Source organism: Citrobacter sp. wls613 (assembly GCF_005281195.1).
Taxonomy (GTDB): Bacteria; Pseudomonadota; Gammaproteobacteria; order Enterobacterales; family Enterobacteriaceae; genus Citrobacter; species Citrobacter gillenii.
This window is the reverse complement of sequence record NZ_SZXN01000034.1, coordinates 155,678-205,860: the sequence shown is the minus strand read 5'-3', so window position 1 is coordinate 205,860 and position 50,183 is coordinate 155,678. Positions and strand designations below refer to the sequence as shown.

Genomic DNA, 50,183 nt, shown 5'->3' with positions numbered 1-50,183 from the left:
ACTAAATCAGTAAGTTGGCACCATTACCCAAATAATGCATACATCCGAGTTGCTCAAACACATTTATGACATAAATTTGTCATATTTATTGCTTGCACAGCGTCTAATCGTTCAGGACAAGGCTTCCGCGATGTTTCGCCTTGGTATCAGCGAAGAGATGGCGGACACATTGGGAACCTTAACCCTTCCTCAAATGGTCAAATTGGCGGAAACAAACCAACTGGTCTGCCATTTCCGTTTCGACGATCATCAAACAGTTACTCGCCTGACGCAAGACTCTCGTGTCGACGATCTTCAGCAAATTCACACAGGTATCATGCTTTCAACGCGTCTGTTAAGCGACATCAATGATGCGGCGCGTAAGAAAAGGGCGTGATGATGAGCGAAAAAAGCATCGTTCAGGAAGCACGTGATATCCAGTTAGCCATGGAATTAATCACACTGGGCGCCCGTTTGCAAATGCTGGAAAGCGAAACGCAACTCAGCCGTGGCCGCCTTATCAAGCTGTATAAAGAATTACGCGGTAGCCCTCCGCCGAAAGGGATGCTTCCTTTTTCTACCGATTGGTTTATGACGTGGGAGCAAAATATCCATGCTTCTATGTTCTGCAACGCATGGCAATTTTTGCTCAAAACGGGCCTGTGTAGCGGTGTCGATGCCGTCATTAAAGCGTATCGCCTGTATCTTGAGCAATGCCCACAGCCAGCTGAAGGGCCGTTGTTGGCGTTAACCCGCGCATGGACACTGGTCCGTTTTGTTGACAGCGGGTTGCTGGAACTGTCTACCTGCAACTGCTGCGGCGGTAATTTTATTACTCACGCGCACCAACCCGTGGGCAGCTTTGCCTGCAGTTTATGCCAGCCGCCATCACGTGCCGTAAAAAGACGTAAACTTTCCCAGAATGCTGCCGATATTATTCCACAACTGCTGGATGAACAGATCGAACAAGCTGTTTAACTGATACGGTGTGGATAGACACTCCAGCAGCGGTAAGCCATTACCGCTGCTTTTTTTTGTCCCGACCTTTTAGTTAACTGCCCGACTGCGCATCCTGTCATAGTCAATTGCGAAAGGATGATATCGTGCTGATCTTAATAGGTTACCTGGTTGTTATTGGTACAGTTTTCGGCGGCTATATGATGACCGGCGGACACCTTGGGGCACTCTATCAACCGGCTGAGCTGGTGATCATTGGTGGCGCGGGTATCGGGGCATTCATTGTCGGTAATAACGGCAAAGCCATTAAGGGGACGATGAAAGCGATTCCGTTGCTCTTTCGTCGCTCAAAATACACCAAAGCCATGTATATGGATCTGCTGGCGCTGTTGTATCGCCTGATGGCCAAGTCGCGCCAGCAGGGTATGTTCTCGCTTGAGCGCGACATCGAAAACCCCAAAGAAAGTGAAATTTTTGCCAGCTACCCGCGCATTATCGCGGATGCCGTAATGCTTGATTTTATCGTCGATTATTTGCGTCTGATTATCAGCGGCAATATGAATACGTTTGAAATTGAAGCGTTGATGGACGAAGAAATTGAAACGCATGAAAGTGAGTCGGAAGTCCCAGCTAACAGCCTGGCGATGGTCGGGGACTCATTACCGGCTTTCGGTATCGTCGCGGCGGTGATGGGGGTAGTACATGCGCTGGCCTCGGCCGACCGTCCGGCGGCTGAACTGGGGGCGCTTATCGCACATGCTATGGTGGGGACCTTCCTCGGGATTTTACTGGCCTATGGTTTTATTTCACCGCTCGCCAGCGTGTTGCGTCAGAAAAGTGCCGAAACGACCAAAATGATGCAGTGCGTGAAGATCACGCTGCTGTCCAACCTGAACGGCTACGCTCCACCGATTGCCGTCGAATTTGGTCGTAAGACACTGTATTCCAGCGAACGTCCGTCGTTTATCGAACTGGAAGAACATGTTCGTGCGGTGAGAAATCCAACGGCACAGCAAACGACTGAGGAAGCATGAAAAATCAGGCCCATCCCATTATCGTCGTCAAGCGACGAAAACATAAAGGTCACGGTGGTGGGGCGCATGGTTCATGGAAAATTGCCTACGCTGACTTTATGACTGCGATGATGGCGTTCTTTCTGGTGATGTGGCTCATTTCCATCTCCAGTCCGAAAGAACTGATCCAGATTGCCGAATACTTCCGTACGCCTCTGGCCACCGCGGTAACCGGTGGAAATCGTATTTCAAACAGCCAAAGCCCGATACCTGGTGGGGGGGATGATTACACCCAACAGCAAGGGGAAGTGAACCGGCAGCCGAATATTGATGAGCTGAGAAAGCGCATGGAACAAAGCCGCCTGAGCAAATTACGTGGCGACCTGGACCAGCTTATTGAGTCCGATCCGAAGCTACGCGCGCTGCGCCCGCATTTGAAAATCGACCTGGTGCAGGAAGGGTTGCGTATTCAGATTATCGATAGTCAGAACCGCCCGATGTTTAAGACCGGCAGTGCCGAGGTTGAACCTTACATGCGCGATATCCTGCGGGCGATTGCGCCGGTTTTGAATGGTATCCCCAACCGCGTTAGTTTGTCCGGTCATACGGATGATTTTCCATACGCCAACGGTGAGAAAGGCTACAGCAACTGGGAACTGTCTGCTGATCGCGCAAACGCCTCACGCCGTGAACTGGTCAGTGGTGGTCTGGACACGGGGAAAGTATTACGGGTGGTAGGTATGGCCGCCACGATGCGTCTGAGCGATCGCGGTCCTGAGGACGCCATCAACCGCCGTATAAGTCTGCTGGTGCTGAATAAGCAGGCGGAAGAGGCCATTTTGCATGAAAACGCTGAAAGCCAGAATGAGCCGGTAAGTGTCTTACAACCGCCAGCGGTCGTTCCGCCGGCAAGCGTTCCCACATCGCCACCAGCCAATCCGAGGTGATAGCGTGAGCATGGATATTAGCGATTTTTATCAGACCTTTTTTGATGAAGCTGACGAACTGTTGGCTGACATGGAGCAGCACCTGCTTGATTTGGTCCCTGAATCTCCGGATTCCGAACAACTGAATGCCATTTTTCGTGCGGCGCACTCGATTAAAGGCGGGGCGGGCACCTTCGGCTTTACTATTTTGCAGGAAACGACCCATTTAATGGAGAACCTGCTGGATGAAGCGCGGCGTGGCGAGATGCAGCTCAATGCCGACATTATCAACCTGTTTTTGGAAACAAAAGATATTATGCAAGAACAGCTCGACGCCTATAAAAGCTCAGAAGAGCCGGATGCCGCCAGCTTTGAGTATATTTGTCATGCGCTACGACAGTTAGCGCTCGAAGCAAAAGGTGAAACCGCACCCGCGGTCGTCAACACTGCAAAATTGAGTGTTGTTGACGGCACGGCGATACAGGAAGAGACGATGGCGCAGGAAACTGTTGCTGCTGAAGAGGTTAAAAAACGGATCGTTCTGTCACGTCTGAAAGCTGGAGAAGTGGATTTACTGGAAGAAGAGTTGGGGAACCTGGCGACCTTAACGGATGTGGTCAAAAGCAGCGATACGCTGTCGGCTACGATTGACGGTGACCTCGCGGAAGATGACATCATCGCGGTACTTTGTTTTGTTATCGAAGCCGACCAGATTGAGTTTACTCCCGTTGTGGCTGCCCCCGTTGAGTCGGTGACCGTGATGGACGAACCGCTGCCGGTTGCCGTTGTTCCGGTGGTTAAAGCCGCCGTCAGCGAACCGCCGCAGGGGCGCGTTGAGCGTGAAAAACCCGCGCGCGCCAGCGAATCTACCAGCATCCGCGTGGCGGTTGAGAAGGTCGATCAGTTGATTAACCTGGTTGGCGAACTGGTGATCACGCAGTCGATGCTGGCCCAGCGTTCGAATGAACTGGATCCGGTAAACCATGGCGATCTCATCACCAGTATGGGTCAGTTACAACGTAACGCCCGTGATTTGCAAGAATCGGTGATGTCGATTCGTATGATGCCAATGGAGTATGTCTTCAGCCGCTTCCCGCGTCTGGTTCGTGACCTGGCGGGCAAGTTGGGCAAACAGGTTGAGCTGACGCAAATTGGTAGCTCCACCGAACTCGATAAGAGCCTGATTGAACGCATTATCGATCCGCTGACCCACCTGGTGCGTAACAGCCTGGACCACGGTATCGAATTGCCGGAAAAACGCCTTGAATCCGGGAAAAATCCAGTCGGTAACCTGACGCTGTCTGCTGAACACCAGGGCGGGAACATCTGCATCGAAGTCACCGATGATGGCGCGGGCCTCAACCGTGAGCGCATCCTGGCCAAAGCCATCTCACAGGGCATGCCGATCCATGAAAACATGAGCGATGACGAAGTCGGCATGCTGATTTTCGCGCCGGGATTCTCGACCGCCGAGCAGGTGACGGATGTCTCTGGTCGCGGTGTCGGGATGGATGTGGTGAAGCGTAACATTCAGGAAATGGGCGGGCATGTTGAGATCCAGTCGAAGCAGGGCCAGGGCACAACCATCCGAATTTTGCTGCCGCTGACGCTGGCGATTCTGGACGGCATGTCCGTGCGCGTGGCAGATGAGGTGTTTATTCTGCCACTGAATGCGGTGATGGAATCGCTGCAACCCCGTGAAGAAGATCTGCACCCGCTGGCCGGGGGAGAACGCGTGCTTGAAGTGCGTGGTGAATATTTGCCGCTGGTTGAATTGTGGAAAGTCTTCGAGGTTGACGGCGCAAAAACCGAAGCAACTCAGGGCATCGTGGTGATTTTACAAAGTGCGGGACGTCGCTATGCGCTGCTGGTCGATCAGCTTATTGGCCAACACCAGGTGGTGGTGAAAAACCTGGAAAGCAATTACCGCAAAGTGCCAGGCATTTCTGCCGCAACAATCCTTGGCGACGGTAGCGTCGCGCTGATTGTCGATGTCTCTGCATTGCAGGGGTTAAACCGCGAACAACGTGTGGCGATCACCGCCGCCTGATTGATTGAGAAAGGGAATAATATGACCGGTATGAGTAATGTAACTAAACTGGCCGGCGAACCGTCAGGTCAGGAATTCCTCGTGTTTACGCTAGGGGATGAAGAGTACGGTATCGATATTCTGAAAGTGCAGGAAATTCGTGGTTATGATCAGGTCACGCGTATCGCCAATACACCGTCTTTTATTAAGGGGGTGACCAACCTGCGCGGTGTGATTGTGCCTATCGTTGACCTGCGCGTGAAGTTCAGCCAGAGCGACGTTGACTATAACGAGAACACCGTGGTGATTGTGCTGAATCTGGGTCAACGCGTGGTGGGGATCGTGGTGGATGGTGTGTCGGATGTGTTGTCGCTGACGACCGATCAGATTCGCCCGGCACCAGAATTTGCGGTTACGCTGTCAACGGAATACCTGACGGGGCTGGGCGCACTGGGCGATCGGATGCTGATTTTGGTTAATATTGAGAAGTTGCTGAACAGCGATGAAATGGCATTGCTGGATATTGCTGCAAGTCACGTCGCCTAACCGTCTCCGGCCTACAACGAACGTCGTTGTAGGCCGGATATGCATATCGCCATCCGGCTCCCTCAACCGTTACGCTTCCTGCTCAACCAGTTCAGGTTCTTCTTCCAGTAACCCTTCATTCCGCGCAAGCATTGCGGTGGCAATCCCGTTGCCTAACACGTTAATCGCCGAGCGCCCCATATCGAGGAAGTGGTCGATACCCATCAGTAACAGAATGCCTGCAACCGGAATATTAAAACTGGGAATTGTTGCCGCCAGCACCACCAGCGCCGAACGCGGCACGCCGGCAATCCCTTTTGAGGCTAACATCAGCGTTAGCATCAGCACGGTGATTTCGGCGAAAGAAAGGTGAATATTATAGGCCTGCGCAATGAACATTGATGCAAAGGAGCAGTACACCATTGAGCCGACCAGGTTAAACGAGTAGCCGATCGGCAGCACGAATGACACGATGTTGCGTGAGCAGCCAAATTTCGTCAGTTGCTCGAGCGTTTTGGGATACGCGGCTTCAGAGCTACTGGTGGTGAAGGCCACCAGCACTGGATCTTTCAGCATGCTGACCAGACGAAATACCTCTTTTTTCAACACCACGTAGCCGACCGCGAGCAGCACCAGGCAGGTCAGCACAATCGCCAGGTAATAGCCGCCGATGAATGAGGCATAGTTGAGCAGAATTCCCAGTCCCTGGGTGGCGATGACGGAGGAGATAGCGGCAAAAATTGCCAGCGGAGCCACGTACATTACATACCCGGTTACCTTCAACATAATGTGGGAAACCACATCCAGTGCGGCAACCAGCGGCGCGTTAAATTTCTCACCGAGTGAGGCCCCGCCAATACCGAAGAACATCGAGAACACCACGATTTGCAGGATCTCATTATTGGCCATGGCTTCGGCAATGCTGGTCGGGATCGTGTGAGTGAGAAAACCTTTCAGGCTCATGCCGCTAACGGCGAGGCCTGTATCGGTAGCTTCCAGTGGAATGGCCAGGTTCAGCCCGCTCCCCGGTTGTTCAAGGGAGACGACAAAAAGGCCCACCAAAATAGACAGCACGGAGGAACTGATAAACCAGAGCATGGCTTTGCCCCCAACGCGACCAATGGTGGATGTCTCTCCCAGTCGCATAATGCCGACGGTTAGCGTACTGAAGACTAACGGCGCAATGACCATTTTAATGAGCCGCAAGAAAATGTCGGTGAGCAGCGTAATATTATCAGCCCAGGCGGTTACTACGCCCGGTGAGGCCCAGGAGTGGATCACCGCGCCTGACAGGATGCCCGCCAGCATAAAGACCACGATGAACAACGTGAGTTTGTTTGCATTTGCCACTAAAAATCCCTCTGTGATGATGTAATAGTTATTCCCCTGCTACACATTTTTTGTACTTATTAAGTGGTAGCAAAACATTCATCATATAAATCAAAGTCAGGATCGGTACAACTTTTTTTAATTTTTTATCCATTTTGTTGTGGTGTTTGAGCATCTGCGTTTTCACGCCTCTTTTTCCTGCAGGATTTCCTTTTTGCAAACGTAAAGTTATTCGGGCGGGTGCCGATAATGTTGATAACTCGTTTTCAGGAAGGTGCCTTATGTTTAACCGTATCCGCGTTGTCACAATGCTGATGATGGTGCTGGGGGTTTTCGCACTGCTACAGCTTGTTTCCGGTGGTCTGTTGTTTTCCTCATTGCAGCAGAATCAGCAAAGTTTTGTTATTTCTAACGATTTACGTCAACAGCAAAGTGAACTCACCTCAACATGGGACTTAATGCTGCAAACGCGCATTAACCTGAGCCGATCCTCTGCGCGAATGATGATGGATGCTTCTAACCAACAGAGCAGTGTGAAGAACGATCTGTTGAAGAATGCGAAAGGTACGTTGGCGCAGGCAGAAACGCATTACGCAAAATTCAAAAGCATCACGCCATTACAAGAGATGGCAGAAGCCAGCGGTAACGTTGATGAGAAATATCAGCAGTATCACGCAGCATTAACGGAGCTGGTGCAGTTTCTGGAAACCGGCAACATGGATGGTTTTTTTGCTCAGCCGACCCAGGGTATGCAAAACGCACTGGGTGAGGCGCTCGTGAAATATGCTGGCGTCAGTGAAAAACTCTATCTGCAGGCGTTTGATGAAAGCGCGCAGGATTACCAGTTTGCCCAATGGCAGCTCGGCGTTCTGGCCGTAGTGCTGGTGCTGATCCTGATGGTGGTGTGGTACGGCATCCGTCATACCTTGCTTAACCCCCTGGCCCGCGTTATTGCCCATATCCGCGAAATAGCCAACGGCAACTTAACCACGTCATTAACCGTTAGCGGGCGCAATGAAATTGGTGAGTTGGCCAGCACGGTTGATCATATGCAGCGATCGCTTATTGAAACGGTGACCCTGGTGCGGGAAGGTTCCGATGCGATCTATTCCGGCACCAGCGAAATTGCCAGCGGTAATACCGACCTTTCGTCGCGCACCGAGCAGCAGGCTTCTGCGTTGGAAGAGACGGCGGCCAGCATGGAACAACTAACGGCGACGGTGAAGCAAAATGCGGACAACGCCCGTCAGGCTTCGCAACTGGCGAAAAGCGCTTCCGATACCGCACAGCATGGCGGCAAGGTAGTCGATGGCGTGGTAAACACCATGCACGAAATCGCGGATAGCTCGAAGAAAATTGCTGACATCATCAGCGTAATCGACGGCATTGCCTTCCAGACCAATATTCTTGCGCTGAACGCGGCGGTTGAGGCCGCACGCGCCGGTGAACAGGGCCGTGGTTTCGCCGTGGTGGCGGGAGAAGTGCGTAATCTGGCAAGCCGCAGCGCGCAGGCGGCGAAAGAGATCAAAGCCCTGATCGAAGACTCCGTTTCTCGGGTCGATACCGGCTCGGTATTGGTAGAGAGTGCCGGGGAAACCATGAATGACATCGTCAATGCGGTAACCCGTGTCACCGACATCATGGGAGAAATCGCCTCAGCGTCTGACGAACAAAGCCGTGGTATCGACCAGGTTGCGCTCGCCGTATCCGAGATGGATCGTGTGACGCAGCAGAACGCCTCACTGGTGCAGGAGTCGGCTGCTGCTGCTGCTGCACTCGAAGAACAGGCCAGCCGTCTGACCCAGTCGGTATCGGCTTTCCGCCTGGCTGCACGCCCACTGTCGGCTAAATCTCGCGATGTACGGCCATCTTCAACAGCGGCCCCTGCGTCATATCCGCGCCAGCAAAGTACTGAACCCGACAGCAATTGGGAAACATTTTAACCGGGAGCTAACACCGGATAGTAAGTCGAGCAGGCAGAGACTCTTTCTGCCTGCATCGTGTTTTTAAGCATGAAGAGCAAACCGTAACACAACACGAATTGGCGCAGCGCAGGCTGTGCCCGTTGTATCCTGAATGTGATTGAGAAGGCGCTATGACATCATCTCTGCCCTCCGGGCAAACGTCATTATTGTTACAGATGACACAGCGCCTCGCGCTGTCTGACGCGCATTTTCGTCGGATATGTCAATTAATCTACCAGCGCGCGGGTATCGTGCTGGCCGACCACAAGCGGGACATGGTGTATAACCGCCTGGTGCGTCGCTTGCGTACCCTGGAGTTGGACGACTTTGGTCGCTATCTCAGCATGCTGGAAGCCAACCAGAACAGCGCTGAGTGGCAGGCGTTTATTAACTCCCTGACCACCAACCTGACCGCTTTTTTCCGCGAAGGACATCATTTTCCGGTGCTGACTGACCACGCGCGTCGATGCAGCGGCGAATACCGTGTCTGGAGCGCCGCGGCCTCTACCGGTGAAGAACCCTACAGTATCGCGATCACGCTGGCAGATACGTTGGGTATGGCACCTGGACGCTGGCGCGTTTTTGCCAGCGATATTGATACCGAAGTGCTGGAAAAAGCCAGAAACGGCATTTACCGCCTCGATGAACTGAAAACGCTGTCGCCACAACAGTTACAGCGCTATTTCATGCGTGGTACCGGACCGCATGAAGGACTGGTGCGTGTGCGTCAGGAACTGGCGAGCCATGTTGAATTCTCCAGCGTGAATTTACTGGATAAAAAATACAACGTGCCCGGCCCGTTCGACGCCATATTTTGTCGTAACGTCATGATCTATTTTGATAAAACGACGCAGCAGGACATTTTGCACCGTTTTGTTCCACTCCTGAAGCCGGATGGGCTGTTGTTTGCCGGTCACTCAGAAAACTTTAGCAACCTCGTGCGCGAGTTTAGCCTGCGCGGACAAACGGTGTATGCGCATGCGCCGGGTAAGGATAAATCATGAGTAAAATCAGGGTTTTGTCGGTCGACGATTCCGCATTGATGCGTCAAATCATGACTGAAATTATTAACAGCCACAGCGATATGGAGATGGTCGCGACGGCACCCGATCCGCTGGTTGCGCGGGATTTGATCAAAAAATTTAATCCTGATGTCCTGACGCTGGATGTGGAAATGCCACGCATGGACGGCCTCGATTTTCTTGAGAAGTTGATGCGTTTACGTCCGATGCCGGTGGTGATGGTCTCTTCTCTGACCGGAAAAGGCTCTGAAGTCACGCTGCGGGCGCTGGAGTTGGGGGCGATTGATTTCGTCACCAAACCGCAACTGGGGATCCGCGAAGGGATGCTGGCCTACAGCGAGATGATTGCCGAGAAAGTGCGTACGGCATCCCGCGCGCGTCTGGCGGCGCATAAACCAATTGCCGCGCCGAAGACGCTGAAAGCGGTGCCGTTACTCAGTTCTGAAAAACTGATCGCTATTGGCGCGTCGACCGGGGGAACGGAGGCGATACGCCATGTGCTACAGCCGCTACCGCTTTCCAGTCCGGCGGTCATCATCACCCAACATATGCCTCCAGGTTTTACTCGCTCATTTGCCGAGCGCCTGAACAAACTGTGTCAGATCAGCGTGAAAGAGGCGGAAGACGGCGAACGTGTATTGCCGGGACATGCGTATATCGCCCCTGGTGACAAACATATGGAGTTGGCCCGCAGCGGGGCGAACTATGTGATCAAAATTCATGATGGGCCGCCGGTTAACCGGCATCGGCCTTCTGTGGATGTGCTGTTTCATTCGGTGGCAAAACAGGCGGGGCGCAACGCCGTGGGCGTGATCCTCACGGGCATGGGCAACGATGGTGCCGCCGGAATGTTAGCGATGCACCAGGCAGGTGCCTGGACCATTGCGCAAAACGAAGCAAGTTGTGTGGTGTTCGGCATGCCGCGCGAGGCCATCAATATGGGTGGTGTGAGCGAAGTGGTCGATCTTAGCCAGGTAAGCCAGCAGATGCTGGCGAAAATCAGTGCCGGACAGGCAATACGTATTTAATGAGGAGCAGTATTTTATGGCGGATAAAGAGCTGAGATTTCTGGTTGTGGATGACTTTTCCACCATGCGTCGCATCGTGCGCAACCTGTTAAAGGAGCTGGGATTCAACAATGTTGAAGAAGCCGAAGACGGTGTGGATGCCCTGAATAAGCTGCAGGCAGGGGGATTTGGTTTTGTCATTTCTGACTGGAACATGCCAAACATGGACGGACTGGAATTGCTGAAAACCATTCGTGCCGACGGCGGTATGTCTTCTCTGCCGGTGCTGATGGTGACCGCGGAGGCGAAGAAAGAGAACATTATTGCCGCCGCGCAAGCCGGTGCCAGTGGTTACGTGGTGAAGCCTTTCACGGCGGCGACGTTGGAAGAGAAACTCAATAAAATCTTTGAGAAACTGGGCATGTGAGGGTGTGATGATGATGATGCAACCACAAATTAAACCTGTTGATGAACATTCAGCAGGGGATATCATCGCGCGCATCGGTAGTCTGACCCGAATGCTGCGCGACAGCCTGCGTGAACTGGGGCTGGATCAGGCCATTGCTGAAGCGGCGGAAGCGATCCCGGATGCGCGCGATCGTCTGGATTACGTTGTGCAGATGACCGCACAGGCAGCAGAGCGTGCGCTGAACAGCGTTGAAGCCTCGCAGCCACACCAGGACGCAATGGAAAAAGGGGCCAAAACCCTGAGTAAACGCTGGGACGAATGGTTCGAGAATCCGATTGAACTGTCTGATGCCCGTGAACTGGTGACCGACACCCGTCAGTTCCTCGGTGATGTCCCTGGACACACCAGTTTTACCAATGCTCAGCTGCTCGACATTATGATGGCGCAGGATTTCCAGGACCTTACCGGCCAGGTTATCAAGCGCATGATGGACGTTATTCAGGAAATTGAGCGCCAGCTGTTAATGGTGCTGCTGGAGAACATCCCTGAGCAGGGCGCCCGTCCAAAACGTGAAAACGAAAGTTTGCTGAACGGCCCGCAGGTTGACACCTCGAAAGCCGGCGTTGTGGCCAGTCAGGATCAGGTTGACGACCTGCTGGACAGTCTCGGGTTCTGACTCGTGCAGGCCGGATGTAGGGGCAACCGCTTCTCTTCCGGTCTGCATACTCTCTACCGTCTGTAGGGGTTAACGTCATAAACCCCGTCTTTTTTACCGCTTACTCTCGCCATTGCTGTGTCGCTGTTCTGGCATCATTCTCGCCTGTGTCTCTATCCAGGGTCTGATGCGTGGCAGAAGAAAGCGACGACGACAAAACAGAAGCCCCCACACCCCACCGACTTGAAAAAGCGCGGGAAGATGGGCAGATCCCCCGTTCCAAAGAGCTGACCTCACTGCTTATTTTGCTGGTGGGCGTGTGCATTATCTGGATCGGCGGGGAGTCGCTGGCCCGCAGATTGTCGGGTATGCTGTCGGCCGGGCTGCGTTTTGACCACAGTATGGTCAACGACCCTAATCTGATCCTCAGCCAAATCATTCTGCTGATTAAAGATGCCATGATTGCGCTGTTACCGCTGATTACTGGCGTGGTGCTGGTGGCATTGATCTCGCCGGTGATGTTGGGCGGTTTGATCTTCAGCGGTAAATCGCTGCAACCCAAATTTTCGAAGCTGAATCCGCTGCCGGGTATCAAGCGCATGTTTTCTGCGCAAACCGGTGCTGAACTGCTGAAAGCCATCCTGAAATCTACGCTGGTTGGCAGCGTGGCTGGATTCTATCTCTGGCACAAGTGGCCGGAGATGATGCGGTTGATGGCCGAATCGCCGATTACCGCAATGGGCAATGCCCTTGATTTAGTTGGTATGTGTGCGCTGCTGGTGGTACTCGGGGTGATCCCGATGGTGGGGTTTGACGTTTTTTTCCAAATTTACAGCCATGTGAAAAAGCTGCGCATGTCACGCCAGGATATCCGCGATGAATATAAACAAAGCGAAGGTGACCCGCACGTTAAGGGCAAAATTCGCCAGATGCAGCGTGCGGTAGCGCAGCGACGCATGATGGCGGATGTGCCGAAAGCCGACGTCATTGTGACTAACCCCACACACTATTCGGTCGCCTTGCAATATGACGAAAACAAAATGAGTGCGCCACGCGTCGTCGCCAAAGGGGCGGGGCTGGTCGCGTTGCGTATTCGCGAAATTGGCGCGGAACATCGAGTCCCAACCTTAGAAGCACCACCGCTGGCCCGTGCGTTATATCGCCATGCTGAGATTGGTCAGCAAATACCCGGCCAGCTGTATGCTGCCGTCGCAGAAGTGCTGGCGTGGGTATGGCAATTAAAACGCTGGCGTCTGGCGGGCGGCAAGCCGCCACCGCAACCTGGAAACCTTCCGGTGCCTGAAGCACTGGATTTTATGAACGAGAAGAATACTGATGGCTAATCTGGTCGCGATGCTGCGCCTGCCCGGCAACCTGAAATCCACACAATGGCAGATTCTTGCCGGGCCGATCCTCATCCTGCTTATCTTGTCGATGATGGTGCTGCCGCTGCCAGCGTTCATCCTTGATTTACTGTTTACCTTTAATATTGCGTTGTCGATCATGGTGTTGCTGGTGGCGATGTTCACCCAGCGCACGCTCGAATTCGCTGCCTTCCCGACCATTTTGCTGTTCACCACATTATTACGCCTGGCGCTGAACGTTGCCTCGACGCGTATTATTTTGATGGAAGGGCATACCGGTTCGGCGGCGGCGGGGAAGGTGGTTGAAGCGTTTGGTCACTTCCTGGTGGGCGGTAACTTTGCCATCGGTATCGTGGTTTTCGTCATTCTTGTCATCATCAACTTTATGGTTATCACCAAAGGTGCCGGTCGTATTGCCGAAGTTGGCGCACGCTTTGTGCTGGACGGTATGCCCGGTAAACAGATGGCGATTGACGCCGATCTCAATGCCGGACTGATTGGGGAAGATGAAGCTAAAAAACGTCGTTCAGAAGTGACCCAGGAAGCTGATTTTTACGGCTCTATGGACGGTGCGAGTAAATTCGTTCGCGGGGACGCCGTTGCCGGTATTCTGATCATGGTGATTAACGTGGTAGGCGGCCTGCTGGTAGGCGTATTACAACACGGTATGAGTATGGGCAGTGCGGCTGAAAGCTACACCTTGCTGACCATCGGTGACGGTCTGGTCGCCCAAATCCCGGCGCTGGTTATCTCCACCGCGGCGGGCGTTATCGTGACGCGCGTCAGTACCGATCAGGATGTCGGCGAACAGATGGTCACCCAGCTGTTCAGTAACCCCAGCGTGATGGTGCTCAGTGCGGCGGTGCTCGGTTTACTGGGCTTGGTACCAGGCATGCCAAACCTGGTATTTCTGATGTTTACCGCAGCGCTATTGGGGTTGGCCTGGTGGCTGCGCGGTCGCGAGACAAAAGCCCCTGCGGAACCTCAGACGATCAAAATGCCGGAAAATAATGCGGTGGTGGAAGCGACCTGGAACGATGTCCAACTGGAAGACTCGCTGGGAATGGAAGTGGGGTATCGCCTGATCCCAATGGTGGATTTTCAGCAAGATGGCGAGTTGCTGGGACGAATTCGCAGTATTCGTAAGAAATTTGCCCAGGATATGGGCTTCCTGCCGCCGGTGGTGCACATCCGCGACAATATGGATCTGCAGCCTGCGCGCTATCGCATCCTGATGAAAGGGGTAGAAATTGGCAGCGGGGATGCCTATCCGGGACGCTGGCTGGCCATCAACCCTGGTACGGCAGCGGGATCGCTGCCGGGTGAGAAAACGGTTGATCCGGCTTTTGGTCTGGACGCTATCTGGATTGAAAGTGCGCTAAAAGAACAGGCGCAAATCCAGGGCTTCACGGTGGTGGAAGCCAGTACCGTCGTCGCCACGCATCTGAATCACCTGATTGGCCAGTTTGCCGCCGAACTGTTTGGACGTCAGGAGGCGCAACAATTGCTGGACCGCGTGTCGCAGGAAATGCCGAAACTGACTGAGGATCTGGTGCCTGGCGTGGTGACGCTGACCACGCTACATAAAGTGTTGCAGAATTTATTGGATGAAAAAGTGCCGATTCGCGATATGCGCACCATCCTCGAAACGCTGGCCGAACATGCACCGCTGCAAAACGATCCGCATGAACTCACTGCCGTGGTCCGCGTGGCGTTGGGAAGGGCGATTACCCAGCAATGGTTCCCGGGGAACGACGAAGTTCAGGTTATTGGCCTGGATACGCCGCTTGAGCGCTTGCTGCTGCAGGCCTTACAAGGGGGCGGCGGCCTGGAGCCGGGGCTGGCAGACCGACTGTTGGCGCAAACTCAGGAAGCGTTATCGCGCCAGGAAATGTTGGGCGCGCCGCCGGTGCTGTTGGTTAATCATGCATTGAGGCCTCTGCTGGCGCGTTTTTTACGCCGCAGCATACCGCAGCTGGTGGTGTTGTCGAACATGGAGCTTTCCGATAACCGCCATATCCGCATGACCGCGACCATCGGAGGTAAATAATGCGTAAGTTTCTGTGGCTGTTATTGTTTCCTCTGGCAGTGCAGGCCGCCGGAGAAGGCGCCTGGCAGGCTAGTGGCATGGGCATTACGTTAAATCACCGCGGGCAGTCTGCCTCGTCTGCGCCTTTGGTTCCCGGCCAGCCCGTCTCGGGGTTGATGACGCTGGTAGCCTGGCGCTATGAGCTGAATGGCCCTACGCCTGCGGGGCTGCGGGTACGTTTATGTTCGCAGTCGCGCTGCGTTGAGCTGGACGGGCAAAGCGGCACCACTCACGGATTTAATAACGTACCTGCCGTGGAGCCGATGCATTTTGTCTGGGAGGTGCCCGGCGGCGGTCGCCTGATCCCGGCCTTACAGGTGCAAAGTAATCAGGTCATCGTCAACTACCGTTAATTCTCTCTTCTTCATCGCAGCTGGCAGATGAAACTGCTGGCTGTCTCGCACTTTTTGACCCGCCACTTTGATTTAAAAGAAACGCTGTTTTATAAAATAGGTGACTTACGTTGCCGGACTCTTTGTGCTGTTGCCATTTCGCGATTATCCCTGGCAGAAATAAAAAGGTTTCCCTTGCGGTTAACTTTTACTGTGGCCGTGTAAGGACGTCCTGCATCGAAGTGAGGATTGCGGGGCCTCCCAATAATGTGCAGGGGTAACGGCAATGAGAACACGTAAAATTGGGTTGGTAAATTATTTTGCCTATGGGGCAGGTGACTTTTTAGGCGCAGGGACCACGGCGCTGACCGCCGCATGGTTGCTCTATTTCTACACCACTTTTTGTGGCCTGACGCCTATTGAGGCGACGTTTATTTTTGCAACGGCCAGGGTGCTGGATGCGGTGGTTAGCCCATTAATGGGCTTTTTAACGGATAATTTTGGATCGACCTGGCTTGGTAAGCGCTTTGGCCGACGTAAGTTTTTTATTCTGCTGGGGATTCCCTGTGTCTTTAGCTACTCCCTGATGTGGGTCGGCGACATGGGATTCTGGTACTACCTGCTGACCTACCTGGTGTTTGATGTGGTTTACACCATGATTCTGGTGCCCTATGAAACGCTGGTACCGGAAATGACCGATGATTTTAAACAGAAAACCAAGTTTTCTGGCGCGCGTATTTCTATGGCCCAGATGTCAGCCATACTGGCCTCGTTCTTACCTGGCGTACTGTTGACGCTGTTTGGTAAACACAATCCTGTTTCATTTTTCTATGCCAGCCTGGTGTTTTCGGTGCTGTGCGCGCTGATGCTGACCTTTGTGTGGTTTTTTACCTGGGAACGCCCGCGTGAAGAATGGAGCGAAGCGGCACTTCGCGCTGAAGAAGAGAAGAAAAGCCTGACCTTTCGTCAGAGCATGAGTCGTCTTTTCACTGAGCTAAGTTCGACGCTGCGCATCCGCATTTTCCGTCAACATTTGGGCATGTATCTTGGTGGTTATATCGCGCAGGACGTGTTCAACGCGGTCTTTACCTACTATGTGGTGTTTGTGTTGATGCAGGAAGCCTCTATGGCGTCGAACCTGCTGGGCACCATGGCTATCTTCCAGTTTATTGCGGTTATCGCCATGATCCCGCTGTGCATTCGCTTTGGACCGGCCCCGTCTTACCGGATGGTGGTGGTGCTGTTTGGCCTGAGTTCTCTCTCTTATGCGGTGTTGTATTACGCCGGGCTGAGTGATGTGTACGCCTTATTGCTGCTGGTTTCCGCCGTTGCGGGCCTGGGACGTGGTGGCATCAATTATGTTCCGTGGAATACCTACACCTATATCGCCGATGTCGACGAGGTGATCACAGGCCAGCGTCGGGAAGGGATCTTTGCCGGCATCATGACTTTAACGCGCAAAGCCTCGCAGGCGGGGGCCGTCATGCTGGTCGGCATTGTTATGCAGTTATCGGGTTTTGTCTCCGGGCAGAGTGAACAACCTGCTGCGGTCAGCCATACCATTCTGTTCATTCTGAGCTGCGGTACGTTGATTGTACTGGCGCTGGGATTCCTGGTGTCTCTGCGTTTCAAACTGAATCTGCAAACACATAGCACCTTGCGTGAAGAGACCGCAAAAATGCGTGAGTCCGGGCGCCCCATGCCAGAAGGGCTTACCCCTGAAGGACGTGCAACGGTAGAGATGCTGTCAGGCATGCCGTATGAATCACTTTGGGGTAACAACAATATTGGTTACCTGAATCGTAATAAACCTGCTGCGCCATCACTGCAACATGGCTCAGCATTGAATTCGACATTGCACAGAGGTTAAGTAAATGATTGTTTATCCGGTTAAACACAGCCCGTTGTTACGTCAACCTGAACATTTTATTGCCAGAGATGAGTTAAAAACGCTCATCAAGAAGGTGACGCATAATCTGGTCAATATTCATGATGAGAGCGGTGAGTTCTTGCTGCGACTGGACGACGGACGCGTTATTGACACCAAAGGGTGGGCTGGATGGGAGTGGACGCACGGCGTCGGCCTGTACGGGATGTACCAGTATTACCAGCAAACCGGTGATGAAACGATGCGCGATATCATCGATGGCTGGTTTGCCGACCGCTTTGCAGAAGGCGCGACGACTAAAAACGTCAATACCATGGCGCCGTTTCTGACGCTGGCGTATCGCTATGAAGAAACGCGCAATCCGGCGTATCTGCCGTGGCTTGATTCCTGGGCCGAGTGGGCGATGCACGACATGCCGCGTACCGATTTTGGTGGTATGCAGCACATCACGCTGGCGGAAGAGAATCATCAGCAGATGTGGGACGACACGTTGATGATGACGGTGTTACCGCTGGCGAAGATTGGCAAACTGCTCAACCGCCCCGAGTACGTTGAAGAGGCGACGTATCAGTTCCTGTTACATGTGCAAAACCTGATGGATAAAGAAACCGGTCTGTGGTTCCACGGCTGGAGCTATGAGGGAAATCATAACTTTGCCAACGCCCGCTGGGCGCGCGGTAACAGCTGGCTAACTATTGTTATTCCGGAGTTCCTCGAACTGGTCGATTTACCGGAGAATAATGCCGTTCGTCGCTATCTGGTACAGGTACTGAATGCGCAAATTGCGGCCCTGGCGAAGTGTCAGGATGAGAGTGGTCTGTGGCACACGTTGCTGGACGATCCGCATTCTTACCTTGAAGCGTCAGCTACCGCCGGATTTGCTTATGGGATTTTGAAAGCGGTGCGTAAGCGTTATGTCGGGCAGGAATATGCGGCGGTAGCAGAACTCGCCATCAAAGGCATTGTGCAGCATATCTCACCAGAAGGGGAGCTGCTGCAAACCTCATTTGGTACCGGGATGGGGCACAATCTCGAGTTCTATCGCAACATTCCGCTGACCTCCATGCCTTACGGTCAGGCGATGGCGATGCTGTGTCTCACCGAATACTTGCGTAAGTATTTTTAATATCGGTGTCCGACGGCGCTGTCGCTGTCGGCGTTGTTTGTTGAGTTACCTCTGTTTGTGCGGCGTTGTCCTGCGGCACAAACAGATGATCCATAATTTGTCGCATAACCGGCGCGGCGGTAATGCCGTCGCTGCCGCCGTTTTCCAGAATCAACGCCACGGCGACTTTCGGGTTTTTGTAGGGTGCAAATGCGGTGTAGAACACGTGGTCACGCAGGCGGATGGGGATCATCTTCGCATTGTAAGTCTGGTTTTCTTTCAGGCTGAAAACCTGTGAGGTTCCGCTTTTCGCCGCAATTCCGTAAGGTGCAGTATGGAAAAATTTATAACCTGTCCCGTTCGGCGCATTGGCCATGCCAAACATCGCCTCGCGTACCAGTCCCCAATAGGGCGAGGAGGGAGAGGCAATCTGTGACGGTACCGTGGCGGCATGATAAGGCGTAACAGATTTACCACTCTCTTCAGCCTGCAACAGGTGAGGGGCAATCACTTTCCCGTTGTTAATCAGTGCCACCATTGCTTTCACCATCTGGATTGGCGTGGCGATCCAGTATCCCTGACCGATACCAACCGAAATGGTGTCTCCCTGATACCAGGCTTTTTTATGCACCCGTTGTTTCCAGTCGCGGCTCGGTAACAGCCCGTTGTACTCTTCATCAAGATCAATGCCGGTGGGTTTACCGTAACCAAACTGGCTAAGCATGCTATTGATTCGGTCAATGCCCATCATATACGCCACCTGATAGAAGAACGTATCAGCGGACTCTTCAATTGCTTTGGTCACGTCCAACATGCCATGACCGGTTTTTTTCCAGTCGCGATAATGTCGCTCAGTGCCGGGCAATGTCCATGTTGGCGCGCCAAAGAAGCTGGTCTGCGGGGTGATAACGCCATTGAGCAATGCTGACATCGCCATGTACGGCTTGACCGTGGAGGCGGGAGGGTACAAACCTTGCGTGACGCGGTTAATCAACGGCAGGTCTTTATCCTGCAGCAGCGTGTTGTAGTCCTGGTAGCTGATACCTTTGACGAACGGATTCGGATCATAGCTGGGGTTAGAGACCATCGCCAGCACCGAGCCATCGTGCGGATCTTCAACCAGCACGGCGGCGCGCTGACCGAGCAGCAGGCTCTCTATATATTCCTGTAAGTGTAAATCCAGCGTCAGGTGGATGTCCTTTCCGGCAACAGGCGGTACATCTTTTATCAGGCGTACGATGCGTCCGTGGTTATCGACTTCGACTTCTTGATAACCCGTTTTGCCGTGCAGATCGTTTTCGTAATAGTGTTCGATCCCCTGCTTGCCAATGTTGTGATCGGCGGCGTAGTTTTCTGCCAGCCCCTTTTTATCCAACGCTTTCAGGTCGCTGTCATTGATTTTAGAGACATAGCCGAGCACATGCGCCAACTCTGCGCCATACGGATATTGGCGATCTTCATAGCTATTGATGGTGACGCCGCTGAAATGAAACTGATTAACCGAGAAACGGGCGATCTCCACGTCGGTCAGCGCATTTTTGAGCACCACCGGGCGATAGCGACTACTGGATTTCAGATCGTGGCGAAACTGGTCAATCTCATCAGGGGTCAGGTCAACAATAGGCGTTAGCTGCTTTAGCAAGGCATCCATATCGTTGATTTTATAAGGAGTGACAGAAATATCGTACCAGGTGACGTTGCGCACCAGCGGGATACCGTTGCGATCGTAAATGATGCCGCGCGTTGGGGCAACCGGCAGCATTTTGATGTCATTGGCATTTGAGCGGGTGGTGTAATACTGATGCTCGCGAATTTGTAAGTTGTAGAGGTTATAAATCAGGATGCCAAAACAGATGACCACCAGGCCAAAGGCCACTATTACCCGTCGCTGAAAGAGTTTCTCTTCCGCCTCAAAATCTCTGAATGTCATGGACCCACACCTGATTAATTCGCCGCCTAATGATACGGAGGTGTAAATGGGATAACAGGTAAAAGATGTTCCATCCCTCTACGGAAATGTGTCATTCCTTGTGAGTTGTAACAAATTACAGTGAACGTAGCCGTTTCTCGTAGGCCTGATGGCGCTTCGCTTATCAGACCTACGAGGGCGGTCATTCGGGAAAATAAAAAAGCCCGCGACATAGCGCGGGCTTTCACATCACTCGTGGTGATTACATACGTTCTACGGTTTCGATACCCAGCGTATCCAGACCCAGCTTCAGCGTTTTCGCCGTCAACTGTGCCAGCTTCAGGCGGCTGTTACGAATCTCTTCGCTCTCGGCGCTGAGGATTGGGCAATGTTCGTAGAAACCAGAGAACAAACCGGCAAGATCGTACAGATAGGCGCACATCACGTGCGGTGTACCTTCACGTGCAACGACGGTGAGCGTTTCTTCAAACTGCAGTAGACGCGCCGCCAGTTGGGCTTCACGATCATCACTGATGATGACCTTCGCGCTGGCCAGCGCACTTTCGTCGATATCTGCCTTACGGAACACGGACAGTACGCGGGTGTAGGCATACTGCATGTACGGTGCGGTATTGCCTTCGAAGGCCAGCATATTATCCCAGTCGAAGATGTAATCCGTGGTACGGTTTTTCGACAGATCTGCATACTTCACGGCGCCGATACCGACCGCATTCGCCAGTTTTTCCAGCTCGTCGGCAGGCATGTCCGGGTTCTTCTCTGCCACCAGACGACGTGCACGTTCCAGCGCTTCATCTAACAGATCGGCCAGTTTAACCGTGCCACCCGCGCGGGTCTTGAACGGTTTACCGTCTTTGCCGAGCATCATGCCGAACATGTGGTGTTCCAGCGGTACGGAATCCGGCACGTAACCGGCTTTACGCACGATGGTCCATGCCTGCATTAAATGCTGATGCTGGCGGGAGTCGATGTAATACAGCACGCGATCGGCATGCAGTGTTTCGTAACGGTACTTGGCGCAGGCGATATCAGTGGTAGTGTACAGATAACCACCATCTTTCTTCTGGATGATAACGCCCATCGGTTCGCCTTCCTTGTTTTTATACTCATCAAGGAATACGACAGTCGCGCCTTCGCTTTCAACGGCCAGGCCTTTGGCTTTGAGATCCGCAACAATGCCTGGCAGCATCGGGTTGTACAGGCTTTCACCCATCACGTCGTCGCGGGTCAGCGTCACGTTCAGACGATCGTAGGTTAACTGGTTCTGGGACATGGTAATGTCGACCAGTTTGCGCCACATTTCGCGGAAGTAAGCATCACCACCCTGCAACTTCACCACGTAGCTACGTGCGCGCTCGGCGAATTCTTCATCTTCGTCGTAATGTTTTTTCGCGTCACGATAGAAACCTTCAAGGTCAGCCAGCGCCATTTCACCCGCGTTTTCCTGCTGCTGCTTTTCCAGCCACGCGATGAGCATACCGAACTGGGTTCCCCAGTCGCCAACGTGGTTTGCGCGGATGACTTTATGGCCGAGAAACTCCAGCGTACGGACAGCCGCATCACCGATGATGGTGGAACGCAGGTGGCCTACGTGCATCTCTTTCGCCACGTTTGGCGCAGAGTAGTCAACAACAACGGTTTGCTTTTCTGGCTGTGCAACGCCCAGACGATCGGAAGCCAGCGCCTGCTGCACGTGCTGCGCCAGGAATGCTGGATCGAGGAAAATATTGATAAAGCCCGGGCCCGCAATTTCAATCTTGCTGGCAATCCCGTTGAGATCCAGATGAGTCAGCACCTGCTCTGCCAGTTGTCGCGGCGCCATACCCAGTTTTTTAGCGACTGCCATCATGCCGTTGGCCTGATAGTCGCCGAACTGTACTTTTGCTGACTGACGAACCTGAGGTTCGCAATCTGCAGGCGCACCTGCAGCAATCATGGCCTGACGGACTTTTTCTGAGAGAAGAGCCTGAATATTCACCGGAATACCTTACATTTATGAAGCGCTTTACTATACACCGCGCCAGATTAAGAATTTAGGCCGGGAGTATACTGCAAATGCCCGTTGCCGTCAGCATTGTGCGTGCCGCGCGCGGCCTAAAATAGACGCAGGGCAATGACGAATAATCATTCATTTTTTCCCTGAAAAAATCAGCGGTTGGATGGTACTGCGCAACAGAGTAAATTAGCGACTTTGAACATGGATATGAGCTTTCAATATGGCGAACTGGCAAACCGTTGCAGAACTGCATGATATTTCCGCAGATTTAGGGCATTTCACTCAGGCGTTAACTGAACTTTCCACCCGTCTGGGTTTGAATATTGCTCCGCTTGAAGCCGATCACATCTCTCTGCGCTGTCATCAAAACACCACCGCAGAGCGCTGGCGTCACGGGTTTGAACAGTGCGGCCAGCTGTTGTCGGAAAATATCATCAATGGCAGACCGATTTGCCTGTTCAAACTGGATGAGCCGGTGTGCGTGGCGCACTGGCAGTTTTCTATTGTGGAGTTGCCGTGGCCGGGTGAAAAACGCTACCCACATGAGGGTTGGGAGCATATTGAGATTGTTCTGCCGGGCGAGCCGGAAACGTTGAATGCGCGAGCGCTGGCGTTGCTTTCTGATGAAGGATTGAGTCAGCCGGGTATCTTTGTGAAAACCAGTTCACCACAAGGCGAGCGTGAGCGGTTACCGAACCCGACGCTGGCGGTCAGCGACGGCAGCGTGACTATCAAGTTTCATCCATGGTCAATTGAAACGATTGTGGCAAGCGAGCAACAGGAGTAACCATGGCACTGCTGGAAATCTGCTGTTACAGCATGGAGTGTGCGCTGACGGCACAAAAAAATGGCGCGGATCGTATTGAACTGTGTTCGGCACCCAAAGAAGGGGGCTTAACCCCATCACTGGGTGTATTACGTACCGTTCGTCAGCATATTGATATTCCCGTCAATCCGATTATCCGCCCGCGCGGCGGGGATTTTTGCTATACCGACTGTGAATTCGCGACCATGCTGGATGATATCGCCATGGTCAGAGATCTCGGATTCTCCGGGCTGGTAACCGGGTTATTAGATGTTGATGGCAACGTCGATATGTCGCGCATGGAAAAAATTATGCGGGCAGCCGGTACGCTAAATGTCACGTTTCATCGGGCCTTTGATATGTGTGCCAACCCCTTAAATGCGCTGAAAAGTTTATCTGATTTGGGTGTCGCCCGAGTGCTGACTTCCGGGCAAAAATCAGATGCTGCGCAAGGTTTAACAAAAATAATGGAACTTATTGCACAGCCCGGTGCTCCAATCATTATGGCCGGAGCGGGGGTTCGCGCTGCGAATTTGTCTCTATTCCTCGACGCCGGTGTGCAGGAAGTCCACAGTTCTGCCGGAGTATGGCTGACTTCTCCCATGCGATATCGCAATGCGGGGTTGTCGATGTCTTCGGATGCGCAAGCGGATGAATATTCCCGCTATGCGGTAGACGGGGCGGCGGTTGCTGAAATGAAAGCGATTATTGCGCACCATCGGGCCAGCTGATTTTTACCGTTGCATCATGTCGCCCAATATGATGCTTGCTCGTACCAGGCCCCTGCAATTACAGGGGCCTTTTTTTATCCTTTTATGCCTGATGGCGGCGATGCCTTATCAGGCCTACGGGAGTTGTAGGCCCGGTAAGCGTAGCGCCACCGGGCAATCCATCACGGCTTACGCGCAATCAAGACCGCGCGCAGCGGGGCAGGGTACCCTTCTACCGTTTTACTGCTGTCGTTCGGGTCGAGGAAATCAGCCAGCGATTCGGTAATCATCCACTCGGTACGGCGCTGTTCTTCGGTAGTGGTCACACACACGTCGGCAATGCGGACATCAACAAAACCGCACTTCTCCAGCCAGTTTTTCAACGCCAGAGCAGACGGAATAAAGTAGACGTTGCGCATTTGTGCGTAGCGGTCACCCGGCACCAGCACGGTATTTTCGTCCCCTTCAACCACCAGCGTTTCCAGTACCAGTTCACCGTCTTGTACCAGTTGATCTTTCAACTGCCAGAGATGTTCCAGCGGAGAACGGCGGTGATAGAGCACGCCCATTGAGAAAACGGTATCAAACGCGTTCAACGCCGGAAGCTGTTCAATACCCAGCGGCAGCAGATGCGCGCGCTGGTCGTTGCCCAGCAGTTTTCGCACCGCTTCGAACTGACACAGGAATAACTGGGTCGGATCAATCCCAACGGCCAGGTGCGCGCCTGCACCGATCATGCGCCACATGTGATACCCGCTGCCGCAGCCGACATCCAGGATCGTCCGTCCGGTCAGGTCGGATAAATGCGGCAGAACGCGATCCCATTTCCAGTCAGAACGCCATTCGGTGTCGATATTGACGCCATACAGTGAGTATGGCCCTTTACGCCACGGCATCAAATTGCGCATTAATGTATCAATGCGTTTAAGCTGACCGTCGCTGAGCGGCTCTTCGCTTTCAGCGGTGACACTGTGCAGCAAGTCCAGACGGTGCGGTGTCAGTTCGGGCAAAAACTCTACCGCGTTCGACCACTGCTTAAACAGGCCATGCTGATCGCGCTGCCAGCTCGCAATTTGCGCCGGGAGCGTTTCCAGCCAATGAGAAAGGTGATTTTTGGCAATCAGCTGATAAAAGTTACCAAAGTCGATCATGCCGCAACCTCAGCTTTTAGTGCCACCAGAGAACCAAAGTTAAAGCACTGGAACCACAGTTCGCTGTGTTCAAAACCAGCCTGATGCAGGCGCGCTTTATGGGTTTCGACCGAGTCGGTCAGCATGACGTTTTCCAGCATGCTGCGTTTTTGGCTGATTTCCAGTTCGCTGTAGCCATTTGCCCGCTTGAAATCGTGGTGCATGTTGAACAACAGCTCACCCACTTTTGCATCTTCGAAACTGAATTTCTCCGACAGCACCAGCGCGCCGCCAGGATTCAGCCCCTGATAAATCTTATCCAACAATGCCTGGCGCTCCGCTGGCTCAAGGAATTGCAGGGTAAAATTCAGCACCACCATTGAGGCGTTTTCAATAGTAATGTTGCGAATATCCCCTTCGACAACTTCGACCGGAATAGGGGCTTTATAGGCGTCAATATGACGGCGGCAGCGTTCAACCATGGCCGGGGAGTTGTCGACGGCAATAATTTTACAATTGTCATGCTGAATACTGCGACGCACCGAGAGCGTCGCGGCGCCCAATGAACAGCCCAGATCGTAGACCTGCGTGTTGGGTTGCACGAAACGTTCGGCCAGCATACCAATCATCGAAATGATGTTGGAGTAGCCGGGAACGGAACGCTGGATCATATCCGGGAAGACTTCAGCTACCCGTTCATCAAAGGTCCAGTCACCCAGACTGGCGATAGGCGCAGAAAAAAGCGTGTCGCGGTGAGACATAACGTAAAAATCCGGGAAAAATAAAGTGGCGTATTGTGCGCTAATGCAGGGAGAAAACCAACTCCCAGGGCATATACCAGAGATTCGCCAGCACCATTAGCACCAGCGAGCACCAGGTGGCGCTCATGCCGGAACGACGCCAGCGGAACAGACGGTGGTGGAATCCGTAATAATGCATCAGCCGACCGGCAATTAACATCAGCCCGCAAATATGCACCATCCACGTTTCCGCGCCGTTCATTTCCATAAATAACAGCAACACTAATGCGACGGGGATATATTCCACCGCATTACCGTGAATGCGAATCGCACTTTGTAGTTCGCTAAAACCGCCGTCGCCATAAGCCACGCGATACTGCATACGCAGGCGGACAACGTCAAAGGAGAACTTAATCAACAATAACGCACCCAGTACGGCATATAGCGCGCTTACCATACAAACTCCCTTTTAAAATGGCTGCTGGCATTGACTATGATAGGTGGCATTTTCAGAAAAGAGAAGATTGCTGTGGAATAGACGGTGCTGATCCGATCTCTGGCAGAGCGCTGCGTAAATCTGCCCATAGCGTATCTACAAGCTCCGGGGCCTGCGCGATGTCTGGCGTATGTAAAAACAGATAGGGTGTGGTGGTCTGCTTCCAGAGAGACAGTTTGGCCAGCCATACGTTAAATAACGTTCGGTTTTGCTCCATATTATCGCTGCCGATAAAGCGCACCATGGGATTGTTCGCAGTAACCACTGCATGGACCGGAACTTTCGGTTTTTTGCGCTGCGCATCGCGAATCGCTTCACTGTGAGGAACCGCGGCGTGTACCGGCCGACTATCTAAAATTACCCGATTGACCCCTCGCTCGTGTAAGCCGCGATTGAACCGTTTCTCGTCTTCACCTTTGGTAAAAAATTCAGGATGGCGAACTTCCACCCCGTAGGTAAACGATGCGGGTAACGCATCAAGAAACGCCCACAGAGCAGGGAGATCGCGAGGAGAAAAGGTGGCGGGTAACTGCAACCAATATTGCCCGATTCGCGCTTCCAGCGGTGACATGCGGGTGAAAAATTCTTGCACCAAATCATCACAGTTTCGCAGTGCAGCTTGATGCGAAATGGTCGCCGGAAACTTAAAGCAGAAGCGAAAGTCATCGGTAGTCTGCGCCTGCCAGCGCGTAACAATCTCGGCTTTTGGCAGCGCGTAGAGTGTGGTATTGCCCTCAACACAGTTAAAGTGGCGGGCATACTCTTCAAGGCTGGTGATCCCCAGGCGCACCCATTTCGGATGCGACCACTGCGGCAGGCCGATATAGATCATAACGCTTGCAGGATCTCGTCCACGCTGCGCACGCGTGCAATGCGCGGGAAGATATGCGTCATGCTGCCCTGATGTTGATCGGCACTGGCTGCGCTACAGGCATCTTCGGCAATCACCAGGTTAAAACCCAGTTCCCAGGCGTTACGCGCCGTTGACTCAACGCCGATGTTGGTGGAGATCCCGCATAACACGATAGTGTCAACGCCCCGGCGGCGCAGTTGGAGTTCGAGGTCGGTGCCGTAAAAGGCACCCCACTGGCGTTTGATCACTTCGATGTCACTGGCGTTTTTGCCCAGCGCTGTCGGATAGTCCCACCAGTTTGCAGGGAGCGCTTTTGCGGGTGCCAGGGCATCTACCGGCTGTTTCAGGGCTTCTGCGTAGTCGTCAGACCAGCCAACGCGAACCATCACTACCGGTGAACCGTGAGCGCGGAATTGTGCCGCAAGGCGTGCGGCGTGGGTTACCACGTCGCTTGCCGAATGGGGGCCGCCGGCGAAGGGTAAGATCCCTTCCTGTAGATCAATAACGACAAGGGCGGTGGTTTTAGCGTTCAGTTCCAGCATGGTGACTCCAGTCAAAAAAGAATTCCGTTACACCTTAATCGCGATTGTGTGTGAAAGGGGCGACAATTTTTGTTATTTTTTGTGAGATTACGCAATACCCGCGTAGGAAACACGCGTACAGTCAGTAGCGGACTTATCGTGCGGCAGAATTTCCAGTATAATAGCCGCCTTTTTTCATTCAGTTGTGACATTCAGCTAAAGCTGCGACTTCGTCATCTGCAAGGCAGGTGACAATCCGCCTGCGGCAAAGTTAAGGGATATCTCATGCGTACAGAATATTGCGGACAGCTACGTCTGTCCCACGAGGGGCAGCAGGTGACTCTGTGTGGTTGGGTCAACCGTCGTCGTGATCTTGGTAGCCTGATCTTCATCGATATGCGCGACCGCGAAGGTATCGTGCAGGTATTTTTCGATCCGGACCGTGCGGACGCGTTAAAGCTGGCCTCCGAACTGCGTAATGAGTTCTGCATCCAGGTTACGGGCACCGTGCGTGCGCGTGACGCGAAAAACGTCAACGCCGATATGGCGACCGGCGAAATTGAAGTACTGGCGTCCGATCTGACCATTATCAACCGTTCAGATTCGCTGCCGCTGGACTCTAACCACGTTAACACCGAAGAAGCACGTCTGAAGTATCGCTATCTGGACCTGCGTCGTCCGGAAATGGCGCAGCGTCTGAAAACTCGTGCCAAAATCACCAGCCTGGTGCGTCGTTTTATGGACGATCATGGCTTCCTCGACATCGAAACGCCGATGCTGACCAAAGCGACCCCGGAAGGCGCACGTGACTATCTGGTGCCTTCCCGCGTCCATAAAGGCAAATTCTACGCCCTGCCGCAGTCTCCGCAGCTGTTCAAGCAGCTGCTGATGATGTCTGGCTTTGATCGTTACTATCAGATCGTAAAATGCTTCCGTGACGAAGACTTACGCGCTGACCGTCAGCCTGAATTTACCCAGATCGATGTTGAGACCTCCTTCATGACCGCACCGCAGGTGCGCGAAGTGATGGAAGCGTTAGTGCGTACTCTGTGGCTGGAAGTAAAAGGTGTGGATCTGGGTGATTTCCCGATCATGACCTTTGCGGAAGCCGAACGTCGCTACGGCTCTGATAAACCGGACCTGCGTAACCCGATGGAGCTGGTTGACGTTGCTGACCTGCTGAAGTCCGTTGATTTCGCCGTCTTCTCCGGCCCGGCTAACGATGCCAAAGGTCGCGTGGCTGCGCTGCGTGTACCGGGTGGAGCAAGCTTAAGCCGTAAGCAGATCGACGATTACGGTAATTTCATCAAGATCTACGGCGCGAAAGGCCTGGCTTACATTAAGGTCACCGAACGTGCGAAAGGTCTGGAAGGGGTAACCAGCCCAGTTGCTAAGTTCCTGAATGCCGATATCGTTGACGCGATTCTTGAGCGCACCGGCGCACAAGATGGCGACATGATTTTCTTCGGCGCAGACAACAAGAAAGTGGTTGCTGACTCAATGGGCGCACTGCGTCTGAAACTGGGTAAAGATCTGAGCCTGACCGACGAAACCAAATGGGCGCCGCTGTGGGTTATCGACTTCCCAATGTTTGAAGACGACGGTGAAGGTGGCCTGACCGCGATGCACCATCCGTTTACCGCGCCGAAAGACATGACGGCCGCTGAGCTGAAAGCCGCGCCGGAAGAGGCCGTTGCCAATGCGTACGATATGGTCATCAACGGTTACGAAGTGGGCGGCGGTTCCGTGCGTATCCATAACGGCGACATGCAGCAAACCGTGTTTGGTATTCTGGGTATTAACGAGCAAGAACAGCGTGAGAAGTTCGGCTTCCTGCTGGACGCGCTGAAATACGGTACTCCGCCGCACGCGGGCCTGGCGTTTGGTCTGGATCGTCTGACCATGCTGCTGACCGGTACCGATAACATTCGTGACGTTATTGCCTTCCCGAAAACCACGGCTGCCGCGTGCCTGATGACCGAAGCGCCAAGTTTTGCCAACGACGCTGCCCTGGCGGAACTGAGCATTCAGGTTGTGAAGAAGGCCGAGAATAACTGATATGACATACAAACAGCCTGTCTCGGTGTTAGTCGTGATTTATGCAAAGGACACCGGAAGAGTGCTGATGTTACAGCGACGCGACGATCCTGATTTCTGGCAGTCGGTCACCGGCAGCCTTGAAGAGGGTGAAACCGCGTCGCAAGCCGCCATGCGCGAAGTAAAGGAAGAGGTCACCATTGACGTTGCCCGCGAGCAACTGACCTTAATTGACTGTCAGCGCACGGTGGAGTTCGAGATTTTTAGCCATTTACGACATCGCTACGCACCGGGAATCGAACGGAATACGGAATCCTGGTTTTGCCTGGCACTCCCCTCGGAACGAGAGATCGTGTTCACTGAACATCTGACCTATCGTTGGGTTGATGCGGCGGAAGCTGCACAGTTAACCAAATCGTGGAGTAACCGGCAGGCGATTGAAGAATTTGTAATTAACGTCGCCTGAGAAGGCGCGCTTTTTGGAGATATTATTTATGGCAGGTCATAGTAAATGGGCCAACACCAGACACCGTAAAGCAGCGCAGGATTCCAAGCGCGGCAAGATCTTCACCAAAATCATTCGCGAGCTGGTTACGGCCGCTAAGCTTGGTGGTGGCGATCCGGACGCGAACCCGCGCCTGCGTGCGGCTGTCGATAAAGCGCTGTCCAACAACATGACGCGTGACACCCTGAACCGTGCCATCGCGCGCGGTGTGGGCGGTGACGAAGACGCAAACATGGAAACCATCATTTATGAAGGTTACGGTCCTGGCGGGACAGCGGTCATGATTGAATGCCTGTCTGACAACCGTAACCGTACTGTTGCGGAAGTGCGCCATGCGTTCACTAAAACCGGTGGTAACCTGGGCACTGACGGTTCAGTTGCGTACCTGTTTAGCAAAAAAGGTGTTATCTCCTTTGAGCAAGGCGACGAAGACACCATCATGGAAGCCGCGCTGGAAGCCGGTGCTGAAGACGTTGTGACCTATGATGACGGTGCGATTGATGTCTACACCGCATGGGAAGAGATGGGCAAAGTGCGTGATGCACTGGAAGCCGCTGGTCTGAAAGCGGACAGCGCTGAAGTTACGATGATCCCGTCCACCAAAGCGGACATGGATGCAGAAACAGCACCGAAGCTGATGCGTCTGATCGATATGCTGGAAGACTGCGATGACGTGCAGGAAGTTTACCACAACGGCGAAATCTCCGATGAGGTTGCTGCTACGTTAGAATGACGTGGTTGAGCGGTAAAATAACAGGAGATGCGTGATGTCCATTATTCTCGGCATTGACCCGGGCTCGCGCATCACCGGCTATGGCGTGATCCGCCAGGTCGGTCGACAGTTGACCTACCTGGGCAGTGGATGTATTCGTACCAAAGTGGATGATTTACCGTCGCGCCTGAAGCTAATTTATGCCGGCGTGTCGGAAATCATTACCCAGTTTCAGCCAGACTACTTTGCCATTGAGCAAGTATTTATGGCAAAAAACGCCGATTCGGCGCTTAAGCTGGGGCAGGCGCGCGGCGTGGCGATTGTTGCTGCCGTAAACCAGGACCTTCCGGTGTTTGAATATGCGGCACGTCAGGTGAAGCAAACCGTCGTCGGGATAGGCAGTGCGGAGAAAAGTCAGGTGCAGCACATGGTGCGCACATTGCTAAAACTCCCGGCAAATCCCCAGGCCGATGCCGCGGATGCGCTGGCCATCGCCATTACCCACTGCCACGTCAGTCAGAACGCCATGCAAATGAGCGATACCCGGCTGAATTTAGCGCGTGGTCGACTACGTTAATGACAAATGAGGCTGGATATCTATCCAGCCTTTTTTTATGATAGCGCATTACCTTTTTAGCCCTTAACGCAGGAGCGTCACGTGATAGGCAGACTCAGAGGCATCATTCTCGAAAAACAACCCCCGTTGGTTCTTCTGGAAACGGGTGGCGTAGGCTATGAAGTGCATATGCCGATGACCTGTTTTTACGAGCTGCCGGAAGCCGGGCAGGAAGCGATTGTTTTCACCCATTTTGTGGTGCGTGAAGATGCGCAGCTGCTGTACGGGTTTAACAACAAGCAGGAACGCACGCTGTTTAAAGAGCTGATTAAAACCAACGGCGTTGGACCGAAGCTGGCGCTGGCGATCCTCTCCGGCATGTCGGCGCAGCAGTTCGTTAACGCGGTTGAACGCGAAGAGCTCGGGGCGCTGGTGAAACTGCCGGGTATCGGTAAGAAAACCGCTGAGCGCTTGATTGTTGAAATGAAAGACCGCTTTAAAGGCCTGCATGGCGATCTGTTCACACCGGCGGCCGATCTGGTGCTGACGTCACCTGCGGGTCCGGTAACGGATGACGCCGAGCAGGAAGCGGTTGCTGCGCTGGTGGCGCTGGGCTATAAACCACAGGAAGCCAGCCGCATGGTGAGTAAAATTGCCCGCTCTGATGCCAGCAGTGAAACCCTGATTCGTGAAGCGCTCCGCGCTGCATTGTGAGGTAAAGGATGATTGAAGCAGACCGCCTGATTTCAGCTGCCAGCGCGATACCTGAAGACATTGTGGATCGTGCGATCCGCCCCAAGTTGCTCGATGAGTATATCGGTCAGCCTCAGGTCCGTTCGCAAATGGAGATTTTTATCCAGGCGGCGAAGTTGCGCGGTGATGCCCTCGACCACCTGCTGATCTTTGGTCCTCCGGGTCTTGGAAAAACCACGCTTGCCAATATTGTCGCCAATGAAATGGGCGTAAACCTGCGTACCACCTCCGGCCCGGTGCTGGAAAAAGCGGGCGATTTGGCGGCAATGCTGACGAACCTCGAGCCGCACGACGTGCTGTTTATCGATGAGATCCATCGCTTATCGCCGGTCGTGGAAGAAATATTGTATCCGGCGATGGAAGACTATCAGCTGGATATCATGATCGGCGAAGGACCTGCTGCACGTTCGATCAAGATTGATCTGCCGCCGTTTACGCTGATTGGCGCGACAACCCGTGCCGGGTCGTTAACCTCTCCTCTGCGTGACCGTTTTGGTATCGTGCAGCGACTGGAGTTTTATCAGGTTGCCGATCTTCAGCATATTGTAGGGCGCAGTGCGCGTTATATGGGGCTGGAGATGAGCGAGGAGGGCGCGCTGGAAGTTGCTCGCCGTGCGCGCGGAACGCCGCGTATTGCCAACCGTCTGCTGCGTCGCGTGCGTGACTTCGCCGAGGTGAAGCATGATGGCACCATCTCGGCAGACATTGCCGCCCAGGCGCTGGATATGCTCAATGTGGATGCTGAAGGGTTCGATTACATGGACCGTAAGCTGCTGCTGGCGGTGATCGATAAATTCTTCGGTGGGCCGGTAGGGCTGGATAACCTGGCCGCCGCTATTGGTGAAGAGCGTGAAACGATTGAGGACGTGCTGGAGCCATATTTGATCCAGCAGGGCTTCCTGCAGCGTACGCCGCGCGGACGTATGGCGACGGTGCGCGCCTGGAATCATTTTGGTATTACGCCGCCGCAAATGCCTTAAGTTTTTTATGCCGGATGGCAGCTTGCCTAATCCGGCCTACCTGTGAACGTAGGCCTGATACGCGAAGCGCCATCAGGCAACACACTCTTAGCTCGCTTGCTTTTTCATCATGCTGAAAATAAACATCAGCGCGGCACACAGCACCACGGAGGGCCCTGCTGGCGTATCATAGAACGCCGAGAACGTCAGGCCGCCCGTCACCGCTATCATCCCCACGCCCACGGCAACACCGGCCATCTGCTCAGGCGTACGCGCAAAACGGCGTGCGGTGGCAGCAGGAATAATCAGCAGCGACGTAATAATGAGCGCGCCGACAAACTTCATCGCCACACCAATCGTTAACGCAGTGACCAGCATCAGCAGTAGCTTCACGCGTTGCAGCTTCACGCCATCGACAAAGGCGAGATCCGGGCTGATGGTCATTGACAGCAGGTTGCGCCATTGCCAGAAGAGAATGGCTAGCACAATGACAACACCAATGGCGATGGAGATCAGATCTTCCGGCGTCACGGCAAGCAGGTCACCGAACAGATAGGCCATCAAATCCACACGGATATTCGACATCAGGCTGACGACCACCAGGCCCAGTGACAGAGCGCTGTGCGCCATAATGCCGAGCAAGGTGTCTATGGCGAGGTGAGGGCGCTTCTCCAGCCACACCAGACCCGCTGCCAGCATCAGAGTGACTGCGATAACCGCATAGAACGGGTTTACATCTAACAGCAGACCAAAGGCCACACCCAGCAGTGACGCGTGCGCCAGCGTGTCGCCAAAATAAGACATCCGACGCCAGACCACAAACGATCCCAGCGGGCCAGCGGCGCAGGCCAGCATGATCCCGGCTAACCAACCGGGTAATAACAATTCAATCATGAGTGACCATTTCCCCGGCGTAATACGATACGACCCTGTAAATCATGGCGATGATTATGATTGTGACGGTAAATTCCGAGTTGCTCGGCACCGCGTTGCCCGAACATAGAGATAAATTCCGGGTGCATAGAGACCACTTCCGGCGTGCCGGAGCAGCAAATATGGTGGTTGAGGCACAGCACTTCGTCGGTCTTCGCCATCACCAGATGCAAATCATGCGAGACCATCAGTACGGCGCAATCGAGTTCACGGCGAAGCTGGTCGATAAGGTCATACAATGCGACCTGACCATTGACATCCACACCCTGAGTGGGTTCATCCAGCACCAGCAGCTGTGGTTTATTCAGCAATGCGCGAGCCAGCAGGACGCGCTGCGTTTCCCCGCCGGACAGTTTTTGCATCGGCGCATCCATCAGATGTCCGGCCTGAACGCGCTTGAGCGCCGGGAGAATATCGTCCTTCTTTGTATCCGGACGTAAGCGCAAAAAGCGGCTGACCGTCAGGGGCAGCGTGGTATCGAGATACAGTTTTTGCGGGACATAGCCAATCCGCAGCTGTCCGTTACGCTTGATAACGCCTGCATCTGCTGCTACCAGCCCGAGGACAACGCGCACCAGCGTAGACTTCCCGGCACCGTTCGGACCAAGAAGCGTTAAAATTTTGCCGGGCCGTAGTTCAAGCGAAACGTCAGAAAGGACGCGGCGTTGACCATAAGAGACCGAGACATTTTCCAGTGAAACCAAAGTCGTCATATCAATTTTAGTCTTGCAGAAGTTATAGAATGTTATAATATCACATTTCTTACATTCATTACGATGATTGGTCGCATTATGTTACATAAAAATACGCTTCTTTTCGCAGCATTATCCGCTGCTCTTTGGGGGAGTGCAACACAGGCAGCAAATGCCGCCGTCGTTGCCTCGCTTAAGCCGTTAGGGTTTATCGCTTCAGCGATTGCTGATGGGGTTACGGATACCGAGGTTCTCCTGCCTGATGGCGCATCCGAACATGATTACTCATTGCGTCCGTCAGACGTAAAACGCTTACAGGGCGCGGACTTAGTTGTTTGGATTGGCCCCGAGATGGAAGCGTTTATGGAAAAATCTGTCAAGAATATTCCTAACGCGAAACAGGTAACGATTGCGCAACTCAATGACGTGAAGCCATTGCTCATGAAAGGGGGCGACGATGATGATGACGATCATGGACACAATGACGCCCACGGTGAAAAAAGTGACGAACATCACCATCATGGCGACTACAACATGCATCTTTGGCTTTCCCCAGAGATAGCGCGGGCCTCAGCGGTTGCAATCCATGAAAAATTAGTGGAACTTATGCCGCAAAGTCGAGCCAAACTTGACGCCAACCTGAAGGATTTTGAGGCACAATTAGCCGCAACCGATAAGCAGGTAGGTAACGAGCTCGCACCGCTCAAGGGGAAAGGGTATTTCGTTTTTCATGACGCCTACGGCTACTACGAAAAACATTACGGACTAACACCGCTTGGTCACTTTACCGTGAACCCTGAGATTCAACCTGGTGCGCAGCGTTTACATGAAATAAGAACACAGTTGGTTGAGCAAAAAGCAACCTGCGTTTTTGCTGAGCCACAGTTCAGGCCAGCGGTCGTTGAAGCCGTTGCGAGAGGGACATCCGTTCGAATGGGAACGTTGGATCCCCTCGGAACAAACATCAAACTGGGTAAAATAAGCTATTCTGCGTTTCTGAACCAATTAGCCAACCAGTATGCGAGCTGCCTGAAAGGAGATTAATGAGGAAGTGAATACGTGCAACAGATAGCCCGCTCTGTCGCTCTGGCATTTAATAATCTGCCCCGACCCCATCGCGTTATGCTGGGGTCGCTGACCGTTCTTACATTGGCCGTCGCCGTTTGGCGGCCTTACGTTTACCATCCCGATGCTGCACCGATTGTCAAAACCATCGAACTTGAAAAAAGCGAGATTCGTTCTCTGTTGCCTGAGGCCAGTGAACCTATCGATCAGGCTGCTCAGGAAGATGAAGCGATTCCTCAGGATGAACTGGATGACAAAACCTCCGGTGAGGTGGGCGTTCACGAATATGTAGTCTCGACCGGTGATACGCTGAGCAGCATCCTGAACCAGTATGGTATCGATATGGGCGATATCAGCCAGCTTGCCGCATCGGACAAAGAGTTGCGTAACCTGAAGATTGGCCAACAGCTTTCCTGGACGCTGACCTCTGACGGTGATTTGCAGCGCCTGACCTGGGAAGTTTCTCGCCGTGAAACCCGCACGTACGATCGTACTGCGACGGGCTTCAAAATGAGCAGTGAAATGCAGCAGGGCGACTGGGTTAACAGCCGTATCAAGGGCACCGTCGGCGGCAGTTTCGTCGCCAGCGCCAAAGAGGCCGGGCTGACCAGTTCTGAAATCAGTGCGGTGATTAAGGCTATGCAGTGGCAGATGGACTTCCGCAAACTGAAAAAAGGCGATGAGTTCTCGGTGCTGATGTCTCGCGAAATGTTGGACGGCAAACGTGAGCAAAGCCAACTGCTGGGCGTTCGTTTGCGCTCTGAAGGTAAAGACTATTACGCGATCCGTGCCGAAGACGGTAAGTTCTATGACCGTAACGGTACCGGGTTGGCGAAAGGGTTTATGCGTTTCCCGACTGCGAAACAGTTCCGCATCTCGTCTAACTTTAATCCGCGTCGCCTGAATCCGGTAACCGGACGCGTGGCACCGCACAAAGGCGTTGACTTCGCGATGCCGCAGGGTACGCCGGTACTGTCGGTAGGTGATGGTGAAGTCGTTGTTGCGAAGCGCAGCGGCGCTGCAGGCTACTATGTCGCGGTGCGTCATGGTCGTACCTACACCACCCGCTACATGCACCTGCGTAAACTGTTAGTCAAACCAGGACAAAAAGTAAAACGCGGCGATCGTATTGCGCTGTCAGGTAACACCGGACGTTCAACTGGACCACACTTGCATTATGAAGTCTGGGTTAACCAGCAGGCCGTGAACCCGTTAACGGCGAAGCTGCCGCGTACAGAAGGGCTGACCGGCTCGGATCGTACCGAGTACCTGGCGCAGGTGAAAGAGGTTCTGCCTCAGTTGCGCTTCGATTAATCAGCATACTGACAAAGCCGGTACGTGATGCGTGCCGGCTTTTTTATTTTGTACGGGGCACGACGCGCCGCTACACTATCAACAGATTTATTTTTCGCGGTACCAGACACTGGAAGAGCATGGAAACGAAAAAAAAGAATATTGAATACATCCCTGAATTTCATAAATCATTCCGCCATCCGCGCTACTGGGGTGCCTGGCTGGGTGTGGCGGCGATAGCAGGGATTGCATTAACGCCCGCATCGTTTCGCGATCCTGTGCTGGCGAAGCTGGGACGTCTTGCCGGACGGTTGGGGAAAAGTTCGCGCCGCAGAGCGCTGATTAATTTATCCCTGTGTTTTCCAGAGCGCAGCGAAGCCGAGCGCGAAGCCATCGTCGATGAGATGTTTGCAACGGCTCCGCAGGCGATGGTGATGATGGCAGAGCTTGCCCTGCGTGGCCCGGAGAAAATCCAAAACCGGGTTGACTGGCAAGGTCTGGAGATCATAGAAGAGATGCGCCGCAACGAGGAAAAGGTCATTTTTCTCGTCCCGCACGGTTGGGGCGTAGACATTCCAGCCATGCTGATGGCCTCGCAGGGCCAGAAAATGGCCGCGATGTTCCATAACCAGGGTAATCCTGTTTTTGATTACGTCTGGAACACGGTACGCCGTCGTTTTGGTGGCCGTTTGCATGCGCGTAATGATGGCATCAAACCCTTTATTCAGTCCGTGCGTCAGGGCTATTGGGGATACTATTTGCCGGATCAGGATCATGGTCCCGAGCACAGCGAATTTGTTGATTTTTTTGCCACCTACAAAGCAACATTGCCGGCGATTGGTCGCCTGATGAAGGTTTGCCATGCGCGTGTTGTGCCGCTGTTCCCGGTGTATGACGGGAAAACACATCGCCTGACGATTCAGGTCCGCCCGCCGATGGATGACATCCTGACCGCAGATGACCACACCATTGCCAGACGCATGAATGAAGAGGTGGAGATTTTTGTCGCGCCGCACCTCGAGCAGTACACCTGGATTTTAAAACTGCTGAAAACCCGCAAACCCGGTGAGATTGAGCCGTATAAACGTAAAGATCTCTACCCGAAGAAATAAAAAGAAGAAATAAAAAAAGCCTCTCACTTGAGAGGCTTTCTGTATCAGGTACCACCTGTAGGCTTGATGAGCAAAGCAACATCAGGCATTCAGCGAGGTTATTATTCTACGGTCAGAATGCGCGTGGTGTTGGTGGAGCCAATGGTGCTCATGACGTCGCCCTGGGTGACAATCACCAGATCGCCAGAAACCAGATAGCCTTTATCACGCAGCAGGTTCACCGCTTCGCTGGCGGCAACCACACCGTCGGTTTCGCTGTCAAAGTGAACCGGAGTAACGCCGCGGTACAGGGAGGTCAGGTTCAGCGTACGCTCATGACGCGACATGGCGAAAATCGGCAGGCCGGAACTGATACGGGACGTCATCAGCGCGGTACGACCGGATTCTGTCATCGCGATGATGGCGGTGACCCCTTTCAGGTGGTTCGCTGCATACATTGCGGACATGGCAATCGCTTCTTCAACGTTATCAAACTGCACGTCGAGGCGGTGTTTGGAGACATTAATGCTCGGGATTTTTTCCGCGCCCAGGCAGACACGCGCCATGGCGGCAACGGTTTCAGCCGGATACTGGCCTGCGGCGGTTTCTGCCGACAGCATAACGGCGTCGGTGCCGTCGAGTACGGCGTTCGCCACGTCCATCACTTCTGCACGGGTCGGCATCGGGTTGGTGATCATCGACTCCATCATCTGCGTGGCGGTAATGACCGCACGGTTCAGCTGACGCGCACGACGGATCAGGGCTTTCTGAATACCGACCAGCTCTGGATCGCCAATTTCAACGCCCAGGTCGCCACGAGCAACCATCACGACGTCAGATGCCAGGATGATGTCATCCATCGCATTCTGGTCGCACACGGCTTCTGCACGCTCCACCTTGGCAACAATTTTCGCATCGCAGCCTGCATCGCGCGCCAGACGGCGGGCATAGTTCAGATCTTCGCCGCAGCGCGGGAAGGAGACGGCCAGATAGTCAACGCTGATTTGCGCCGCGGTGATGATGTCAGCTTTGTCTTTTTCGGTCAGTGCTTCTGCAGAGAGACCGCCGCCCAGTTTGTTGATGCCTTTGTTATTGGAAAGCGGGCCACCGACGGTCACTTCGGTGAAGACCTTCATGCCCTGAACTTCCAGTACTTTGAGCTGTACGCGACCGTCATCCAGCAGCAGGATGTCGCCCGGCACTACGTCAGCAGGTAGGCCTTTATAGTCAATACCGACTTTTTCTTTATCGCCTTCGCCTTTACCCAGGTTGGCATCTAACAGGAACTTGTCGCCAATATTGAGGAATACTTTGCCTTCTTTGAAGGTTGATACGCGTATTTTAGGTCCCTGCAGGTCACCCAAAATAGCGACATGACGTCCCAGTTTGGCGGCAATTTCACGGACTTTATCCGCCCGCAGTTTGTGATCTTCTGGAGAGCCGTGCGAAAAGTTCATACGTACAACGTTTGCGCCCGCGGCGATAATTTTTTCAAGGTTGTTATCGCGGTCAGTTGCTGGGCCTAACGTGGTAACGATTTTGGTTCTGCGAAGCCTTCTGGACATGTAATACTCCGTTGACTGAAACAACTAGGTGTTGCGTGTGAACATTGATCCGGCCGTTCTGAAACATAACGGTAGAAATGAACGACCCGGATGATAAAAGGGTAGAACATCGTTATTGCTTTTAGCGGTCATCACTCTTGATGAGTAATTCTTTATCAAAACGCGATTCCTTGAGCGCTTCCTTGACACGCTTCAAGTTATCTCTAAATTTTGCACCACGGCGCAAAGTAAATCCCGTAGCCAGCACATCTATCACGGTCAGTTGAGCAAGTCGAGAGACCATAGGCATATAAATGTCAGTATCTTCCGGTACATCCAGGGTAATTGCCAGCGTGGCTTCACGCGCCAGCGGCGTTCCGGGGGAAGTAAGGGCGATCACCATGGCATCGTTTTCCCGCGCCAGCTGCGCCAGTTCAACCAGACTCTTTGTTCTGCCGGTATGTGAAATAAGGACAATGACGTCGTCATCGCTACAATTCATACAGCTCATACGTTGCAGTACAATATCGTCGGAATAGATAACCGGTACGTTAAAGCGGAAAAATTTATTCATGGCGTCGTGCGCTACGGCAGCGGACGAACCCAGACCGAAAAAGGCGATTTTCTTTGCCTGGGTTAATAAATCTACCGCCCGATTGACCGCCGCGTTATCCAGCGACTGACGGACGTGGTCCAGGCTTGCCATGGCAGATTCGAAGATTTTCCCGGTGTAGGACTCGACGCTATCATCCTCATCGACATTACGATTAACATACGGGGTACCATTAGCCAGACTTTGTGCCAAATGCAGTTTAAAATCAGGGAAGCCTCGTGTGTCCATGCTGCGACAGAAGCGATTCACGGTCGGCTCACTGACGTTGGCTTCCAGAGCCAACGTGGCAATACTTGAATGGATAGCCCGGTCAGGTGAGGTCAGAATAACATCGGCGACCTTACGTTCTGACTTGCTCAGATGTTCCAGTTTTAACTGGATTTTTTCCAGCATATTCATGATGTGAGTAGACTCATCGGCCATGGGCAAAAACGATTTCAGCGATATGGGGAAATCGAGCGGTAACTCTGGTAGATATTACCCCTGTGAACCCACATTCGGGGCAAAATGGACAGAAAAGTTGTTGTTTTTTTTCAATACATGATCGGAGTCGGGTTTTCTTACGCCTTCATGGTCACGTAAAAAAGCGACTTTTTTATCCATTTTGCGGCGGTAAACGTCAATAACGCCGCTGTTCACGGTAACAGCACGGCTGGATAAGCGTTTACGGTTCACGGAATCACGTAAAAGCAGTACAGTGCACTGTAATAAAATTACATTCAGTGTCGGGCATGAATACCCGACACTCAACTGAGGAGAATGACATGGCGGTAACGCAAACAGCCCAGGCATGTGACCTGGTCATTTTCGGCGCGAAGGGCGACCTTGCACGTCGAAAATTGCTGCCTTCCCTGTATCAGCTGGAAAAAGCCGGCCAGATTAACCCGGACACCCGCATTATTGGAGTTGGCCGCGCTGACTGGGACAAAGCAGCCTATACCAAGGTTGTACGCGAAGCGCTCGAAACTTTCATGAAAGAAAAAATCGATGAAAGTTTGTGGGAAACCCTCAGTGGTCGTCTGGAGTTTTGTAACCTGGACGTCAATGATACCGCTGCCTTTAGCCGTCTGGGCGACATGCTGGATCAAAAAGCACGCACCACGATTAACTACTTTGCCATGCCGCCAAGCACGTTTGGCGCGATCTGCAAAGGCTTAGGGGAAGCGAAATTGAACGCTAAACCGGCGCGCGTGGTGATGGAAAAGCCGCTGGGAACGTCGCTGGCAACCTCCCGCGAAATTAACGACCAGGTCGGTCAATATTTTGAAGAATGTCAGGTTTACCGTATTGACCACTATCTGGGCAAAGAAACGGTACTAAACCTGCTGGCACTGCGCTTTGCCAACTCCCTGTTTGTGAACAACTGGGATAACCGCACCATCGATCACGTCGAAATTACCGTGGCGGAAGAGGTGGGTATCGAAGGCCGTTGGGGTTATTTTGACCAGGCCGGTCAGATGCGCGACATGATCCAGAACCACTTGCTGCAGATTCTGTGCATGATCGCCATGTCGCCGCCGTCTGATCTGAGCGCCGACAGCATCCGTGATGAGAAAGTGAAAGTCCTGAAATCACTGCGCCGTATCGATCGTACGAACGTGCGTGAAAAAACGGTGCGTGGTCAGTACACCACCGGTTTTGCACAAGGTAAAAAAGTACCGGGGTACCTGGAAGAAGAGGGTGCGAACAAGAGCAGCAACACCGAAACCTTTGTCGCTATCCGTGTGGATATCGACAACTGGCGCTGGGCGGGCGTGCCGTTTTACCTGCGTACCGGTAAGCGTCTGCCGACCAAGTGCTCTGAAGTGGTGGTGTACTTCAAAACGCCTGAACTTAACCTGTTTAAAGAATCCTGGCAGGATCTGCCGCAGAACAAGCTGACCATCCGTTTGCAGCCGGACGAAGGTGTCGATATCCAGGTGCTTAACAAAGTGCCGGGTCTGGACCACAAGCATAATCTGCAGATAACCAAGCTGGATCTGAGCTATTCCGAAACCTTCAATCAAACGCACCTGGCAGATGCCTACGAGCGCTTGCTGTTGGAAACTATGCGCGGTATTCAGGCGCTGTTCGTGCGCCGTGATGAAGTCGAAGAAGCATGGAAGTGGGTGGACTCCATCACCGAAGCCTGGGCGATGGACAACGACGCACCGAAGCCGTATCAGGCAGGGACCTGGGGACCGGTTGCCTCGGTGGCCATGATCACCCGTGACGGTCGTTCCTGGAACGAATTCGAGTAAAATTCCATCTAGCCATTAGGTGTTATTTTACCGGTAACATGATCTAACACAGATTGTAGAATAATTTTTGCACTTTTAAGCCTCGCGTGGATTCACCCGCGGGGCTTTTTTTATTACACTGCCTGAAACGATTTTGCCCCTGAGCTACGGCCAGCAAGCTATTCAGCATGGTGTACCTTGCTGAAACGCATTGTTAATCCTGATGCTCTGACAGATAAATTTTAGGAGCCTCTATGAATCCGAATTTGTTACGCGTAACACAACGCATCGTTGAACGTTCTCAAAAGACGCGTTCTGCCTACCTCGCCCGTATCGAACAGGCCAAGACGAACACCGTTCATCGTTCGCAGCTGGCGTGCGGGAATCTGGCCCACGGTTTTGCCGCCTGTCAGCCAGAAGATAAAGCATCTCTGAAAAGCATGCTGCGTAACAATATCGCGATCATTACCTCCTATAACGACATGCTTTCTGCGCATCAGCCGTATGAGCATTATCCGGATATCATTCGCAAAGCCTTGCATGCAGCCAATGCGGTAGGCCAGGTTGCGGGTGGTGTGCCGGCGATGTGTGATGGCGTCACTCAGGGACAGGACGGGATGGAGCTTTCCCTGCTGAGCCGCGAAGTGATTGCAATGTCGGCGGCTATTGGCTTGTCTCATAACATGTTCGATGGCGCGCTGTTCCTCGGCGTGTGTGACAAAATTGTCCCGGGGCTGGTGATGGCGGCGCTGTCGTTTGGTCATCTGCCGTCCATCTTTATCCCTTCAGGCCCGATGGCGAGTGGTCTGGCGAACAAAGAAAAAGTCCGTATCCGCCAGCTCTATGCCGAAGGCAAAGTTGACCGTATGGCGCTTCTGGAATCCGAAGCCGCGTCTTATCACGCGCCGGGAACCTGTACTTTCTACGGTACAGCAAACACCAACCAGATGGTGGTGGAGTTTATGGGCATGCAGTTGCCGGGCTCCTCTTTCGTGCATCCTGATGCCCCCCTGCGTGAAGCGCTGACCGCGGCGGCGGCGCGTCAGGTCACACGCCTGACCGGTAACGGCAACGAGTGGATGCCTATCGGTAAAATGATTGATGAAAAAGTGGTGGTGAACGGTATTGTGGCCCTGCTGGCGACCGGGGGGTCCACCAACCATACGATGCACCTGGTGGCGATGGCGCGCGCGGCAGGCATTCTCATCAACTGGGATGACTTCTCCGATCTGTCCGATATCGTGCCGTTGATGGCGCGTCTGTACCCTAACGGTCCGGCCGATATTAACCACTTCCAGGCCGCGGGCGGTGTACCGGTGTTGATGCGTGAGCTGCTCAATGCGGGTCTGCTGCATGAAGATGTCAACACCGTCGCGGGCTTTGGCTTGTCGCGTTATACCCAGGAACCGTGGCTGAACAACGGCGAACTGGACTGGCGAGAAGGGGCTGAGAAGTCGCTGGATAGTAGCGTGATTGCTACCTTTGACCAGCCGTTCTCGCATCATGGCGGCACCAAAGTGCTGAGCGGCAACCTGGGGCGCGCGGTGATGAAAACTTCCGCGGTACCGGTTGAAAACCAGATCATCGAAGCCCCGGCAATTGTCTTTGAGAGTCAGCATGATGTGTTACCGGCCTTTGATGCGGGCCTGCTTGACCGTGACTGCGTGGTGGTCGTTCGCCATCAGGGGCCAAAAGCGAACGGTATGCCAGAATTACATAAACTCATGCCGCCTCTTGGTGTATTATTGGACCGTTGTTTCAAAATTGCGTTAGTTACCGATGGACGACTTTCAGGTGCTTCAGGTAAAGTGCCTTCAGCAATCCATGTAACACCGGAAGCTTATGATGGCGGGCTACTGGCAAAAGTACGCGATGGCGACATCATTCGAGTGAATGGACAGACAGGTGAATTGACGCTGCTGGTCGATGAAGAGGAACTTGCCTCTCGTCAGCCCCACATTCCTGACCTCAGCGCATCGCGGGTAGGAACAGGGCGTGAGATGTTCAGTGCGTTGCGCGAAAAGCTGTCCGGTGCGGAGCAGGGCGCAACCTGTATCGATTTTTAAGACTCATTTTGTAATCAGGCGAGAGAAGAAACTCTGATGAAAAACTGGAAGACAAGTGCAGAAGCAATCCTCACCACTGGCCCGGTTGTACCGGTTATCGTGGTGAATAAACTGGAACACGCGGTGCCGATGGCAAAAGCGCTGGTTGCAGGGGGTGTTCGTGTTCTGGAAGTGACCTTACGTACCGCATGTGCGATGGACGCCATTCGTGCTATCGCCAAAGAAGTGCCGGATGCGATCGTCGGTGCAGGTACCGTACTGAACCCGCAGCAGCTCGCGGAAGTGACGGAAGCTGGTGCGCAGTTTGCTATTAGCCCAGGACTGACCGAGCCTCTGCTGAAAGCGGCAACCGAAGGGACGATTCCTCTGATCCCAGGCATCAGCACCGTTTCTGAACTGATGCTGGGCATGGATTACGGCTTGAAAGAATTCAAATTCTTCCCGGCTGAAGCGAACGGCGGGACAAAAGCGCTGCAGGCGATTGCGGGTCCGTTCTCCCAGGTGCGTTTCTGCCCAACCGGCGGTATTTCTCCGGCCAACTACCGTGACTATCTGGCGCTGAAAAGCGTACTGTGTATCGGCGGCTCCTGGCTGGTTCCGGCGGATGCGCTGGAAGCGGGTGACTACGATCGCATTACCAAACTGGCTCGCGAAGCGGTAGAAGGCGCGAAGCAGTAAATCGTTAAATGCCCGATGGTGCGACTGGAACGCACCATCGGGTTTGTTCACGCCGGGAAATCCCCCTGCTGGCGCGCGACCAGCGTCAGGATTGAGTACAGCGCCACAGCTTGCTGATGCTGATTGAAAATCTCCACTGACCATTCCACTACGCCTGTGGCCTTCTCATCAGCGCTGCGCTGGCGTTTCACCGTTTTACGTTTGCAGGTCAGGCGTACCTGGATAGTATCGCCCGGTTTTACCGGCTCGATAAAACGCAGGTTTTCCATGCCGTAGTTGGCGATAACCGGGCCGACGCCCGCGTCAACAAACAGCCCGGCGGCGGCAGAAATCAGGAAGTAACCGTGCACCACGCGCTCGCCAAAAATCGACTCCGCGGCGGCAATTTTGTCCATGTGAGCGTAGAAGTGATCGCCGCTCAGGCAGGCAAAGTTGACGATATCCGCTTCGGTCAGCGTGCGGCGCGGGGTCAGCAGGCTGTCGCCCGGCTGGATCTCTTCAAAATATTTGCGGAACGGGTGGACGCGGTCTTCCGCCACCTGCGCGCCGCGCACCCATTGCTGGCCGATGGCGGCAAGCATCGTCGGGCTGCCCTGAATCGCGGTGCGCTGCATGTAGTGTTTTACCGCCCGCAGGCCGCCGAGTTCTTCGCCGCCACCCGCGCGTCCCGGGCCGCCGTGTACCAGCTGCGGCAGCGGGGAACCGTGGCCGGTAGATTCGACGGAAGATTCTTCGTTCAGCACCTGAATACGACCGTGGGCGCGGGCAGCACCGAGAATAAACGCACGCGCCAGTGCGCCATCTGCCGTCACTAACGTTCCCGCCAGGCTACCTTCACCGGCGCGCGCCAGCTGCATCGCGTGCTCGCTATTCTGATACGGCATCAGCGTCGCCACCGGGCCAAATGCTTCAATCGCGTGAACCGCCGCCACTTCATCCGGCTGCGCGCAGAACAGCAGCGTCGGTGGGAAGAATGCCCCGGCAGCGTTGAGATCGGCTTTGCCACCCAGCAGCACGTCACATCCGGCTTCCAGCAGGCGGTTGACGTTATCCTGTACATCCTGACGCTGTTCGCTATTGACCAGCGCGCCCATCTTCACACCTTCCTGCGCCGGGTCGCCGACCACCACTTTTTGCAGACGGGCAATCAACGCCTCGCTCACCGCTTTCACCTGCGCCTGCGGCACGATAATCCGGCGAATAGCGGTACATTTTTGCCCGGCTTTGGTGGTCATCTCGCGCACCACTTCACGGATAAACAGCGCAAATTCCGGCTGTTCCGGCGTCACATCGTCACCCAGCACGCAGCAGTTCAGCGAGTCCGCTTCCATGGTGAAGGGAACAGATTTCGCCACCAGATTCGGATGCACGCGCAGCTGTTGCCCGGTTTTTGCCGAGCCGGTAAAAGTCACCACGTCCTGATGATCAAGCTGGTCGAGCAGGTCGCCCGCGCCGCCGCAAATCAGGCTAATCGCGCCGTCCGGCACCAGCCCGCTATCGACAATCGCTTTGACCATCGCCCGGGTTAGCTGCGCGGTGGCGGTGGCCGGTTTGATGATCGCGGGCATCCCGGCAAGCCAGGTGGGGGCCAGCTTTTCTAACATGCCCCAGCAGGGGAAGTTAAAGGCGTTGATATGCACTGCCACACCGGATTTGGAGGTCAGCACGTGACGCGCGGCAAAACCGCCCTGTTTGGACAGCGGGATCAGCTCATCTTCCGGCCACAGGGTATCGTCCGGCAGTTCACGGCTGCCCAGCCCGGCATAGGTGAAGAGGGTGCCGATACCGCCTTCAATATCCACCCAGCTATCCGCCCGCGTCGCGCCGGTCTCGGCGGAAATCGCGTAGAAATCGGCCTTCAGCTCCAGCAGATGTTTCGCCACCGCTTTTAACATTGCGCTGCGTTCAATAAAGGTCATCGCCTGTAATGCTTTGCCGCCGTGCTCGATGGCGAAGCGGCGCGCCTGCGCCATATCCAGCCCTTCGCTTGTGACTTCCCACAGCGCTTCGCCGCTGATGGCGTGATGAATGGTGCGGGTGCGGCCCCGGCCGGTCTGCCAGGCGCCGGATAAATAGCTGGCTAACTGCTGCATGGTTATTCTCCAGATATGTTACGTAATCTCGCTATAAATAGTTCTTTTCTGAATCATAAAATGCAAGCCTGATTTTAATAATTTGTTAACAATGCGATCGAGGACACTATCCCTGATAGTGATATAAGCTTGTTTATAAAAGGATTGCTAAAACCCTTTGCGGTACTCATCACAAAATTCACAAACAAAATTTGTGATTTTATTTAACTAAGATGTAACTTTTATAAAACAAAGTGATTCGCAAAAATTGATTTGTTGAATTTATCGGAATCATAAGGTGATGACGTGACAGAAGAACATAGCTTTGACCAGCGCATCGCGCAGGATACCGCCATCGAACCGCAGGACTGGATGCCGGATGCCTACCGCAAAACGCTGATTCGCCAGATTGGTCAGCATGCGCATTCGGAAATTGTTGGCATGCTACCGGAAGGTAACTGGGTAACTCGCGCCCCAACGCTTCGCCGCAAAGCGATTCTGCTGGCGAAAGTGCAGGACGAAGCCGGACATGGCCTGTACCTCTACAGCGCCGCCGAAACCCTCGGCTGCGCCCGTGAAGATCTGTATCAGAAGATGCTCGACGGGCAGATGAAGTACTCCTCCATTTTTAACTATCCAACCCTGACCTGGGCCGATATCGGCGTCATCGGCTGGCTTGTTGATGGTGCTGCGATCGTCAATCAGGTGGCATTGTGTCGCACCTCCTACGGCCCGTATGCCCGGGCGATGGTCAAAATCTGCAAAGAAGAGAGCTTCCACCAGCGTCAGGGTTTTGAAGCCTGCATGGCGCTTGCCGCGGGCAGCGAAGAACAGCGTCAGATGTTGCAGGACGCCATCAACCGCTTCTGGTGGCCAGCGCTGATGATGTTCGGCCCGAGCGATGACAATTCGCCGAACAGCGCCCGCAGCATGGCGTGGAAAATTAAATTGCACTCGAATGACGAACTGCGTCAGCGTTTTGTCGACAACACCGTGCCGCAGGTGGAAATCCTCGGCATGCAGGTGCCGGATGCTGACCTGACGCTTGACGAAGCTACCGGTCACTACCGCTACGGCGAAATTGATTGGCAGGAACTTAACGAAGTCATCAACGGGCGTGGCATCTGTAACCACGAACGTCTGGGCGCAAAGCGCAAAGCCTGGGAAGAGGGGGCATGGGTGCGCGAAGCCGCGCTGGCGCATGCCGAAAAACAGCAGGCCCGCAGCGCCGCCTAAGGAGAATAAAGATGAGCAAAACATACTGGCCGTTATACGAAGTGTTTGTCCGCAGCAAACAAGGTTTGTCTCACCGCCACGTCGGCAGCCTGCACGCCGCCGATGACCAGATGGCGCTGGAAAACGCCCGTGATGCCTACACCCGCCGCAGCGAAGGCTGTTCGATTTGGGTAGTGAAGGCGAGCGAAATTGTCGCCTCGCAACCGGAAGAACGCGGTGCGTTTTTCGACCCGGCAGAGAGCAAAGTTTACCGCCATCCGACGTTCTACACCGTGCCGGACGGCATGGAACATATGTGAGGCAACGATGAATAACTCAAATCCCGTTGCCACCTATGCTCTGCGTCTGGGCGATAACGGCCTGGTGCTGGCCCAGCGTTTAGGTCAATGGTGCGGTCATGCGCCGGAGCTGGAGATCGATCTGGCGCTGACCAATATTGCCCTCGATCTGCTCGGTCAGGCGCGTAATTTCCTCAGCTATGCCGCCGAGCTTAACGGCAGCGGCGACGAAGACACGCTGGCCTTTGGTCGCGATGAACGCCAGTTCCGCAATCTGCTGCTGGTCGAACAGCCGAACGGCAACTTTGCTGACACCCTCGCCCGTCAGTTCTTTATCGACGTCTGGCACGTGGCGCTGTTCAGCCGCCTGGTGAACAGCCGTGACGCGCAGCTTGCCGCTATCGCCGCCAAAGGGCTGAAAGAAGTGCGCTATCACCAGCGTTTTAGCCGCGGCTGGCTGGAGCGTTTGGGTAACGGCACCGAACACTCGGCAAACCTGATGCAGCAAGCGGTGGACAGCCTGTGGCGCTTCACCGGCGAGCTGTTCCTGGCCGATGAGCTGGAGATCGAATTAATTGCGCAAGGGATCGCCGTCGATCCGCGTGAACTACAGGCCGAATGGCAGGCGACGGTAAACACCGCGCTGCTCGATTCTGGTTTGCAGATCCCGCAAGAAGCGGCGTTCCGTAGCGGCGGGAAACAGGGGCTGCACAGTGAACATCTGGGGCCGATGCTGGCAGAGATGCAGTACTTGCAACGTGCTTACCCCGGTCAGCAGTGGTAAACGGAGGTCGCTATGCAACGTCTTGCCACCATCGCGCCCGCTGAGGTGCATACCGTTTGGGGATTGCTAAGCGCTATCCCCGACCCGGAAGTGCCGGTGCTGACCATTACCGATCTCGGCATGGTGCGCCGCGTGGAACGTCACGGCGACGGCTGGGTGATTGGCTTCACGCCAACCTATTCCGGCTGTCCGGCAACCGAACATCTGTTAGGTGAAATCCGCGCGGTGATGACCGAGCACGGCTACATCCCGGTGCACATTGTGTTGCAGCTTGACCCGCCGTGGACCACTGACTGGATGAGCCCGGACGCCCGCGAACGCCTGCG

47 protein-coding genes are annotated in these 50,183 nt (G+C 53.8%); 34 read left to right on the top strand and 13 right to left on the bottom strand.

Translation table 11 applies throughout. From position 1 onward, the window contains the following. Positions 1–34 precede the first annotated feature (34 nt). The 6 genes from flhD (at position 35) to cheW (ending at position 5,450) form a co-directional block, all read left to right on the top strand. A complete protein-coding gene (flhD, locus tag FDX01_RS05640) occupies positions 35–376 on the top strand; it encodes a flagellar transcriptional regulator FlhD (protein WP_137399382.1) in 342 nt (113 codons plus the stop codon). A 2-nt stretch (positions 377–378) separates the two neighbouring features. Then, positions 379–957 (top strand): flagellar transcriptional regulator FlhC, encoded by a 579-nt coding sequence (gene flhC, locus FDX01_RS05635; RefSeq protein ID WP_161959006.1) that lies wholly within the window; start codon positions 379–381, stop codon positions 955–957. Between the two features lie 125 nt (positions 958–1,082). Further along, positions 1,083–1,970, top strand: a complete 888-nt coding sequence (motA, locus tag FDX01_RS05630) for a flagellar motor stator protein MotA (RefSeq protein ID WP_096757462.1) — start codon at positions 1,083–1,085, stop codon at positions 1,968–1,970. Continuing rightward, positions 1,967–2,896 (top strand): flagellar motor protein MotB, encoded by a 930-nt coding sequence (gene motB / locus FDX01_RS05625; protein WP_115258793.1) that lies wholly within the window; start codon positions 1,967–1,969, stop codon positions 2,894–2,896. Before motA ends, motB begins: the two co-directional genes overlap by 4 nt. 4 nt (positions 2,897–2,900) lie before the next feature. Next, the gene (gene cheA / locus FDX01_RS05620; protein ID WP_117341921.1) at positions 2,901–4,925 is read left to right on the top strand and encodes a chemotaxis protein CheA; all 2,025 of its coding nucleotides are present in this window, start codon (positions 2,901–2,903) and stop codon (positions 4,923–4,925) included. Between the two features lie 21 nt (positions 4,926–4,946). Further along, positions 4,947–5,450 carry a chemotaxis protein CheW gene (gene cheW / locus FDX01_RS05615; RefSeq protein ID WP_115258791.1) on the top strand — a complete coding sequence of 168 codons (504 nt, stop codon included), beginning with the start codon at positions 4,947–4,949 and terminating at the stop codon, positions 5,448–5,450. A gap of 69 nt (positions 5,451–5,519) precedes the next feature. On the opposite strand, the gene FDX01_RS05610 is transcribed toward cheW, so the two are convergent. Further along, the gene (locus tag FDX01_RS05610) at positions 5,520–6,779 is read right to left on the bottom strand and encodes a dicarboxylate/amino acid:cation symporter (RefSeq protein WP_115258790.1); all 1,260 of its coding nucleotides are present in this window, start codon (positions 6,777–6,779) and stop codon (positions 5,520–5,522) included. A 260-nt stretch (positions 6,780–7,039) separates the two neighbouring features. Between FDX01_RS05610 and tar the strand changes: the two genes are divergently transcribed. The 10 genes from tar (at position 7,040) to FDX01_RS05560 (ending at position 18,614) form a co-directional block, all read left to right on the top strand. Next, the gene (gene tar / locus FDX01_RS05605; protein ID WP_137399381.1) at positions 7,040–8,701 is read left to right on the top strand and encodes a methyl-accepting chemotaxis protein II; all 1,662 of its coding nucleotides are present in this window, start codon (positions 7,040–7,042) and stop codon (positions 8,699–8,701) included. Positions 8,702–8,853: 152 nt separating this feature from the next. After that, positions 8,854–9,726, top strand: a complete 873-nt coding sequence (cheR, locus tag FDX01_RS05600; protein ID WP_117341923.1) for a protein-glutamate O-methyltransferase CheR — start codon at positions 8,854–8,856, stop codon at positions 9,724–9,726. Next, entirely contained in the window at positions 9,723–10,772 is a 1,050-nt protein-coding gene (gene cheB, locus FDX01_RS05595; RefSeq protein WP_115258787.1) for a protein-glutamate methylesterase/protein glutamine deamidase, read from the top strand. Before cheR ends, cheB begins: the two co-directional genes overlap by 4 nt. 16 nt (positions 10,773–10,788) lie before the next feature. Beyond that, positions 10,789–11,178: a chemotaxis response regulator CheY gene (cheY, locus tag FDX01_RS05590; protein WP_045444172.1), complete on the top strand. Its 390-nt coding sequence runs from the start codon at positions 10,789–10,791 to the stop codon at positions 11,176–11,178. Positions 11,179–11,191: 13 nt separating this feature from the next. Beyond that, entirely contained in the window at positions 11,192–11,836 is a 645-nt protein-coding gene (gene cheZ / locus FDX01_RS05585; protein ID WP_096759429.1) for a protein phosphatase CheZ, read from the top strand. Positions 11,837–12,006: 170 nt separating this feature from the next. Next, positions 12,007–13,158, top strand: a complete 1,152-nt coding sequence (gene flhB / locus FDX01_RS05580; RefSeq protein ID WP_117341924.1) for a flagellar biosynthesis protein FlhB — start codon at positions 12,007–12,009, stop codon at positions 13,156–13,158. Beyond that, positions 13,151–15,229, top strand: a complete 2,079-nt coding sequence (flhA, locus tag FDX01_RS05575) for a flagellar biosynthesis protein FlhA (protein WP_137362884.1) — start codon at positions 13,151–13,153, stop codon at positions 15,227–15,229. Before flhB ends, flhA begins: the two co-directional genes overlap by 8 nt. Next, entirely contained in the window at positions 15,229–15,621 is a 393-nt protein-coding gene (flhe, locus tag FDX01_RS05570) for a flagellar protein FlhE (protein ID WP_115258784.1), read from the top strand. The genes flhA and flhe overlap by 1 nt, the downstream gene beginning before the upstream one ends. 265 nt (positions 15,622–15,886) lie before the next feature. Then, positions 15,887–17,470 carry an MFS transporter gene (locus FDX01_RS05565; RefSeq protein ID WP_137399380.1) on the top strand — a complete coding sequence of 528 codons (1,584 nt, stop codon included), beginning with the start codon at positions 15,887–15,889 and terminating at the stop codon, positions 17,468–17,470. A gap of 4 nt (positions 17,471–17,474) precedes the next feature. Next, positions 17,475–18,614, top strand: a complete 1,140-nt coding sequence (locus tag FDX01_RS05560) for a glycoside hydrolase family 105 protein (protein WP_117341926.1) — start codon at positions 17,475–17,477, stop codon at positions 18,612–18,614. Here FDX01_RS05560 and mrdA read toward each other — a convergent pair. Together mrdA and argS are read right to left on the bottom strand one after the other, a co-directional pair. Further along, positions 18,586–20,523, bottom strand: coding sequence for a penicillin-binding protein 2 (gene mrdA / locus FDX01_RS05555; protein ID WP_137399379.1), 1,938 nt, complete (start codon positions 20,521–20,523; stop codon positions 18,586–18,588). The two genes, FDX01_RS05560 and mrdA, sit on opposite strands and share 29 nt — an antisense overlap. 241 nt (positions 20,524–20,764) lie before the next feature. Then, positions 20,765–22,498 carry an arginine--tRNA ligase gene (gene argS, locus FDX01_RS05550; RefSeq protein WP_137399378.1) on the bottom strand — a complete coding sequence of 578 codons (1,734 nt, stop codon included), beginning with the start codon at positions 22,496–22,498 and terminating at the stop codon, positions 20,765–20,767. Between the two features lie 238 nt (positions 22,499–22,736). Here argS and FDX01_RS05545 point away from each other — a divergent pair, with 238 nt between their 5' ends. Together FDX01_RS05545 and cutC are read left to right on the top strand one after the other, a co-directional pair. After that, positions 22,737–23,303: a VOC family protein gene (locus tag FDX01_RS05545; RefSeq protein ID WP_137399377.1), complete on the top strand. Its 567-nt coding sequence runs from the start codon at positions 22,737–22,739 to the stop codon at positions 23,301–23,303. Positions 23,304–23,305: 2 nt separating this feature from the next. Next, positions 23,306–24,052 (top strand): copper homeostasis protein CutC, encoded by a 747-nt coding sequence (gene cutC, locus FDX01_RS05540; protein WP_137399376.1) that lies wholly within the window; start codon positions 23,306–23,308, stop codon positions 24,050–24,052. Positions 24,053–24,213: 161 nt separating this feature from the next. On the opposite strand, the gene cmoB is transcribed toward cutC, so the two are convergent. From cmoB to FDX01_RS05515, 5 genes are read right to left on the bottom strand one after another with little or no spacing between them, the layout of a single operon-like run. Continuing rightward, positions 24,214–25,182, bottom strand: a complete 969-nt coding sequence (gene cmoB, locus FDX01_RS05535; RefSeq protein WP_115258776.1) for a tRNA 5-methoxyuridine(34)/uridine 5-oxyacetic acid(34) synthase CmoB — start codon at positions 25,180–25,182, stop codon at positions 24,214–24,216. Beyond that, positions 25,179–25,922 carry a carboxy-S-adenosyl-L-methionine synthase CmoA gene (gene cmoA, locus FDX01_RS05530; protein ID WP_096757441.1) on the bottom strand — a complete coding sequence of 248 codons (744 nt, stop codon included), beginning with the start codon at positions 25,920–25,922 and terminating at the stop codon, positions 25,179–25,181. The genes cmoB and cmoA overlap by 4 nt, the downstream gene beginning before the upstream one ends. A 40-nt stretch (positions 25,923–25,962) precedes the next feature. After that, positions 25,963–26,358 carry an MAPEG family protein gene (locus FDX01_RS05525; RefSeq protein WP_096757440.1) on the bottom strand — a complete coding sequence of 132 codons (396 nt, stop codon included), beginning with the start codon at positions 26,356–26,358 and terminating at the stop codon, positions 25,963–25,965. Positions 26,359–26,410: 52 nt separating this feature from the next. Next, on the bottom strand, positions 26,411–27,229 hold the full coding sequence (locus FDX01_RS05520; RefSeq protein ID WP_137399375.1) for a DUF72 domain-containing protein: 819 nt from the start codon (positions 27,227–27,229) through the stop codon (positions 26,411–26,413). Beyond that, positions 27,226–27,792 carry a hydrolase gene (locus FDX01_RS05515; protein WP_137399374.1) on the bottom strand — a complete coding sequence of 189 codons (567 nt, stop codon included), beginning with the start codon at positions 27,790–27,792 and terminating at the stop codon, positions 27,226–27,228. Before FDX01_RS05515 ends, FDX01_RS05520 begins: the two co-directional genes overlap by 4 nt. Positions 27,793–28,056: 264 nt before the next feature. On the opposite strand from FDX01_RS05515, the gene aspS reads away from it, so the two are divergent. The 6 genes from aspS to ruvB all read left to right on the top strand — a co-directional run bounded on the left by aspS (position 28,057) and on the right by ruvB (position 33,314). Next, positions 28,057–29,829, top strand: coding sequence for an aspartate--tRNA ligase (aspS, locus tag FDX01_RS05505; RefSeq protein WP_115258772.1), 1,773 nt, complete (start codon positions 28,057–28,059; stop codon positions 29,827–29,829). A gap of 1 nt (position 29,830) precedes the next feature. Continuing rightward, entirely contained in the window at positions 29,831–30,274 is a 444-nt protein-coding gene (gene nudB, locus FDX01_RS05500) for a dihydroneopterin triphosphate diphosphatase (protein ID WP_096757436.1), read from the top strand. A 28-nt stretch (positions 30,275–30,302) separates the two neighbouring features. Beyond that, a complete protein-coding gene (locus tag FDX01_RS05495) occupies positions 30,303–31,046 on the top strand; it encodes a YebC/PmpR family DNA-binding transcriptional regulator (protein ID WP_096757435.1) in 744 nt (247 codons plus the stop codon). A 34-nt stretch (positions 31,047–31,080) separates the two neighbouring features. Next, positions 31,081–31,602, top strand: a complete 522-nt coding sequence (gene ruvC / locus FDX01_RS05490) for a crossover junction endodeoxyribonuclease RuvC (protein WP_045444124.1) — start codon at positions 31,081–31,083, stop codon at positions 31,600–31,602. Positions 31,603–31,683: 81 nt separating this feature from the next. Next, the gene (gene ruvA, locus FDX01_RS05485; RefSeq protein ID WP_137362890.1) at positions 31,684–32,295 is read left to right on the top strand and encodes a Holliday junction branch migration protein RuvA; all 612 of its coding nucleotides are present in this window, start codon (positions 31,684–31,686) and stop codon (positions 32,293–32,295) included. Positions 32,296–32,303: 8 nt separating this feature from the next. After that, complete coding sequence (gene ruvB / locus FDX01_RS05480; RefSeq protein WP_096757433.1) at positions 32,304–33,314, top strand: Holliday junction branch migration DNA helicase RuvB; 1,011 nt, start codon at positions 32,304–32,306, stop codon at positions 33,312–33,314. 87 nt (positions 33,315–33,401) lie between these two features. On the opposite strand, the gene znuB is transcribed toward ruvB, so the two are convergent. Next, the gene (gene znuB / locus FDX01_RS05475) at positions 33,402–34,187 is read right to left on the bottom strand and encodes a zinc ABC transporter permease subunit ZnuB (RefSeq protein WP_135912208.1); all 786 of its coding nucleotides are present in this window, start codon (positions 34,185–34,187) and stop codon (positions 33,402–33,404) included. After that, positions 34,184–34,939, bottom strand: a complete 756-nt coding sequence (gene znuC, locus FDX01_RS05470; protein WP_096757431.1) for a zinc ABC transporter ATP-binding protein ZnuC — start codon at positions 34,937–34,939, stop codon at positions 34,184–34,186. Before znuC ends, znuB begins: the two co-directional genes overlap by 4 nt. Positions 34,940–35,017: 78 nt before the next feature. Between znuC and znuA the strand changes: the two genes are divergently transcribed. The 3 genes from znuA to lpxM all read left to right on the top strand — a co-directional run bounded on the left by znuA (position 35,018) and on the right by lpxM (position 38,388). Continuing rightward, positions 35,018–35,962, top strand: coding sequence for a zinc ABC transporter substrate-binding protein ZnuA (gene znuA, locus FDX01_RS05465; RefSeq protein WP_137399372.1), 945 nt, complete (start codon positions 35,018–35,020; stop codon positions 35,960–35,962). 15 nt (positions 35,963–35,977) lie between these two features. Beyond that, positions 35,978–37,297: a murein DD-endopeptidase MepM gene (mepM, locus tag FDX01_RS05460; protein ID WP_096757429.1), complete on the top strand. Its 1,320-nt coding sequence runs from the start codon at positions 35,978–35,980 to the stop codon at positions 37,295–37,297. A 119-nt stretch (positions 37,298–37,416) separates the two neighbouring features. Then, a complete protein-coding gene (lpxM, locus tag FDX01_RS05455) occupies positions 37,417–38,388 on the top strand; it encodes a lauroyl-Kdo(2)-lipid IV(A) myristoyltransferase (RefSeq protein WP_115258765.1) in 972 nt (323 codons plus the stop codon). Between the two features lie 101 nt (positions 38,389–38,489). On the opposite strand, the gene pyk is transcribed toward lpxM, so the two are convergent. Next, entirely contained in the window at positions 38,490–39,932 is a 1,443-nt protein-coding gene (pyk, locus tag FDX01_RS05450; protein ID WP_096757427.1) for a pyruvate kinase, read from the bottom strand. 121 nt (positions 39,933–40,053) lie between these two features. After that, the gene (locus tag FDX01_RS05445; protein WP_096759428.1) at positions 40,054–40,923 is read right to left on the bottom strand and encodes a MurR/RpiR family transcriptional regulator; all 870 of its coding nucleotides are present in this window, start codon (positions 40,921–40,923) and stop codon (positions 40,054–40,056) included. Positions 40,924–41,288: 365 nt separating this feature from the next. Between FDX01_RS05445 and zwf the strand changes: the two genes are divergently transcribed. From zwf to kdgA, 3 genes are all read left to right on the top strand, one after another. Next, complete coding sequence (gene zwf, locus FDX01_RS05440) at positions 41,289–42,764, top strand: glucose-6-phosphate dehydrogenase (protein WP_096757426.1); 1,476 nt, start codon at positions 41,289–41,291, stop codon at positions 42,762–42,764. A gap of 233 nt (positions 42,765–42,997) precedes the next feature. Further along, positions 42,998–44,809 (top strand): phosphogluconate dehydratase, encoded by a 1,812-nt coding sequence (edd, locus tag FDX01_RS05435; RefSeq protein WP_115258762.1) that lies wholly within the window; start codon positions 42,998–43,000, stop codon positions 44,807–44,809. 36 nt (positions 44,810–44,845) lie between these two features. After that, positions 44,846–45,487, top strand: coding sequence for a bifunctional 4-hydroxy-2-oxoglutarate aldolase/2-dehydro-3-deoxy-phosphogluconate aldolase (gene kdgA, locus FDX01_RS05430; RefSeq protein ID WP_003034901.1), 642 nt, complete (start codon positions 44,846–44,848; stop codon positions 45,485–45,487). Between the two features lie 47 nt (positions 45,488–45,534). Here the strand turns inward: kdgA and paaZ are convergent, their stop codons facing one another. Then, a complete protein-coding gene (paaZ, locus tag FDX01_RS05425; protein WP_137399371.1) occupies positions 45,535–47,580 on the bottom strand; it encodes a phenylacetic acid degradation bifunctional protein PaaZ in 2,046 nt (681 codons plus the stop codon). Positions 47,581–47,865: 285 nt separating this feature from the next. On the opposite strand from paaZ, the gene paaA reads away from it, so the two are divergent. The 4 genes from paaA to paaD all read left to right on the top strand — a co-directional run. After that, the gene (gene paaA, locus FDX01_RS05420) at positions 47,866–48,795 is read left to right on the top strand and encodes a 1,2-phenylacetyl-CoA epoxidase subunit PaaA (RefSeq protein ID WP_062773505.1); all 930 of its coding nucleotides are present in this window, start codon (positions 47,866–47,868) and stop codon (positions 48,793–48,795) included. 11 nt (positions 48,796–48,806) lie between these two features. Continuing rightward, entirely contained in the window at positions 48,807–49,094 is a 288-nt protein-coding gene (gene paaB / locus FDX01_RS05415; protein WP_062773507.1) for a 1,2-phenylacetyl-CoA epoxidase subunit PaaB, read from the top strand. A 7-nt stretch (positions 49,095–49,101) separates the two neighbouring features. Then, positions 49,102–49,857, top strand: coding sequence for a 1,2-phenylacetyl-CoA epoxidase subunit PaaC (gene paaC / locus FDX01_RS05410; RefSeq protein ID WP_137399370.1), 756 nt, complete (start codon positions 49,102–49,104; stop codon positions 49,855–49,857). Between the two features lie 12 nt (positions 49,858–49,869). Further along, positions 49,870–50,183 (top strand): 1,2-phenylacetyl-CoA epoxidase subunit PaaD (gene paaD, locus FDX01_RS23545; RefSeq protein WP_249360881.1); only part of this gene is annotated, 314 nt, incomplete at its 3' end.

Excerpts from the sequence above, each read along its gene's own strand:
- flhD (WP_137399382.1), top strand. The coding sequence starts at position 35 with ATGCATACATCCGAGTTGCTCAAACACATTTATGACATAAATTTGTCA.
- flhC (WP_161959006.1), top strand. The coding sequence starts at position 379 with ATGAGCGAAAAAAGCATCGTTCAGGAAGCACGTGATATCCAGTTAGCC.
- motB (WP_115258793.1), top strand. The coding sequence starts at position 1,967 with ATGAAAAATCAGGCCCATCCCATTATCGTCGTCAAGCGACGAAAACAT.
- cheW (WP_115258791.1), top strand. The coding sequence starts at position 4,947 with ATGACCGGTATGAGTAATGTAACTAAACTGGCCGGCGAACCGTCAGGT.
- tar (WP_137399381.1), top strand. The coding sequence starts at position 7,040 with ATGTTTAACCGTATCCGCGTTGTCACAATGCTGATGATGGTGCTGGGG.
- cheR (WP_117341923.1), top strand. The coding sequence starts at position 8,854 with ATGACATCATCTCTGCCCTCCGGGCAAACGTCATTATTGTTACAGATG.
- cheB (WP_115258787.1), top strand. The coding sequence starts at position 9,723 with ATGAGTAAAATCAGGGTTTTGTCGGTCGACGATTCCGCATTGATGCGT.
- cheY (WP_045444172.1), top strand. The coding sequence starts at position 10,789 with ATGGCGGATAAAGAGCTGAGATTTCTGGTTGTGGATGACTTTTCCACC.
- cheZ (WP_096759429.1), top strand. The coding sequence starts at position 11,192 with ATGATGCAACCACAAATTAAACCTGTTGATGAACATTCAGCAGGGGAT.
- flhA (WP_137362884.1), top strand. The coding sequence starts at position 13,151 with ATGGCTAATCTGGTCGCGATGCTGCGCCTGCCCGGCAACCTGAAATCC.
- flhe (WP_115258784.1), top strand. The coding sequence starts at position 15,229 with ATGCGTAAGTTTCTGTGGCTGTTATTGTTTCCTCTGGCAGTGCAGGCC.
- FDX01_RS05565 (WP_137399380.1), top strand. The coding sequence starts at position 15,887 with ATGAGAACACGTAAAATTGGGTTGGTAAATTATTTTGCCTATGGGGCA.
- FDX01_RS05560 (WP_117341926.1), top strand. The coding sequence starts at position 17,475 with ATGATTGTTTATCCGGTTAAACACAGCCCGTTGTTACGTCAACCTGAA.
- mrdA (WP_137399379.1), bottom strand. The coding sequence starts at position 20,523 with ATGACATTCAGAGATTTTGAGGCGGAAGAGAAACTCTTTCAGCGACGG.
- FDX01_RS05545 (WP_137399377.1), top strand. The coding sequence starts at position 22,737 with ATGGCGAACTGGCAAACCGTTGCAGAACTGCATGATATTTCCGCAGAT.
- cutC (WP_137399376.1), top strand. The coding sequence starts at position 23,306 with ATGGCACTGCTGGAAATCTGCTGTTACAGCATGGAGTGTGCGCTGACG.
- cmoB (WP_115258776.1), bottom strand. The coding sequence starts at position 25,182 with ATGATCGACTTTGGTAACTTTTATCAGCTGATTGCCAAAAATCACCTT.
- cmoA (WP_096757441.1), bottom strand. The coding sequence starts at position 25,922 with ATGTCTCACCGCGACACGCTTTTTTCTGCGCCTATCGCCAGTCTGGGT.
- FDX01_RS05525 (WP_096757440.1), bottom strand. The coding sequence starts at position 26,358 with ATGGTAAGCGCGCTATATGCCGTACTGGGTGCGTTATTGTTGATTAAG.
- FDX01_RS05520 (WP_137399375.1), bottom strand. The coding sequence starts at position 27,229 with ATGATCTATATCGGCCTGCCGCAGTGGTCGCATCCGAAATGGGTGCGC.
- FDX01_RS05515 (WP_137399374.1), bottom strand. The coding sequence starts at position 27,792 with ATGCTGGAACTGAACGCTAAAACCACCGCCCTTGTCGTTATTGATCTA.
- aspS (WP_115258772.1), top strand. The coding sequence starts at position 28,057 with ATGCGTACAGAATATTGCGGACAGCTACGTCTGTCCCACGAGGGGCAG.
- nudB (WP_096757436.1), top strand. The coding sequence starts at position 29,831 with ATGACATACAAACAGCCTGTCTCGGTGTTAGTCGTGATTTATGCAAAG.
- FDX01_RS05495 (WP_096757435.1), top strand. The coding sequence starts at position 30,303 with ATGGCAGGTCATAGTAAATGGGCCAACACCAGACACCGTAAAGCAGCG.
- ruvC (WP_045444124.1), top strand. The coding sequence starts at position 31,081 with ATGTCCATTATTCTCGGCATTGACCCGGGCTCGCGCATCACCGGCTAT.
- ruvB (WP_096757433.1), top strand. The coding sequence starts at position 32,304 with ATGATTGAAGCAGACCGCCTGATTTCAGCTGCCAGCGCGATACCTGAA.
- znuB (WP_135912208.1), bottom strand. The coding sequence starts at position 34,187 with ATGATTGAATTGTTATTACCCGGTTGGTTAGCCGGGATCATGCTGGCC.
- znuC (WP_096757431.1), bottom strand. The coding sequence starts at position 34,939 with ATGACGACTTTGGTTTCACTGGAAAATGTCTCGGTCTCTTATGGTCAA.
- znuA (WP_137399372.1), top strand. The coding sequence starts at position 35,018 with ATGTTACATAAAAATACGCTTCTTTTCGCAGCATTATCCGCTGCTCTT.
- lpxM (WP_115258765.1), top strand. The coding sequence starts at position 37,417 with ATGGAAACGAAAAAAAAGAATATTGAATACATCCCTGAATTTCATAAA.
- pyk (WP_096757427.1), bottom strand. The coding sequence starts at position 39,932 with ATGTCCAGAAGGCTTCGCAGAACCAAAATCGTTACCACGTTAGGCCCA.
- FDX01_RS05445 (WP_096759428.1), bottom strand. The coding sequence starts at position 40,923 with ATGAATATGCTGGAAAAAATCCAGTTAAAACTGGAACATCTGAGCAAG.
- zwf (WP_096757426.1), top strand. The coding sequence starts at position 41,289 with ATGGCGGTAACGCAAACAGCCCAGGCATGTGACCTGGTCATTTTCGGC.
- edd (WP_115258762.1), top strand. The coding sequence starts at position 42,998 with ATGAATCCGAATTTGTTACGCGTAACACAACGCATCGTTGAACGTTCT.
- kdgA (WP_003034901.1), top strand. The coding sequence starts at position 44,846 with ATGAAAAACTGGAAGACAAGTGCAGAAGCAATCCTCACCACTGGCCCG.
- paaZ (WP_137399371.1), bottom strand. The coding sequence starts at position 47,580 with ATGCAGCAGTTAGCCAGCTATTTATCCGGCGCCTGGCAGACCGGCCGG.
- paaB (WP_062773507.1), top strand. The coding sequence starts at position 48,807 with ATGAGCAAAACATACTGGCCGTTATACGAAGTGTTTGTCCGCAGCAAA.
- paaC (WP_137399370.1), top strand. The coding sequence starts at position 49,102 with ATGAATAACTCAAATCCCGTTGCCACCTATGCTCTGCGTCTGGGCGAT.